Raw genomic sequence first — 43,670 nt, 5'->3', positions numbered from 1 at the left:
ATTGTGTGGGGAAGCCCCGTTGGACCTGGTCCAACGGGGCTTTTCCGCGTTACGCGTGTGGCAGGTTTTCCGGACGCCGAGCGTGAGTCGACGACCGCTGTTCGACCGCCCGAGCGACGCGCGGGGTGAGCTCGCAGCAGCAGGTGCCGGCTCCCCCGGGTCGTTATCGTGGGGAGCATGGTGCAACGGCCCCCTCACGAGCCGCGGCTGCTGGCCGGCGGCAACCCCCAGATCCCGAAGGGCGACGGTCCTGCGGTCGTGCGGGCCTACCTTGACGCGATGCCGGGCTGGAAGCGTGATGTGGGAAGACACCTGGACACCCTCGTCGTGCGCACGGTGCCCGATGTGCGCAGAGCCGTGCGCTGGAACTCGCCGTTCTACGGCGTCGAGGGCAACGGATGGTTCCTGAGCTTCCACTGCTTCGCTCGGTACGTGAAGGTCACCTGGCTGAACGGTTCCTCCCTCGATCCTCTTCCGCCGGGCGTGTCCAAGCACGCACACGTGCGGTATCTCGATGTTCACGAGGACGATGTGCTCGACGATGAACTGCTGGGGAGCTGGATTCGGCAGGCCGTTGACCTTCCCGGGGACCCGCTCTTCTGACGAAGCTCGCTGTCGCGGCGGTCAGGATGTCGCGTCGGCACGAGCCAGGTGGCTCTGCGCGAGATGCGGCCACGAGGTACGGGCCTGGGCGGTGGAGCGTACATACGCCAGGGTGTGGATGCCCAGCTCCTCGCCTTCGGTCAGCAGCGCCGGGAGGTCTGCGAGTGGCGCGACGGCCGCCGGGTTGTCCAGAACAACCGTCATTGGTGGGTCGAGCCGACCGGAGGATGACCGTGCGGCCATGCGCCGGCCGTGCTCGACCACGCTGGAGGTGAGCGCCGTGACGAGCGGTACGACCCCGGCATCGCGACGAGGGGCCTCGACCTCCGCACCCACGATGTAGAGCGTGCCCATTTCCGCGCCGAAGGATTCCAGCGCGACGGAATCGTTGCGCGCACCGGCGCAGGTGTTCCGCACGTGTACCTGACGCAGCGCTGCCAGGGCTCGGTCGATCAGCGCGGAGGCCATGTCACGCCGTTCCGCATGGCCGGTCAGGGTGGCCTCGAGTTCTCCCGCGGCACCCGAAGCCGCGTCCGCGTGCCGACGCAGCACGCGGACAGCGTCCGCGGTCGACGTGCCCGTGGCCCAGCGGTGCACCGACTTGAAGGGCTTGCCCGAGATGTCGGCGGCGTGCAGGCAACAGCGCAGCAGCGTTTCGGCGGCCTCGTGGACGGCCACATCACCCGAGGCCGGGCTCCGTACCGGAGCGAGAAGGGCGGCGGCCCGCCGACGGGCGACGGCCGGGTCGGCGCAGCCCTCTTGGGGCGCCCAGCGCAACCGGACGGGGGCGTCCGTGACCTGGTTCGGGTCGTAGACGAAGGCCGGACCGAGTTTGCCCCGGGCGGCGACCGTGTCGGCCCACAGGAGCGGGTCCGCCGTCACCACGACGACCGGACCCTCGGCTGCGGAGATGGCCTCGGCAGGATCGGCGTTGCCGCGCAGAAGTATCGCGGAGGGTGTCCCCGGGCCTTGTGGCCCCGGAACGGAGGGGACGGTGCCCTCCGTGGACCGGGCGGGCCTTTCGCGCTGGTGGGCGACTCCCGATCGGAGGGGCGACTCCTTTGCCGGCGGGAGACCGGCGGACGTTCCATCGAGCCGACGTGTCCGCGAGGAGTGCTCGGTAGCCCCCGGGTCGTCTCCCGCCGCGTCGCGCGCGAGCTGCCCGACACGACGTCGCGCCCTGCGGCGGGCCAGGGACATGGACGCGGCGAGCGCCAGGACGCACAGGACCATGAGCTCGCCGATCAGCAGACCCCAGAAGAGGCCGGGCCCGGGCAACGTCACCGGGTCGGCCTCGGGCCAGGCGGCGGCCAGGTTCGCCGGGTCGGTGACCAGGGCACGCAGGGCCAGGGGGGTCCGGGGGAAGGAGACGCCCTGCGGCCAGGCCCCGTGTGTCAGCAGTCCGGCCAGCCCGAGCGCAGTCCAGGCCAGGACGGTGACGGACAGCAGCAGCCCGAGCAGGCCGACCAACAGACCATCCGGAACACCACCGCCGGGCTTGCGGCCCGGCCCGGTCGGTTCGACCGGGCCGACGTGTTCGGGCACCTCAGGCCACCGTCCCGTCCACCCGGCTGAGCCGGTCGAAGCGGCTCGCCCGTGATTCCGCCTCCTGCTCCAACGCGTGGTCGAGGTCGCCCATGCCTCCCTGGCCGGAACCGGGCTCCCCGTCCTCCTCGTCCCGGGCGGACGCTTCGGTCATCGCGCGGTCGGTGAAGACGAGGGGGCGTTCGGCTTCGGTGATGAGGTGCTTGACGACCTGGACGTTGCCGTTGACGTCCCACACCGCGATGCCCGGGGACAGGGTGGGGATGATCTCCACAGCCCAGCGTGGCAGACCGAGCACCTGGCCGGTGGCACGGGCCTCGTCGGCCTTCTGCGCGTAGACGGTCCGCGTCGAGGCCATCTTCAGGATCGCCGCCGCCTCTCGGGCCGCGGCACCGTCCACGACGTCCGACAGGTGGTGGACGACGGCCACGAACGACAGGCCGAGCCGACGTCCGAACTTCAGCAGTCGCTGGAACAACTGGGCGACGAAGGGGCTGTTGATGATGTGCCACGCCTCCTCCACCAGGAAGATGCGCTTCTTGCGGTCGGGCCTGATCCACGTGTGCTCGAGCCAGACGCCGACGATGGCCATGAGGATCGGCATGGCGATCGAGTTGCGGTCGATGTGGGACAGGTCGAAGACCGTCAGCGGCGCGTCGAGATCGATGCCGACGGTCGTGGGACCGTCGAACATGCCGCGCAGGTCGCCGTCCACGAGGCGGTCCAGAACGAGGGCGACGTCCAGGCCCCAGGCCCTGACGTCCTCCAGCGCGACGTTCATCGCGTGCGCCGACTCGGGCTCCGGGTGGCGGAGCTGCTCGACGATGTCGTTCAGCACGGGCTGCCGGTCGGCGACGGTGGCGTTGACGTAGGAGTGCGCCACCTTGAGCGCGAAGCCGGCCCGCTCGTCGAGCCCGTGGCCCAGCGCCACTTCGATGATGGTGCGCAGCAGGGCGAGCTGGCCCGTCGTCGTGATGGCCGGATCCAGTGGGTTCAGGCGGATGCCCTGGTCGAGAGCGGCCGTCGGGTCGAGGCGGACGGGCGTGATGCCGAGCTCCTCCGCGATGAGGTTCCACTCGCCGACGCCGTCCTCGCCCTGGGCGTCGAGCACCACGACCTGGCGGTCCCGGAAACGCAGCTGCCGCAGGACGTACGTCTTCTCCAGCGCCGACTTGCCGTTGCCGGACTCGCCCAGCACCAGCCAGTGCGGCGCCGGGAGCTGCTGGCCGTAGAGCTGGAACGGGTCGTAGATGTAGCCCTTCCCGCTGTACACCTCACGGCCGATGATGACGCCCGAGTCGCCCAGACCGGGTGCGGCGGTGGGGAGGTAGACGGCCTGCGCCTGACCCGTCGAGGTGCGGACGGGCAGTCGCGTCGTCTCCGTTCTGCCGAAGAGGAAGCTGGTGAAGGCGTCGGTCACGGTCGAGAGCAGGTCAAACGCGGCCATGGGGGCTGCGCCTCCTCATCACTTCTCTGACGGTCGTCACGGCGCCGGGAGCCGGCAGGGGCCTGCCCGCCGACGTGGGAACGTGGGGCGGTGGCAGGGCGTCGGTGAGCCGTGGGCACAGCCTCCTCATCGGCGGATCCCGGTGGCGAAGGGCAGGGTGTTGACGAAGGCCCGGTGGTGCTCGCGGTCGCACCACTCCAGTTTCAGGTAGCTCTTGCCCGCAGCGGCGCGGATGGTCCGCTTGTCGCGGGCGAGCGACTCCGGTGAACGGGAGGAGACGGTGATGTACCCGACGAGGTTGACCCCGGCGGCCCCGCTGGCCAGGTCCTCCCCGCGCTGGTCGACGCGGCCGTGGGCGGCGATGTCCCGCGGGTCCACTGTGCGGTTCATCTTGGCCTGGCGACTCGCCTCGGCCGAGTCGTTCGTCTTCTCGGTCAGCATGCGTTCGATGGCGAGCTCGGTCGGCTCCAGGTCCATGCAGACGGCGACGGTACGGATGACGTCCGGGGTGTGCACCAGCAGCGGAGCGAGGAAGTTGACGCCGACCGGCGTCATCGGCCACTCCTTCACCCAGGCCGTCGCGTGGCACCACGGCTCGCGCGTCGCCGACTCGCGTGTCTTGGCCTGGAGGTACCCCGGCTCCGTCGCGTCGAGCTCGGCGGGCCAGGCGTTGCGCCGCGTCATGGCCTGGATGTGGTCGATCGGGTGGTCGGGGTCGTAGGAGGCGTGGATGAGCGAGGCGAGGCGGGCCTGCCCGAGGGGCTGTCGGACCCGGATGTCGGCCTCGGCGAGCCGGGCGCAGATGTCGGTCAGCTCACGCGTCATGACGATGGCCAGGCCCTCGTCGCGTGACAGTCTCCGCCCTCCGGAACGGTTGGCCTTGGCGATGGTCACGGCCTCGGCGGCCAGTTCCCGTCCGTGGTGCATGCACGCCACCAGGTAGGCCCGATGCTGTTCGCTGGAGGTCGAGACCATGGACTGCAGGTGGTCGTAGGAGGACCGCAGCCAGTGCGGGGACCGGTCGTCCCCGCGCTGGGCCACGTCCTTGGCGTGGGCGTCCGGGTCGGCGGGCAGGGTGCGGGCCAGCATCTGCAGACGTGTCACGTACCCGTCGCCGTTGGCCACGTGCTTGAGCAGGGTGCCGAAGCGGTCGACGAGGGCCTCCTGGTCCTCGCTGTCCCGCAGCCCGACGCCCGGCCCCTCGATCTCGATGGCCGCGGTGACCGTGCGGCGGTCGGCGTGCAGCAGCACGGCGATCTCGTCGGGGCCGAACGGGGCCGCGAGCCAGGTGATGCGGCCGACGCCGGGCGGCGAGCCGATCTCCGTCTCGGTCCCGTCCATGCGGATGCCGGCTTCCGGCGCGGCGGACCGGTACGTCCCGCCCCGGCGCAGCAGCCGACGGTAGGAGCGGTCGATCTCGACCCAGCGGAAGAACGTCCGGCCCCGGTACGGGACGTAGACGGCGGCCAGGGCGAGCATGGGGAAGCCGGCGAGCAGCACGATGCGCAGGGACAGCAGTGGGACGAGCAAGCCGCTCATCATCCCGAGGAACGCGCCGACGACGATGAGCGCGATCTCGCCCGATTCCCGGTCCTTGCCGATCAGGGCGTTCGGTCGGGCGCGCCCGATGGTGTACGTGCGGCGCGGCGCGACGGTGTGGGGCGTCGTCACCTGCGGTCACCTCCGGTGCGGTCGGTCGAACTGGGGGGAGCGGCGCGCGGGGTGGCGCGTTGCGGCGGAGGAGCGGCCGTGCGTGTGCTGTGCGCGGCGACACCTCCGGAGACGGGGTTGGCCGGTCGGGCCGCCGCGCCGCCACCGCTCTGGGTGGCTCCCCCGGAGGCGCCGCCGCGGGCGCTGTGCGTACTGATGCCCTGCCGCAGCATGGCGGCCGGGGTGGAGACGGCGGCGACGGCCTTCCGGGAGGCGGGGTCGGCGGACGCGTTGCGGTGCCGCACGATGTCGTCGCCGAAACCGGGAACGAAGCGGTAGATCATGGCCGAGGCGAAGATGGCCAACAGGATGATGGCGAGGCCGGAGACGATCGCGCCCATCGCGTTCGGGCCGTCGTCGGAGGCGAGTGCCCCGGCCAGGCCGAGCACGATCACGATGACCGGTTTCACCAGGATGACCGCGATCATGATGCCGGCCCAGCGCCGGACGTGGCCCCACATGTTCTTGTCGACGAGGCCGGTGTACACGACGACGCCGAGTAGGGCGCCCACGTACAGCAGAGCGGCGCGGATCACGAGCTCCAGCCACAGCACGCCGGCCGCGAGGACGGAGACGAGGGAGACGACGATGAGCATGATGGGCCCGCCGCCGATGTCCTCGCCCGAGCGCAGCGCCTCGGCGAACGTGCCGAAGAACGCGTCCGTCTGGGAACCGGTGCCGGACGCTATGACGTCCGTGACGGCGTCCGTCGCCGAGACGAGCGTGTAGAGGATGAGCGGAGTGAAGGCGGAGGCCAGCACGACGAGCCAGAGGAAGCCGACGGCCTCGGAGACGGCGGTCGTCAGCGGCACGCCGCGCACGGCGCGCTTCGTGATGGCGAGCAGCCACAGGATGAGCGTGAGGATGGTGGACGCCGCGAACACGACGGCGTACTGGCGCAGGAAGGCCGCGTTGGTGAAGTCGACGTCGGCCGTGGCCTCGACGGCTTCGGAGAGCTTGCCCACGATCCAGGCGGCGGCTTCGGCACAGCCGTTGGCGAGGGAGGTCAGGGGGTCGAGGCTGTCGAGCGCCTCCGGCGCCCCGCCGCCCCCGCCCCCACCACCGCCGTCACCGCGTTCGCCTTCGCAGTACTCGCGGGCCGTTCCGCGGACGAGGTCACAGGGATCATTGCTCGCGTCCGGGCTGGGGCTGGCCTCCGGTTCTTCGGCAGGAGGCGTCGGGTCCGCCAGCGCCGGGGCTGCCGACCACAGAGCCACCGTTGGGCCGCCCAGCGCGGCGGACAGCAGTGCAGGGATCCGGGAGCGCGTACGCCCTGGTCGGTCAACCGCTTGCCTACCGCGCATAGGTGAACCCTCCGAACCGCTTCTGAGCTTCGGCCATGTCCTCGGCAGAGGAAGCGCGTTGGTCGCGACCAACCGGTGTCGGACCGTCCTGTTGGTCGAAGTCGATCACTTTCCAGTCGTCGTCCGCCCAACGGAGCTGGAAGGTGTTCGTATACCACGCCTCCGTGACCGGGTTGCGGGATTCCTCACCGCTGAGACCGAACAGCGTCACGTACCAGACGGCGACCGTAGCCACCCCCTCGGCCTCGTCGTAGTTCACGACATCAGTCCCGATGGGGTTGGCGCGAGACACGAAGGTGCTTCCTGTGGGCGCAACTCCGTCTTCCTGGAGACCGATGCGTTGCAGGAACTCCGGATCGCTGTAGATGGCATCGAGCGAGGCGCGACGGTCAGCGGCGATGTCGGGTGCGAACACGGTGTCGACGATGTCCGTGCGGGTGTCGGCGACATACATACCGTCACCTGTGAGAGCGACCAGGTAGTTCGCGGCGGCGCTTTGGGCGCCCTGTTCGGTGCGGGGGAAGCCCGAGGGGACGCCGGTGCCCGCGTCGACGGGGTCGACGCCCGAGGGGGCTGTGGCGCGGGCGTCGGGGCTCTTGGCGTCGGGGGCGGCGGTGTCGTCGCCGCCCCGGACGGCGAAGGCGATGGCGGCGATGAGCAGGACCACGACACCGACGACCATCAGCAGGCTGCGCCCGGGGCGTACGACGGGCCCTCTGCCCGCGTCGGAGGTCTCGCCCTCGGGCAGCCGGATGCGGGTGCCCGCTCGCCGGGGCTCCGCATACGTCCGTTCGTCGTCGTAGCCCTCGTCGCCGATGCTCATGGAACGCCTGCCCCTCGACCCGTTGCCCTCAACCGTCAACCGCCTTCCGCTTATTGTCCCCTCACTCGACGGTAGCGGGGGAGTTCTGTCCACGGGCGGAGTGTGACGATGTGACAGCAAAGTGAGACGTGGGAAACAGCGCAGGTCTCGCGGTCAAGCTCTGTCCACAGCCTGTGGATGACGGGGTGGGTCGAGCGACGTGGGCGACGGTGGGGCCGGGCGGACGCCCCCGACCGGCGGCTACCGCTTGCGGACCACCGTCACACCGTCCCGCAGCGGGAGCATCGCGCAGCCCACCCGCTCGTCGGCGGCGATGGTGGCGTTGACGGCGCGCACGGCGCGCACCGACTCGCCCTGTTCGGCCTCGTCCACGACGCGGCCTCCCTGGAGGACGTTGTCGAGGACGATGAGGCCACCGGGGCGCAGTCGCTTCACCAGTTCCTCGTAGTAGGCGGGGTAGCCGGTCTTGTCGGCGTCGACGAACGCGAAGTCGACCGACTCCTCCTGAGGCATGGCGCGCAGTGTCTCGACGGCCGGGCCCAGCCGCAGGTCGATGCGGTCCTCCAGGCCCGCGCGACGCCAGTACCGGCGCGCGATGGACGTCCACTCGTCGCTGATGTCGCAGGCCACGAGGGTTCCGTCCGCGGCGAGGCCTCTGGCGATGCAGAGGGAGGAGTAGCCGGTGAACGTACCGACCTCGACGGCCAGCCGGGCGCCGGTCAGCTGCGTCAGCAGCGTGAGGAAGGCGCCCTCGTCCTGGGTGATCTGCATCGACACGAGGTCGGGGAGGGCCCGGCGGGTCTCCTCGGCGAGGTCGCGCAGGACGTCGTCGGCGGCGGGGCGGCTGTGGGCGATGAGGTAGGAGTCCAGGCTGGGGTGGACGATGTGCACGAACGCTCCGAACAACTGCGAGAGGGGAGGCCGCAGAAGCGTCGAAATCCGCCCGTACGGCTAGACAGCCATACCGTAGACGATCGTGAAGAGCGTTCCCAGCGACCCGATGATGAAGACGCCGGTGAGCCCCGCGACGATCAGGCCCTTGCCCTGTTCCGCGCTGAAGGTGTCGCGCATCGCCGTCGCGCCGATGCGCTGCTTGGCCGCGCCCCAGATGGCGATGCCGAGGCAGATGAGGATCGCGACGGCCATCACGACCTCGATCATGACGCGTGCCTCGGTGCCCAGCGAGCCGAACGGGCCCCAGTCGGGAGCGATTCCGCCGATGATGGTGGTGATGTCGCCTTCTTCTGCCGCCATGAACATGTGAACTCACCGCCACAGGAGGGGTTGTCGGTCATCGGGTGGGTTGGCCCTTCTCGAATTCTGCCATGGAATGGGATGGTTGGGTGGTGCGGAAGGCTTGGGTGGTGGCGGCGTGCGGTACCGGCTTGGGTGTGTGCTTCCTGGCGTTGCTGGTCGTGGGCACGTTCGTGTCGGCGGCCCAGTTCGGCGCGGGCGGCCGGTCGGTGGCCCTCGCGCAGGGATCGGTGCCCGCGCAGTACGAGAAGCTCGTGCGGAAGTGGGGCACCCTCTGTGACGCCATCAGCCCGCCGCTGCTCGCCGCCCAGCTGTACCAGGAGAGCGGCTGGAACCCGCGCGCGCAGTCGCCGGCCGCGGCTCAGGGCATAGCCCAGTTCATCCCCGGTACGTGGGCCGTGCACGGGCTGGACGCCAACGGGGACGGCCGGGCGGACGTGTGGGACCCGGAGGACGCCATCCCGTCGGCCGCCTCCTACGACTGCGCCCTCGCGCGCAACGTGCGCGACGTGCCGGGCGATCCCACGGCGAACATGCTGGCCGCCTACAACGCGGGCCCCTACGCCGTCATCAAGTACGGCGGGGTGCCCCCGTACCGGGAGACGCAGAACTACGTCTCGGTCATCCGGAAGATGGAGCAGAGCTTCGCCGCCACGCAGGAGCGGCTCTCCCCGTCCCGTCAGGCGGCGGGGGCCATCCACTACGCGCAGGAGAAGCTGGGCACGCCCTATCTGTGGGGCGGGGACGGCACCCCGGAGGACGGCGGCCGGTTCGACTGCTCGGGGCTCACCAAGGCCGCGTACGCGTCGGTGGGCATCGAGCTGCCCCGCGTGGCCAACGACCAGTGGACGGCCGGCCCGCACCCGGCCCGTGACGAGCTGCTGCCGGGTGATCTGGTCTTCTTCGCGCATGATCTCGACGATCCCCGGTCGATCCACCACGTCGGGATCTACGTCGGCGGGGGATACATGATCGACGCTCCCTACACCGGTGCCGTGATCCGCTTCGACCCGATCGACACCCCCGACTACTTCGGCGCCACCCGGCCGACGGGCTGAGCGCGCGGCGCGGAGGCGGGACCTTTACGCTCGGTGAGGGAAGACGGCCCTCCGCATCGCCCGATCACCCTTCGATAACGTGGACGTGATCGTTCGGTGGATGGCGGAACGTCGGGTGCCGCCGCCGCGTTTCCTGTCCAGAACCGGGTTGTCCGAGGCGCGGGGGCTGGGTGGCGACGCAGGACGAACGACGTGAGTGACAGCGATGGAAAGGCCGTGGCGCCATGTCTGACTGGGACAGCCCTGACGTAGAGCTCCTCTACCGCGTCAACGGCTGGTCGGAGAGCGTCCCCGACTGGGGGAACTCCGCGCTCGGTTTCGCCAGTGAGTACGGCGTCATCCTGGGGATCATGCTGCTCGGCCTGTGGGCGTGGTGGACGGCGCGACGCCGACCGGACGCCGTCACGGCCGTCGCGGGCCTGATGTGGGCGCCGTTGGGGGCCTGCGTGGCCTACCTCGTGAACTACCCGATCCGCGAACTGGTCGCCCGCCCGAGACCTTTCGTGGATCACGAGGGGTTGAACGTCCTGGTCGCCGGGAAGGACGGGCTGTCGTTCGTCAGCGACCACTCGGCCCTGGTGATGGCACTGGCGGTCGGCATCTTCCTCGTGAACCGACGGCTGGGTGTGCTGGCCATCCTGCTCGCTCTCTTCCAGGGCTTCTGCCGGGTCTACACCGCGGTGCACTACCCGACGGACGTCGTCGGGGGCCTCGCCCTCGGTACGGCGGCCGTCCTGCTGCTCGCGCCGTTGGCGCTCGCCCTGCTCACCCCGTTGACGCGAGCCGTGGCCGCGTCCCCGCGCGTCGGCCGGCTGGTCGCGGCGCCGCCCGAAGGGCGCGCCGAGCGGGGGGATGGGGCGGGCGAGGCGCGTCCGCTGGCCCACAACCGTGATCTGGCGGCCTGAGGACGGTGCCCTGTAGGACCTACAGGGCGCGGGCCGGGGGCTCGTGCGCCGTCGCGTCGGCCTGGGCCCGGGCCCGCGCGCGTCGGGCCGGCCCGCGCCACCCGCAGCGGCAGTGGGCGCTGACGAAGGAACCGCGTTCCCGTATGTCGGTGAGGTGCTGCTCGGGGGAGGCGGCGGATTCTCGCTCGTCGGGCACGGCACCACGCTACCGGGGCGTGACGGCTGCCTCCGCTCTTCGTTAAGCGGTGCGAGTCCGAAGACGGTCCGTTGGGGGTCTGGTTGCCATGGACAGGCGGAAGGCCGCGGTCGGCGCGCTGGCGATCGTACTGACGGCCGTCGTGGGTACCGGCTGCTCGAGCCGCACGGTGGCGGTCTCGGAGCCGGCGGCGAAGAACGGCGCCCGGGCGGCCGTGCGGGGCGCGGCCGACGTGCTGGCCCGGGCCGGCACGTCGAGAGTGCGCACGGAGATGGAACTGCGCAGCGGCGGTACGCGGCTGACGATCAGCGGCGTCGGCGGTTTCGACTTCGCCCGTCATCTGGGCCGGATCGAGGTGACGATGCCGGACGACCACCGGCGTCCCGTCACCGAGGTGCTCGCGCGCGGCTCCCTCTACATGAAGCACCGGGGCGCCGGTGTCCCGGCGGACAAGTGGGTGCGGGTCGATCCGGCACAGCTGCCGGACGGGAACCTGGTCGCGAACGGGGTGACGGACCCGCTCGTCGCGGCGGAGCTGCTCCGGGGCGTCAGCTCGGTGCGGTACGCGGGGACGCGCGAGCTGGACGGGGAGCGGGTACGCCGGTTCCGGGGCACGGCGGACGTGCGGGCGGCCGCCGGGGAGGCGTCCCCGGGGTCGAGGGCGCAGCTGGACGCGGCGGCGAAAGGGTTCTCCCGGCGGGCGGTGCCCTTCGAGGTGCATCTCGACGAAGAGGGGCGGGTGCGCCGGGTGCGGCACACGTTCGTCTTCGGGACGGAGGAGACGGTCGTCTCCACGGTCGAGCTCTACGGGTTCGGTGAGCCGGTCGCCGTGGAGCTGCCGCCCGCGGCCGACGTCTACACCGGGCGGATCGCCACGGCGCTGCCGCGTTCCTGAGCGCGGACGCCCGCGCCACGGCCCGCGCGGCGCCGGACGCGCTGTTCGGACGCCGTTCGGATCCGTCGCTGCGGAAGCGTGTCCGGAGGCTCCCCGTCCGGGTGTCCTAGTCCGGATGTGTCATGCGGGGGCGGTGGCGATCGCCCTACCCTGAGGCGTTGCGGGTGAGCGGCCGGGCCCTCGCGGCATGCGCGGGAGCGGCCGTTCGTGGCCCACGGGCAGGGAGGTGGTCGCGGATGCCGAGGGAATCGGTGGTCCAGGACCGGGAGGCGCTCGCCGAGATCGAGTTGTACGGCGAGCTCATCATCGCGGCGTCCGCCGAGCCGGAGGAGCGGCTCAGCGCGGACCGCATCGACGAGGTACTGGGAACGGGGCGGCGAAGCGGCCCGGAACGTGAGGGCGGCTGAGGCGACACCGCATGTTTTCAGCCAGGTCCCGAGGCGGGGTGAGTCGGGGAGGAACGCCGGGAAGACGCGCTTCGTCCGGTTCAGGTGCGCATCAGGCGGGCGATGGCCGCGGTGGCTTCGGCCACCTTGGCGTCCATCTCCTGGCCCCCGTCCTGGGCTGCCGCGGCCACGCAGTGCCGCAGGTGCTCTTCGAGGAGTTGGAGGGCGAAGGACTGGAGGGCTTTCGTGGAGGCGGAGACCTGCGTGAGGATGTCGATGCAGTAGACGTCCTCGTCGACCATCCGCTGGAGGCCCCGAATCTGGCCCTCGATGCGGCGCAGGCGCTTGAGATGGGCCTCCTTCTGCTGCGAGTAGCCGTGCGGGCCGGTGCCCGGCGCGGCGTCGGCGGGCACCGGCGGTGCGACGGGTGTGGGCTCGACGGTCGTCATGCGTGTCTCCCTCGTACGTCTTCGGGTCATACCCCGACTGGGTATATTGTACCGATTTTCACCCTGGGTCCGCGACGGTGTGCCGCATCCCGCTTCGCCCCCGGTTCTACCGCTGCCGGTCCATGGGCGACACTGGTGAACGCCGGTTCGCCGTGGCCGGATGATGCGCCTAGCATCAACGAGACTGTCGCCCGAGCACACCCGAGGACCCCCAGTGCGCTTTCGTCTGACCCCCAGGGAGACGAGCTTCTACGACATGTTCGCCGCGTCAGCGGACAACATCGTGACCGGTTCGAAGCTCCTCATGGAACTGCTCGGGGCGGAAGCGTCCGCGCGGAGCGACATCGCCGAGCGCATGAGGGCCGCCGAGCACGCCGGCGACGACGCCACGCACGCGATCTTCCACCAGCTCAACTCCTCCTTCATCACGCCGTTCGACCGTGAGGACATCTACCGGCTGGCCTCCTCGCTCGACGACATCATGGACTTCATGGAGGAGGCCGTCGACCTCGTCGTCCTCTACCAGATCGAGGAGCTGCCCAAGGGCGTCGAGCAGCAGATCGAGGTGCTGGCCAGGGCGGCCGAGCTGACGGCCGAGGCCATGCCCCACCTGCGCACCATGGAGAACCTGACGGAGTACTGGATCGAGGTCAACCGTCTGGAGAACCAGGCCGACCAGATCCACCGCAAGCTCCTCGCCCACCTCTTCAACGGCAAGTACGACGCCATCGAGGTGCTGAAGCTCAAGCAGATCGTGGACGTCCTCGAAGAGGCCGCCGACGCGTTCGAACACGTCGCGAACACGGTGGAGACCATCGCGGTCAAGGAGTCCTGACCGGTCGTGGACACGTTCTCGCTGCTCGTCGTCATCGGCGTCGCGCTCTTCTTCACCTACACCAACGGGTTCCACGACTCGGCCAACGCCATCGCGACGTCGATCTCCACCCGTGCGCTGACGCCCCGCGTCGCGCTGCTCATGGCGGCGGTCATGAACCTGGCCGGCGCCTTCATGGGCAGCGGCATCGCCAAGACGGTCAGTGAGGGCCTGATCGAGACGCCGACCGGCGGCAACGGGATGCTCATCCTCTTCGCCGCGCTCGTCGGAGCGATCACCTGGAACATGATCACCTGGTACTTCGGCCTGCCCTCGTCGTCCTCGCACGCGTTGTTCGGCGGGCTGGTGGGGGCCGCGCTGGCCGGTTCCACGGCCGTCTACTGGGACGGCGTGCTGGAGAAGATCGTCATCCCGATGTTCCTCTCCCCCCTGGTGGGGCTCGGGCTCGGGTACCTGGTGATGTCGGCGATCCTGTGGATGTTCCGGCGCTCGAACCCGCAGCGGGCCCAGCGCGGTTTCCGGATCGCCCAGACCGTCTCGGCGGCCGGCATGGCGCTCGGCCACGGTCTCCAGGACGCCCAGAAGACGATGGGCATCGTGGTGATGGCGCTGGTCATCGCCGGGGTGGAGGACGAGGGCGAGCCGATCCCGGTGTGGGTCAAGATCGCTTCGGCCGTGATGCTCTCGCTCGGCACCTACGCCGGCGGCTGGCGGATCATGCGCACGCTCGGCCGCCGCATCATCGACCTCGAACCGCCGCAGGGTTTCGCGGCCGAGACCACGGCCTCGTCCGTGATGTACGCGACGGCCTACATCTTCCAGGCGCCGATCTCCACGACCCACATCATCACCTCCGCGATCATGGGCGTGGGAGCGACGAAGCGGGTCAAGGCCGTCCGGTGGGGGGTCGCGAAGAACATCGTCGCCGGGTGGTTCATCACCATGCCGGCGGCCGCGTCGGTCGCCGCGCTGAGCTACGGCCTCGGCTGGCTCGCCTTCGGCTGACGTCACCCCCGACCCCGGCCCCGACGTCCGGCCCCGACCGGCGGGCCCCGCACCGCGCCCGTCGCGGCCGCCCGCCCGTGGACATGGGTGGGCCCGCCCGCTCCCGGACGGGGATGCGGGCGGGCCCTTCGTCCTGCGGTGGCACCGCCATGCAGCACCGCAGACGTCCGGTCAGCCGAAGCGGCCGGAGATGTAGTCCTCGGTGGCCTGCACCGAGGGGTTGGAGAAGATGCGCTCCGTGTCGTCGATCTCGATGAGCTTGCCGGGCTGGCCGATCGCCGCGAGGTTGAAGAACGCGGTGCGGTCGGAGACGCGGGCGGCCTGCTGCATGTTGTGCGTCACGATGACGATCGTGTACTGCTCCTTGAGCTCCCCGATCAGGTCCTCGATGGCGATGGTCGAGATCGGGTCGAGCGCCGAGCAGGGCTCGTCCATGAGCAGCACCTGCGGTTCGACGGCGATGGCGCGGGCGATGCACAGGCGCTGCTGCTGACCGCCGGAGAGACCGGAGCCGGGCTTGTTCAGCCGGTCCTTGACCTCGTTCCACAGGTTGGCGCCGCGCAGCGACTTCTCGACGACCTCGTCGAGCTGCGCCTTGCGGTACTTGCCGTTGAGCCGCAGGCCGGCCGCGACGTTGTCGTAGATCGACATCGTCGGGAAGGGGTTCGGCCGCTGGAAGACCATGCCGATCGTCCGGCGGACGGCTACCGGGTCGACCCCGGGGCCGTACAGGGACTCGTCGTCCAGCATGACCTTGCCCTCGACGCGCCCGCCGGGCGTCACCTCGTGCATGCGGTTGAGGGTGCGGAGGAACGTGGACTTGCCGCAGCCGGAGGGGCCGATGAAGGCCGTCACGGAGCGGGGTTCGACGGTCATCGAGATGTCCTCGATGGCCTTGTGGGAGCCGTAGAAGGCGGTGAGGCCGCTGACGTCGATGCGCTTGGCCATGGAGATCACTTCTTTTCTGCGTACGTCCGCGTGCGGGTGCGGCGCCGGCGTTCGTCGGGTTCGGGGGCGGCCGGGGGCGTCAGTGGCCGGCCTTCGGGGCCTTCCAGCGGGCGATGCCCCGGGCCAGCAGGTTCAGCAGCATCACGAGGGCGATGAGTACGAGGGCGGCGGCCCAGGCGCGGTCGTACGCGTACTGGTTGCCGGCCTTGAACTGCGTCCAGATGAAGTACGGGAGCGAGTCCTGCGGGCCCTCGAAGGGGTTGTTGTTGATCGACGAGGCGCCGAACACGAGCAGCATGATCGGAGCCGTCTCGCCCGCGATGCGGGCGACCGCGAGCATCACACCGGTGGTGATACCCCCGATCGACGTCGGCAGCACCACCTTGAGGATGGTCCGCCACTTCGGGACGCCGAGGGCGAGGGACGCCTCGCGCAGCTCGTTGGGGACGAGCTTGAGCATCTCCTCGGTGGACCGGACGACGATGGGCATCATCAGGATCGCCAGCGCCATGGCGCCGGCCCAGCCCGAGTAGCCGAAGTCCAGCAGGATGATCCAGAAGGACAGGACGAACAGACCCGCGACGATCGAGGGGATGCCGGTCATGACGTCGACGAAGAACGTCACGGCCTTGGCGAGCTTCCCCTTGCCGTACTCGACCAGGTAGACCGCCGTGAGCAGGCCGAGGGGCGCGGCGATGAGCGTGGCCAGCCCGACCTGCTGCAGCGTGCCGATCAGCGAGTGGTAGACACCGCCACCGGGCTGCAGGTCGCGCAGCCCGCTCATGGAGTGCGTCAGGAAGTACAGGTCGAACATCTCCGCACCGCGCGCGACGGTCTCCCACACCAGGGAGGCCAGCGGGACGACGGCGGCGAGGAAGCAGACCCACACGAGGCTGGTGGCGAGCCGGTCCTTGGCCTGCCGGACGCCTTCGACCGCGGTGGTCAGCGCGAACGTGGTCGCGACGAAGAGCAGGGCGGCGATCAGGCCCCACTGCGCGCGGCTCTGCAGGTCGGCGAGGACGCCGGTCGCGATGGCGAGGGCGGCCGAGCCGAGGGCGATGCCCAGCGGCGCCCAGCGCGGCAACCGGGCCTGTCGGAGGGTGGCGGGGCGCGGGCCCACCGCGTCCTGGGGACGCTGGTCCATGACGGCGTGGCTCATGCGTTGGCCCCCGAGTACTCCTTGCGGCGAGCGATGATCATGCGGGCGCCGCCGTTCACCACCAGGGTGATGACGAACAGCACCAGACCGGAGGCGATGAGCGCGTCACGGCCGATGTCGCCGGCCTCGTTGAAGCCCGCGGCGATGTTCTGGGCGAAGGTGCCGCCGCCCGGGTTCAGCAGGCTCGGGTTGATCAGGAAGCTGGGGGACAGGACGGTGGCCACGGCCATCGTCTCGCCGAGCGCGCGTCCGAGGCCGAGCATCGAGGCGCTGATGACGCCGGAGCGGCCGAAGGGCAGGACGGACATCCTGATGACCTCCCACCGGGTGGCGCCCAGCGCCAGCGCGGCCTCCTCGTGCATGCGCGGCACCTGGAGGAAGACCTCGCGCGAGACGTTGGTGACGATCGGGAGGATCATGATCGCCAGTACGATGCCGACCGTGAAGAGCGAGCGTGCGGCGCCGCCGTCGTAGGCGAAGACGCCCGTCCAGCCGAAGTAGTCGTCCAGCCAGAAGTAGAGGCCGCTGAGGTGCGGCACCAGGAACAGGGCGCCCCACAGGCCGTACACGATCGAGGGCACGGCGGCCAGCAGGTCGATGACGTAGGCCAGCGGCGAGGCCAGCTTGCGCGGCGCGTAGTGGGAGATGAACAGCGCGATCCCGACGGCGACGGGCACGGCGAGCGCCATGGCGATGACGGAGCTGACGACCGTGCCGAAGGCCAGGACGGCGATGCCGAAGACCGGCGGGTCGGCGTTGGCGTTCCAGTCGAACGTGGTGAAGAAGTTGCCCTCGTTGACGGAGAGCGCGTTGATCGAGCGCCAGGTGAGGAAGGCCGCGATGGCGGCCATGATCACCAGCAGGGTGATGCCGGAGCCCTTGGTGAGCCCCGAGAATATGCGGTCACCCCGGTGGGTGGCGCTGCCCTTCGTGCCCGAGGAGCCCTTGGGGGCCTCGGGAGGTAGCTCCGCCTGGGGTGGGGGAGCGACGGTCTTCGTCATGTCCATGGGTTTCTCCGGTCTGGTGCGGGTCCGGCCGTTCGGCGGGGCCGGTCCCTGGCGGCGGTGCACCGGAAGGGGTTCGTGTGCGGGGCGGACGGTCGGTCCGGGTTCCCCGGCGCGGTGGCCGGTGAACGCCGGATGCCGGTGCGGTCCCATGGGCGGGGACCGCACCGGCCGTGGGTCAGGAGAGGGTCGAGACCTTCTCGCGGACCTTGGTGATCACCTCGTCCGGGATCGGGGCGTAGCCGATCTCGGCGAGCTGGTTCTGGCCGTCCTCGCTCGCGGCGTAGGTGAGGAAGGACTTCATGGCCTCCAGCGTCTCGGGGTCGTTGCCCGAGTCGCAGGCGATCTCGTAGGTGACGAGGATGATCGGGTAGGCGCCCGCCTCCTTCGTCGTGTAGTCGAGCTCCATGGCCAGGTCGCCGTCCGTGCCGACGATCTTGCCCGCGGCGATACCGTTCGAAGAGTTCTCGACGGTGGCCTCGACGGGCTCACCGGCACCGGTGTCGAGCTGCACGGTCGGGATCTCGTTACCCGTGGCGTAGGACAGCTCGAAGTAGCCGATGGCGCCGTTCGTCTGCTTGACGTTGGTCGCGACACCCGCGGAGCCGTTCGCCGACTGCCCGCCCTTCGCGGCCCACGCCTTGGCGGGCTCGTACGGCCAGGCGTCGGGGGCGGCGTCCTTGAGGTAGGTCGTGAAGTTGTCCGTGGTGCCGGACTCGTCCGACCGGTGGAAGGCCTGGATCTTGGTGGACGGCAGGTCGGCGTCCGGGTTCAGCTCCTGGATCGCCTCGTCGTCCCACTGGGAGATCTTCGAGTCGAAGATCTTGGCCAGCGTCTCCGCGTCCAGGACGAGGTCCTCGACGCCGGCCAGGTTGTAGCCGAGGGCGACCGGGCCGCCGACCATCGGCAGGTTGATGGCCTTGCCGCCGTCCTTGCAGACCTTCGCGGACGCCTCCACCTCGTCGGGCTTGAGGGCGGAGTCGGAGCCCGCGAAGGCGGTCTTGCCCTGCAGGAACTCCTGGATGCCCGCGCCGGAGCCGGTGGGGTTGTAGTTCACCTTGGTGCTCGTGCACGCCTCCTGGTACGCCTGCACCCAGGCGTCCACGGCGTTCTTCTGCGCGCTGGACCCCGACGCCAGCAGGTTGCCCTCGCCCTTGCACGCGACGTCGCCCGCGTCGGCCTTGGAGGGGCTGTCGCCACCCTGGGAGGTGTTGTCGTCCGAGCCACAGGCGGTCAGGACCAGAGCGCTGGTGACGGCCAGAGCGCCGACGGTCAGGGCGCGAAGCCGGTTCGTGCGCTGAAGCTTCACTTCGGTTCAGTTCCTTCCTGAGCCCGCCGGTGGGGGTGCGGCAAGCGATGGGGTACGGGCTTGTCTCTACGTGCTACGTGCTCAGCTAGTGGAGGCCACCTTCCGCTTCGCCAGGTGGCGCGCTCCGTACGGCTGAAATTAGGCAGGACAGGTGAAGCGCCCGACCGTCGAGAGTGAACGGAGGGTGAACCTCGACCGTCAGGGTGGTGTCCGTGTTCGACCTGTATTCCGCTCGTGGCCGGAGCGTGACGCGCTGACGTCGCGGGGGTCCGGGCGGTATCCGGGGGAACCGGCCGGCGCCCGCGCGCGTCAGTGGGATGCCGGCCCCGCCCGCTTGGGGCCGTCGGGGAGGGGACGATCCGTGGTGAACAGGGGAGTCGTCATCGTGTGCGCGCTGAGCGTGCTCACGGTGACGGGGGGTCTCGCGGCGACGACGGCCCACGCGGCCCTGCCGCCGCCCGCCGTCGCGCATCGGCCGTCGCCGTCGCCCTCGCCCGAGCCGTCGCCGTCCCGTTCGGAGCCGGCGGAGGGCGAGGGTGCGGACGGCGAGTCCGCTGAGGCCGGGGGCGCGGACGGTGAACTGGAGAAGGTCCGCACGCGTATCGAGGAACTGCACGGGGAGGCGGGCTCGGCGACCGACGCCTACAACGCCGCCGTCGAGCGGGCCGAGCGCCAGGAGCGGGAGCTGACCGCCGTCAACCGGCGCGTCAAGCGCAACAAGAGCGCGCTCAAGGAGCTCCGCGGGCGGGCGGGGGCCATGGCCAGGGCCCAGTACCGCAGCGGCGGCCTCCCGGCGAGCACCCGGCTCGCCCTGGCCGAGGACCCGGAGGAGTTCCTGCGCTCGCTCGGGCTGCTGCGCAAGGGCCAGCGCGCCACGTCCGGCGTCATGACGGACCTGGTCCGGCTCGGCGCGGACCTGGAGGACGACCGTGAGGCGGCCGCCGAGCGCCACGCCGCACTGGAGAAGACCCGCAAGGAGCGCGGCACGGCCAAGCGCGAGGTCGAGGCGAAGCTGGAGAAGGCGCGGAAGCTGGAGTCCTCCCTGGCCGCCGAGGAACGCGCCCGGCTGAAGGAGCTGGAGGAGCGGACCGCCCAGGCCCGGCAGCTGCGGTGGCTGAAGACCGGCGTTCTGGAGGAGATCGACGGGAAGGCCGGGAAGCGCGGGAAGAAGGCCATCGCCTTCGCCCTGGCCCAGATCGGCAAGGACTACGAGTGGGGGGCCGAGGGTCCGGAGACGTTCGACTGCTCGGGGCTCACCCTGCGCGCCTGGGAGGCCGCCGGCGTCACGGTGCCGCGCACCTCGCAGGAGCAGTGGCGGCAGCTGACCCGCGTGGACATCACCGACATGCGGCCGGGCGACCTCATCGTCTACCAGGAGGACGCCAGCCACGTCGGCCTCTACCTCGGGGACGGCGAGATGGTCCACGCGCCGCGCACCGGCCGTCAGATCCGCGTCGAGGGCGCCGGGGCCCTGCCGATCCTGGGCGTGGTCCGCCCGGACGCCTGAGGGCGCGGACGGCTCCGCCCCGCCCGGGCGCGGGGTTCTCGTCGGGCCGGCACTTTCGCTGTGATTCCGGGCATACCGTCCGCCCCAGCGGACCGAAACGTTCCGCACCGGGCGGCGGGCCCGTTAGTCTCGCCTGCGGCATCCGTGCCGGATGCCGTGGCCAGCCCTCGGGGGGAGGGAAGAGGACGTCGTGAAGCCCGTATCCGTGGGCGAGGGAGCCGGAGCCGACGCCGGCCGCTCCCCCGGCCGATCACCCGCCGGGACGGCACCGGCCGACGCGTCACAGGTCGCGACGGCTCCGCCCCCCTCGGTGCCCGCCCAGGCCGGGCCGCCCCGGCACGCCGAGACGCTGCTCGTCATCGACGCCGATCCGGCCGGTTCCCCGCCGCTGCCCGAGCTGACCGACGGCCGCGGCGGCCGCGTCCGGGTGCGTACGGCCCGGAACCTCACCGAGGCCGAGCGGCTGTTCAGCCACGACGTCCACTGCATCCTCCTCGACCTGGCCCAGTTCGACCTCGACCTGCTCCGGGAGGTGCTGCGGCTCGCCCCCGGGCACGCGGTCCTCGTGCTGACCGGGGAGGACGACGCCGAGCGTGCCGTCGAGGCCGTCCGCATCGGCGCCCAGGACTACCTCTACCGCGACGAACTCGACGCACGGCTCCTCGGCCGCGCCATCCGCTACGCCGTCGAGCGCAAACAGGCCGACCGGGCCCAGCGGCAGCTCACGGAGTCGCGTCTGCGCGCGCAGGAGAACGCCCGCCTGGAGCGCGGCCTGCTGCCCACCCCGCTGCTGGACGGCAGCTCCCTCCGCTTCGCCGCCCGCTACCGGCCGGGACGCTCCCGCGCGCTGCTCGGCGGCGACTTCTACGACACCGTCCGCACCGCCGACGGCACCGTGCACGCCATGATCGGCGACGTCTGCGGCCACGGGCCCGACGAGGCGGCCCTGGGCGTGGAGCTGCGCATCGCCTGGCGGGCGCTGATCCTGGCCGGGCTCTGCGGGGACCGGCTCCTCGCCACCCTCCAGCAGGTGCTGGAGTACGAGCGGCGCAGTGACGAGATCTTCGCGACGCTGTGCATGGTCGACATCGCGCCCGACGGGCGTCGGGCGGGCGTCTGCCTGGCCGGACACCCGGCGCCGCTGCTGGCCCGGCCCGGCACGGCCCCACGTCTGCTGCCCGAGGAGGCCGCCGGGCCCGCGCTCGGGCTGCTTCCCCGGGCGCGCTGGGCGCGTACCGGCGTCGAGCTGGGCGGTGCCTGGAGTCTGATGCTGTACACCGACGGCCTCATCGAGGGCCGGGTGGCGGCCGACACCCGGGAGCGGCTGGGCCAGGAGGGGATGCTCCGGCTGGTCGACACGGCGCTGGCCTCCGGGGCCGAGGGCGAAGGGCTCCTCGACGACGTCCTCGCCGACGCCCGCCGCCTCAACGGCGAGGAGCTGGCCGACGACGTCGCGGCGCTCTGGCTGAGCCGCGGCTGAGCCGGGCTACCGCCCGCCGTTGTAGGGCCCGTAGGGGCCGTCGCTGCTGCTGCCCCGGTAACGGCCGCCCCCGCTGCCGCCCGTGATCCGGATCAGCGCCGGGCGGACGTCGACCAGGTAGACGATGTTGGCGATGATCGCCACGATCGCCAGGAGGAAGAACCCGCCGGCGAAGAGGTTGATCGCCACCGCGACCCCGAGCAGGATCAGCCAGAATTTCTTGGTGTTCTTGTCGGCCGCGCGGAAGGCGTCCTCCCGGCGCAGCGCGGCGTCCACGAAGCAGAAGATCGACAGGACCAGCAGCCCGAGGAACACGAACCACATGAGGTCGTTGAAGCCGGCCAGAATCACGCTCGTCATCCTCCTGATGGGAACCGGTCCGTACGTCCCACGCTACCCGCACGGCGGCCGGGGCTGTAGGCGGCGAGCGCCCGCCCCGGCCGGCCCGTACGCGAGGCGGCTCAGGAGTCCGAGGCCGGGGGCGTCTTGCGGGCGGCCGTGGCCTTGCGCGGCGTGCTCTTCGCGGTGGTCCTGCGCGGAGCCGCCTTCTTGGCCTGCGCCTCGGCCGACCCCTCGGGCTCCTTGGCTTCCTGGTGCCCCTTGGGCTCCTTGGGCTCGGCCTGCTCGGAGAACTTCGTCGTCCCGTCCCGCGGCTCCGTGACGGTGACCGGCTCGCGCTCGATCGTCGTCTCGTACCCGGCGCCGACGTCGCCCTCGTCGCCCTCCTTCCGGCCGCGCCAGCCCTCCACGGCCACCTTGCCCTGCTCGGCCAGGGCGTCGTAGTTCTCCTTGGCCTTCACCGCGGCCTCGGCCGCGTACCCCACGCCCTGCAGCGCCAGGTGCTGGGCCTGCTCGCGCCACTTCCTCACGTCGGCGTCCAGCGTGGCCAGCGCCTCCTGGAACCGCGCCTGCACGGCCTTGGTGTCGGTCTCCCGCAGCTTCGCGATCCGCTCCGGCGCCTCGGCGCGGACCTTCTCGATCACCCCGGCCGCGAAGTACAGCGGCGTCGGGTCGCTCAGCGTCCTGCGGAAGTCGGTGTTGTTCGGCATGTGCGTGCCTCCGGGCGTCGTGCTGCCGTGGTCATGGACGTGAGCCAGCGCCGTCGGGGCCCTCGCCGCCGTTCTGCGCGCGGAAGGAGGCGTAGATCTGGAGCAGCGCCTGCTTCTGCTGCTCCGTGATCGACGGATCGGCGAGGATCGCCGCGGCCACGTCGATGTCCGTGCCCTCGCGCTCCTCGAGCATCCCCGCGCGCACGTACAGCGTCTCCGCCGAGATCCGCAGCGCCTTGGCGAGCTGCTGGAGGATCTCCGCCGAGGGCTTGCGCAGCCCCCGTTCGATCTGGCTCAGGTACGGGTTCGACACCCCTGCGGCGTCGGCGAGCTGCCGCAGCGACAACTGCGCGTTGCGGCGCTGTTCGCGCAGGAACTCACCGATACCACCCGGATGGAGCGAACCCATGCCTCCACCGTGCCGCACTCTGCTAACAATTGCAAGCAAGCCGCTTGCAACCGTGTCGTGGCTGCGGAGGGAGGAGCGCCCACGCGTCCTCCCGGTCAGCCGTCCGATGGACGGCTGGGGTGGGCACCTGGAAAGCGCAAGGGCCGCCCGATAGCACGGGCGGCCCTTGACCAGTTCCGAACCCTGGGGTGTGGCCTGCCCACTTTCGGGGCTACCAGGGACGATTCCAGGGTCTTCGGTGCTGAGTCTACCTACGGTTGCCCCGTCATGCCCAGCAAGCAGCACACCGACGTCGATCCGCCCCGCGACAAAGCCGTCACGGAGCTGATCAGCCCCGACCGGCCGGCTCCCTACCCGGCTGCGTGTGCCGGCGACACAGCCACCGCGCCGGCCTTGTACCGGTGGAACGGCCATCTCGCCGCCGCGTTCTTCGCATCGTCGGGTCACCTGGAGATCATGCTGCGCAACGCACGTGACGCGCGACTGGTCGACCGCCGGCAGCGCCGGGGGCGCGGCACCGAGTCGGATCGATGGCGTCCCTGCCCGGCGGCCCCGACCCGTCGGGCCGTCGTGGCTGTGGGCAGGGAGGCGGGGGCGTCAGGGGTGGGTGCTCCGGCGGAAGCGGGCCCTGGCCCAGAGGTATCCGGTCAGGCCGATGCCCGTGCACCAGGCCAGGGAGACCCAGCCGTCGTGGCCGATCCCGGTGCCCGTGAGCAGGCCCCGGAGGGTCTCGTTGAGGGGGGTGAACGGCTGGTGTTCGGCGAACCGGCGCAGCCAGGAGGGCATGGACTCGGTGGGGACGACGGCGCTGCCCAGGAAGGGGAGGAAGGTGATGGGCATCGGGAGGTTGCTGGCGGACTCGACCGTCTTGGCCGCCAGGCCCATCCCGGCCGAGAGCCATGCGAGGGCGAGGGCGAGGAAGGACAGCAGGCCGAGGGCGGCGAGCCACTCCACGGGGGTGGCGTTCGGGCGGAAGCCGACCGCGAGGGCGACGGCGGTGACGGCGGCGGTCCCGAGGATCGTCTGGACGAGGTTGCCCAGGACGTGGCCGGTGAGGAAGGACGCGCGGGAGATCGGCAGGGTGCGGAAGCGGTTGACGATGCCCTCCGTCACGTCCATGCAGACGCTGAGCGCGGACCCGACGCAGCCGGTGGCGACGGTCATCAGGATGATGCCCGGCGCCACGTAGTCGATGTAGGTGCCGTCCCCGGGGGACCCGGAGCCGCTCCCCGGCGCCCCGATGCCCGCACCGAGCGCGCCGCCGAAGGCGTAGGTGAACAGGAGCAGGAAGAGCACCGGCATCAGGACGATCGTGATGACGACCGACGGGTAGCGGATCGCGCGCTTGAGGTTGCGGCGGAACAGGGTGACGGAGTCACGGGCCGCGTGGCCGACGCTGCTCATCGGTGGGTCTCCTGTCGCCGGTGGCCGGTGAGGGTGAGGAAGACGTCGTCGAGGTCCGGGCTGTGCTGGGAGAGCGCGGCCGGGGTGACTCCGGCGCCGTCGAGGAGGTCCAGGACGGCGCGGAGGGTGGGGACGGTGCCGTCGGAGGGGATCTGGAGCGTCAGTTCCCCGTCGTCGCGCCGGGGGTCCGGGAAGCACGCGGCGGCCAGGTCGAGGGCGGCGGCGTCGGTGAACCTCAGCGCGATGTGCCCGCCGGGGACGAGGCGCTTGAGCTCCTCGGCCGTCCCTTCGGCGACGATCCGGCCGCCGTCGAGCACCGCGACGCGGTCGGCGAGCCGGTCGGCCTCCTCCAGGTACTGCGTGGTGAGGAGGACCGTCACGCCGTCGTCGGCGACGAGGGAGCGGATGATCTCCCACATGGTGCGGCGGGAGCGCGGGTCGAGGCCGGTCGTGGGCTCGTCGAGGAAGATGACGCGCGGGTCGCCCACGAGGGTCATGGCGAGGTCGAGTTTCCGGCGCATGCCTCCGGAGTACGTGGCGGCGGGCCTGCGGGCGGCCTCCGCGAGGTCGAAGCGGTCCAGTAGCCCGGCGGTACGGCGGCGGCCCTCGTGGCGGGGCAGATGGTGCAGGTCCGCCATGAGCATGAGGTTCTCCTCGGCGCTCAGCAGGTTGTCGACGGCGGCGAACTGGCCGGTGACGCCGATGAGTCCGCGCACGGCGTCGGGTTCGCGGGTCAGGTCGTGGCCCGCCAGCCGGGCGGTGCCGGAGTCGGCGGCGACGAGGCTCGACAGGATCTGGACGGTGGTGGTCTTGCCCGCGCCGTTGGGGCCGAGAAGGGCGAGGACGGAGCCGGCCGGGATGTCGAGGTCGATGCCGCGCAGGACCTGCCGGTCGGCGTAGGACTTGGTGAGGCCCCTGACCGTGACGGTCGCGGGAGGCCGCGTTGATGTCATGGGCATGACAGATAGCTCCTTGGCGGAGGGGAAGGGGGTGGGGTGCGACGGGTGGGGGCCGAGCGGGCCGGTCAGGCGCGGCGGATGTGGATGTCCCCGAGCGAGGTGCGGGCGCTGATCTCCACGGTGTCGGCGGCGTCGCCGGGGCCCTCGGCGGAGCCGAGGGTGTTGCGCAGGACGCCCATCTTGGTGTGGACGTCGAGCCAGGCCGCGGTGGTGTCGGGGATGCCCACCTCCAGGTCGCCCGCGGAGCCGCGCAGGGTCACCGTGCCCCGGGCGACCCGGTCCAGGCGGATGCCGCCGAAGGCCGACTTGGCCTCCACGTCGCCCCGGGCGATGCCCACGTGGAGGGAGCCGTTGGCGGCGCTGGCCTCCAACGTGCCCAGAACCTCGGCCACCTCGGTGTCGCCGTTGCCGTTCTTCACCTTCAGGTCGCCGTCCACGGTGCCGACGGTGATGCGTCCGGCGCCGACGATCTCGGAGTCGGCGGTGGCGTGGTCGAGGCGGATCATGCCCAGCTCGCCACGCAGCCGGGCCGCGGTGGTCTGCTCGACGTTCAGGTCGCCGACCGACGTCCTCAGCCGGGTCTCGCCGAGACGCCCGGTGCAGTGCAGGTCGCCGAGCTGCGCGGTGGCCTCCAGGGAGGAGCCCGAGGGGAGGGACACGGTGACGTCCACGCCCCCCACCCGGCCGAACGGCCCGTTCCTGCGGGGGCCCTTCACCGTGAGGACGCCGCCCCCGCACGTCACCTTGGTCTGGGCGGCGGCCTTGACGTCGGCGTCGGACGCGGGGTCGGCGGGGTGGACGTCGACCACGGTGTCGGCACGGTCGGAGGCGGCGATCCGGGCGGTACCGATCGAGAACTCGATGACGGCGGCGATCGGCTTGGGGGTGTCGTAGGAAGGCATGACGGATCTCCCGTCCTCTCCGGATGGGTGGATGACGTGGGTGGTGGGTGCGGCTGCGGCCTCAGCGGACCCAGCCGGTGAAGCCCCGGTCGCCCAGGACCCGGCTCGCCGCGGAGGGCCGGGGGGCGTCCGCCCGGGGAGCCGCCGCCGGTCCGAGCGCGGCCGAGGTGGCGCGGACCAGCCAGGCGTTGACGGACAGGCCCTCGCGGGTGGCGGCCTCCTCCAGGCGGGTCTTGAGATGGGCGGGCAGGCGGAAGTTGATGCGCGCGGAGGCGCCGTCGTCCCCCTCCGGGAGGGGAGGCGGGGCGGGCGCCTCGGCCGGTGGTGCGGTCTCGGACGCCGGGGCGGCCGGCGGCGTCACGACGAACTCCGGGTCGGCGCCGCGCAGCCGGACGTCGACCGACCCCGGGGCCAGTTCGCGCGTGACCTCGCTCATCGCCGCCGAGAGGGCGGTGAGGAGGGTGAGGCGGGTGGCCGAGTCCAGGGAGGCGGTGAGGCGCTCGGCCAGGGCCCGGGCCTCGTCACCACCGGCTTCGGCGGCGACGGCGAGCTCCTGGCGCAGGCGGTCGACGTAGGGCGTGAGGTCCATGACGCCATGATGGCACATGTGTGGCGCCATGCCAAGCGACGATGGCGTCAGTGGCCGGTGATGGTCGGTGCCGGAGGATTCTCCGCAGCTCAGGCGCCCCTTTCGGGGGAGAGGGTGGGTGGAATTCCTCCGTGATGGGGATGGTGCCGAGGTTGGTGTGGCGCGTGATGGCGCCATGTGGCGCCGCTCTGTGCCATGCGGCGCCATCCGGTGTCACGCGGTGCCGGAGGGAGTGGCCACCTTTTTGTGGGTACTTGTCGGCGCCGTCGAAGCCGGCCGAACCTGGTGGTGGCGCCGGGCGCGAAGGGTGAGGAGGGTGACGCGGCGTCAGGACGCGGGGCGGGAACGGGCGAGTCGTTCCAGCCGCCGGTGGCCCCAGTGCGAGAGCGGGGCGAGGGCCTCGGAGAGGTCGCGTCCGAACGGGGTCAGGGAGTAGACGGTCTTCAGCGGGAGCACGTCGTGCACCTCGCGGTGCACCAGACCGTCGGACTCCATCTCGCGCAGTGCGTGGGTCAGCACCTTCTCACTGAGGCCCGGAAGCCGTCGGCGGAGTTCGCCGGGGCGGTGCGGGCCGGACTCCAGCAGCCAGAGCAGGGACGTCTTCCACTTGCCGTCGATGACGGCGACAGCGGCGGTCACTCCGCAGACGTTCGGGTCTTCGGCGCGGCTGCGGGTCATGTCGTTTCCCTTTTCACGATGTGGAGTTGAGCTATGCCTTCGAACCAGGACCAGTCTGCCGTCACCGTGCTCGGATTGGGGCCGATGGGCCGGGCACTGGCCGGGGCGTTCCTGGACGCCGGGCTGACGACGACGGTGTGGAACCGGACGCCGGGCCGGGACCGGGAGCTGGTGGCCCGGGGCGCCGTCGGGGCCCGCTCGCCCGAGGAGGCGGTCGCGGCGAGCGGGGTGGTGGTCGTGTGCGTGGTGAACTACGACGCGTCGGACGCCGTGCTGCGCCGGGAGGCCGTCGCCTCGGCGCTGAAGGGCCGCACGGTCGTGAACCTGACGGCCGACACCCCGGAGCGGGCGCGGGACACGGCGCGCTGGGCGGCCGAGCACGGCGTGGGCTACCTGGACGGCGCGATCATGACGCCCACGACGACCATGGGGACGCCGGACGGGGTGTTTCTGCACAGCGGCCCCGAGGCGCTGTACAAGAGGTCGCGTCCGGTGCTGGCGGCGCTGGGCGGTACGCACACGCACCTGGGGGAGGACGTCGGCCGCGCGGCGGCCTACGACATCGCGCTGCTGGACATCTTCTGGACCGCGATGTCGGGCTACGCGCACGCGCTGGCCGTGGCGCGGGCCGAGGGCGTCTCCGCGCGGGAGCTCGCCCCGTTCGCCCGGGGCATCGGGGCGATCCTGCCGCCGATCTTCGAGGAGACCGCGGCGGAGGTGGCGGACGGCCGCTTCGGCGGCGACGACAACCCGCTCACCTCGGCGGTGTCGTCCATGGCCCACATCGTCCACACCTCCGAGGCGCACGGCATCGACGCGGGCGTGATGCGGGCGGCCGAGGGGATGGTGCGGCGGGCCGTGGGCCTGGGCCACGGAGCCGACGGGTTCGCGCGCCTCCCCGAGGTGCTGGGTCGTCACCTGGCGGGTGCCTGAGCGGGGGCGCGCCCCGGGCCGGTGGGGTTGGCCCGGGGCGCGCGGGGTGCCGTGGGTGTCAGAACGGGTTGGTCTGCATCTGGCGGCAGGCGGTGACGAAGGAGATGAGCTCGTCCACCTTGTCCGACCTGGCGTCCACCGCCCGGTTGACGACCTTCACCAGGTGGTCGTACGCCTCGGTGTGGTCGTAGCGGGCGGTGTCGGCGATCTTCAGCGCCCACCGCCAGTACCCGCGGATGGTGTCCGCGAGGGGCATCCTGAACTGGGCGATCACCTCGCGGATCGGGTCCACGACGGCGTCGCCGTAGCGCTCCAGGTAGAGCCGGACCATGTCGGCGAAGAACGAGAAGTGCCGGGCCTCGTCCTTGCTGAGCCGGACCAGGATCTCCTTGAGCAGCGGATCCCCCACGGCCTGCCGCAGGTGCTGGTAGTAGATCTGGGTGGCCTTCTCCTGCACCAGGGGGTAGGTGAAGAACTGCACCGCTTCGTCGTAGGGCAGCACGAACTGCTTGCGGCCCTCCTCGGCGAGCGAGTCCCACAGCGCGTCCCGCTCGGCGAGCCCGGCCGCCAGCTGGTACCTGGTCAGGGCGCGGGCGTGGGTGTCCTCCTCCTGGGCCCAGCGGACGGTGAAGTGGTACAGCTCGCGGTTGTGGATGTACGTCGCACGGTCGACGCTGTCGTCCACGGGGAAGTTCTGCTCGTAGAGGGCGAAGTAGCCGGGCAGGTGGTCCTCGATGATGGTGATGAACTGCACGGCGGAGCGCTCGCCCTCGGTGAGCCGGTCGGCGTCTGCCTGCGTCCAGTCGAAGCTGAAGTCGACGTCCCAGCGGAGCGTGGGCGGTGAGGTGCGCAGGAACGCGCTGACCGCCGTGTCCACGTCGGCGGCGGGCAGCAGCAGGCCGCCGACCTGGGCGACGTTCCACCCGGTCGTGACGGAGTCGGTCATCGCGCCCTCCTAACGGGATTTCTGGAGGGTGAGGGCGTAGTGCTTGGTGGTGAAGCCCCACCCCGCGTTGGCCGTCTTGAGGTAGCGGGACAGCTGGTCGGACAGGCCCGGCTCGATCGCGTTCAGCCGGTCCGCGTTGCGTTCGACGTTGGCCAGCCAGTCCTCGATGGTCCGCCAGTAGTCCTGCGTCAGGTCGTCCACGGCCACGACGGTGAACCCGGCGTTCTCCGCGCCGCGCACCAGGTCGGAGAGGGGACGCATGTCGCCCCAGCCGAAGATGGAGTCCCGCACGAAGACGGAGTTCTCGCGCTCGGCGAACTCGGCCCGCTTGGCGGCGTTGCGGTAGCAGCTCTCGGAGACGTACATCCGGCCGCGCGGCTTGAGCGCCGCGTACGCCTTGCGGAAGACGCCGTCCAGGTCGGGCATGTGGACGATGGACCCGAGCATGCTGACGGCGTCGAAGGAGCGCGGCTCGGGCAGGTGCTCCTCGAACTCGCCGACCAGCGTCGACACCTTCTCGGTCAGGCCGGCCGCGGCGGCCCGCTCGGCGATGTAGGCGTGCTGGTTGGGCGCCGGGCTGATGCCGACCGTCCGCGCGTCGTACTCGGCGGCCATGAAGAGGATCAGCGAGCCCCAGCCGCAGCCGATGTCCAGGATCCGCTTGCCCGGCTCCGCGCCGAGCCGGTCCGCCACGAAGTGCAGCTTGTTCTGCTGCGCCTGGTCGAGGGTGTCCTCGTCCGTGCGGTAGATCCCGGCGCTGTACTTGCGGGTGCGGTCCAGGTACAGCTCGAAGACCCGCGGGTCCTGGTCGTAGTGCTGGTTGGTCTTCGCCTCGGCACTCACGGTCAGCTCCGCTCGGCGATCAGCGCGGCGACGGCGTCGGCCACGTGGTTGATCGTCTTGAAGCCGAAGACCTGGTCGTCCTCCAGTTCGATGTCGAAGGTCCGCTCGATGCGGGCGACGGAACGCAGCACCTTCACCGAGTCGGCGCCCTCCACCGAGCTGAGGTCCGTGTCGGGCGTCAGCTCCTCGGCGGGGCGGCCGAACTCGGCCGCGACCAGCTCGGTCACCGTGCGGATGATCTCGTCCTTGCTCATGTTCTCGGCCATGTGCGTGTCTCTCCTCGCGGGTTTCCGTACGGTCGTGCTGTCAGGGGGTGCGGAGCTCGGCCAGTGCCGTCTCGACCAGCCGGGCCTCGTGCTCGGACATGGCCATGCGCTTCCTGGCCTGCTCCTCGGTCACGGGCTGGTAGGCGCCCGTGGCGAACACGACGGCGTTCCCCTCGGCGTCGGTGATCTCCGCCTGGGCCTGGTGCGGACCGGTGTCGCCCGCCGCCGCCTCGGTGGTCGCGGTGCAGCGGTAGGTCGCGCCCACGGTCAGCGGCTCGACGTAGCGGGTGCGCAGGCTGGTGGTGAAGACGGAGACCCCGAGGCGCAGGACGAGGAGGTTGCCCATGATCTCGTCGCAGACCGTGGTGGACATGCCGCCGTGCACGACGCCGGGGTAGGACTCGAAGGTGCGGTCGAAGGTGAAGGCGCACATGATGCCGCCGTCGGCGGTGTGCGCGAACCGCAGCCGCAGCCCCTGGTCGTTGGCGGGGGAGCAGCCGAAGCACCGGTAGTCCGGCAGCACCCGCCAGGGCAGCTCGACCGGTGCGCCGAGGGCGCCGTCGGCCGCGTCGGGGTGGGTCGTCATGCGGCGATCACCTCGGCGAGCGCGTGCCGGACCTTGCGGTTGGTCGAGAGGTCCATCTCGACGATGCTGCCGAAGACGCGGCGGATCTTCGTCTGGAGGTCGTTCAGCTCGTCGCCGTCGGCCACCCGCTCCAGGAACAGCTCGAAGGCGGTGTCGATGGTCTCGTGGTCCTCCAGTTCGGTCAGGTTGCTCTTGAAGAGGCCGACCGGGTGCTTGATGCGGGAGTCGGAGGTGTAGACGTAGAGCGTCTCCAGGACCGATGCCCGCTCCTCGGGGTGGCGGGCCAGCCGCTGACGGCAGTAGTGGATGAACTCCCGCGCGTGCGCGGCCTCGTCCCGGCTGGCCTTGAGCAGCAGGTCGTGGAGGACGGGCTCCTCGACGGCGCCGGCGACCCGGCGGTAGATGTGGTTGACCGTCAGCTCGGAGATGATGTTGGTGGCCAGCGTCGCCGAGGGCGTGGTGCCGGGGTCGTAGGGGGCGCGCATGGCCGCCACCGCGCCGTCGTCCACCTTCTCTCCGATGGCGTCCAGCCACGCCTTGAACATGTAGTGGTGCTGGACCTCCTGGTTGCCCCAGACCACCGCGAACGTCGAGAAGTCGTAGTCGTCGACGAACTCGTTGAGGAAGCCGTGCACGGCGGCGATCACGTTCGACTCGCCCATCACGGCGCTCTTGGCGATCGTCACGTACTCGGGCTGGACGAGGTCCTTGCGGACGGCGGAGAAGTCGACGTCGGTCAGTTTCCAGTGGTTGCGCTCGTACTGGGTGAACACGTCATAGCTGTGCATCAGTTGCCCCCTTTGGCCTGTTCTTCCGCGTACGCGTTCCGGGCGGTGAGTCGTTGGAGCTTGCCGCTGGTTGTGCGGGGGAGGGAGTCCGGCGCGGCGAGGACGACGCGCAGCTCGTCCAGCCCGAGCGCGGTGCGCACGAGCGTGCGCAGCCGGGCCGTCAGCTCCGCGTGTTCGGCCTCGGGGCGGCCGGTCTCGGCGACGAGCACCATGTGCTCGGAGGGTCCGGACGCCCCGCCGGCCCCGTCGTCGGCCTGGTGGACGAAGGCCACGCAGCGCCGTCGGTGCACGGCCTCGTCGGTGCGGACCGCGCTCTCCACGTCGTCCGGGTAGTAGTTGTCGCCCCGGAGGATGAGCATCTCCTTGGCGCGCCCGGTGATGAAGAGCTCGCCGTCGGCCAGGTAGCCCAGGTCGCCGGTGCGCAGCCAGCCGTCCTCGGTGAACGGCTGGTCCAGGGTGCCGGTGTCGTCGACGTACCCCGCCGTGACGGACGGCCCCCGCAACTGCACCTCGCCGACCACCCGCTCTCCGGCCTCGGCTCCTTCCCCGGGCCCGGCGACGCGCAGCCGCATCCCGAGGACCGGGCTGCCGACGCTGACGACGCCGCGCGCGCCCGGTGCCGTGCGGTCGACCGGTACGGCGGTGCCGCGCTCGGCCAGGGCCGTGCGGTCGACCCACTCCCAGCGCGGTGCCCGTTCCAGCGGCGGGAAGGTGACCGCGAGCGTGGCCTCGGCCAGGCCGTAGACCGTCAGCATCGTGCGGGGGTCGAATTGGGCGGGAGCGAAGTGCCGGAAGAACGCCTCCAGCGAGTCGACGGCGATCGGCTCGGCGCCGTTGAACGCGACGCGCCACCGGGACAGGTCGTAGGACGCCGCCTCCTCGGCCGGTACCGCGTCCACCAGGTAGTCGTAGGCGAAGTTGGGCATCGGGCTGATGGTGTAACCGCCCTCGGCGAACCGCCGCAGCCAGCCGGCCGGGTCCTTGACGAAGGCCGAGGGCCGCCAGATCGTGCACGGGACGCCGGTGAGGATGCCGGTCAGCGTGCCGAAGAGGCCCATGTCGTGGAAGAGCGGCAGCCAGCTGGAGTTCCGGTCGGCGGGGGTGAGCCGGATCCCGTCGCGGATCGCGCGCAGGCAGTTCAGTACACCGGCGTGGGTGAGCCGGACGCCCTTGGGGTAGGAGGTGCTGCCCGAGGTGTACTGGAGGACGATCTCGCGTTCGGTGCCCACGTCGGCACCGTCCACCTCGCGGTCGCCGTCGACCAGCGTCTCGGAGGCCGGCAGGACCCGGCGGCCCGGCAGTGCCTCCTCGATGAACGGCCGCATCGGCGTCAGCCGGCCGGAGATCAGGACGTCCTTGATGCCGGCGTCGTCCAGCACGCCGACGAGCTTGGCGGTGTCGGCCTCGCGGGCGTTCATCGGGAGCGGGCAGACGCACGCCCCGAGCCGGCTGAGGGCGAAGAACAGCAGGAGGAAGTCGGGTTCGTTGGTGGACAGGGCGCCGACGCGGTCGCCCGCGCGGATGCCGAGGTCGTGCAGCGTTCCGGCGATGCGGCGCGAGCGTGTGCTCAGGTCGGCGAGGGTGAGCGCGGTCCGCTCGGCGGGGAAGTCGACGGTGACCTCCCCGTACCCGGCGACCATCGTGTCCAGCGCGCTGTGCAGTGTCGGTTGGTCCATGCGTGCCCCCGTCTCGCGTGGTCAGTCGGACGTCGATATCTCCGGGAGTTCCGCCGTCGAGGAGCTCGGGCGGAGGGTCCAGCGGCCGTCACCGTCCCCGGGCGTCCACCGGCTGAGGCGGACGGCCCCGGGAGCGGTGCCGGGCGCGGATGGTGCGGTGAGCGCCAGGTGGCGCCCGCCGAGGTCGAGGGTGCGGGTGCGCAGCCCGGTCGGCGCGCCGCGCCAGGTGGCTTCGGCCCAGGTCAGGCCGGGGTGGTCGGTGAAGTGGATGGTGGCCAGGCCGGCGCGCAGCCCGTGGCCGAGCGCCTTGGCGACGCTCTCCTTGGCCGCCCACAGCAGTCGGGCCCCGCCCGGCCGGGCGAGCAGGCGCGCGTCCGCGTCGCCGCAGTAGCGGTCGGCGACCTCGCGCAGCTCGCCCTCCGGCGCGTCCTCGACGTCGACGCCGCAGGGGCCGGTGCTCTGGAGGAGGGCGAGCAGCCCGGAGTCGTGGCTCACGTTGAGGTGCGGGCGTCCGGTGGCCCGTCGTCGGACGGCGTGGGCCAGGAGCCGCGACGTCTCGGCCTGGGTGCGGCGGCGGCCCGGCGCGTACCGGCGGTGCAGGGCGGCGCGCTCCGGTTCCGGTAACGCGGCCGGCAGGTGTGCTGCCGCGGTGTGCACCGCGGACAGTTCGACCAGGTGAAGATGAAGATCAGCCCCCGTCGTCGTCTCCATGGACGCTCGGTTACGGTCTTCCGGTCGTGGCGGGCAGCGTGGCCAGGCCACGGAACTGCAGGTTGTCCGCGCGCCACCGGTACGGCCGCTCCGGGTCCAGCCTCAGGTCCGGGATGCGGCGCGTCAACTCCCTCAGTGCGTAGGCCCCTTCGACCTTGGCCAGCCCGGCGCCGATGCAGTAGTGCACACCGGTCCCGAGAGCGACGTGGCCCGTCTCCGTGCGGGTGACGTCGAGCCGGTCGGGGTCGCTGAACTGCGCCGGGTCGCGGTTGGCCGAGCCCCGCACGAGGTAGGCGAGCTGGCCCTGCCGGATCGTCGTGCCGTGCAGCTCGACGTCCCGCGTGACCAGCCGGTGGGTGAGCTGCACGGGGCCGTCCCAGCGCAGGATCTCGTCGACGGCGGCCGGGATGCGGTCCGGCTCGGCCCTGAGCAGCTCCCACTGGTCGCGCTCGGCGAGCAGGCCGCGCAGGCCGTTGCCCAGCATGTCGACGCTGGTCTCGTAGGTGGCCACGAGCAGCAGGAGGAGGTTGGAGCACAGCTCCTCGTCGTCGAGCCGCTCGCCGTTCTCCTCGGCCTGGGCCAGTCGGGAGATGAGGTCGTCCCCGGGGTCGCGGCGGCGCTCGGCGATCACCGCGCCGAGGTACTCCATCATCTGCCGCAGCGACTGGGCGGCCGGGCCGTGCGTACCGAGCAGGTCGGGTGCGCCGCCGAGGAACAGCTTCATGGTGTCCGCCCACTCGGTGAGCAGCGGCCCGTCCTCGTCCGGCAGCCCGTAGAGGGCCAGGAGCACCCCGATCGGCACGGCGCGGCTGAGGTCGGGGATGAGGTCGAAGCTGCCGCGCTCGATCAGCGAGTCGACGAGCCGGGCGACGATGCCCTCCACGCGGGGCTCCACCTGGCGCACGTCCCGGGGGCTGAAGCCCTGGGACATCAGTTTGCGCACCCGGGTGTGCTCGGGTGGGTCCAGCATCCACATCCACTGGGAGGCGAGTTCGACGAAGCGCGTCATCGCCGGGGACGGGTCGGCGCCGCCCCGGGCCGCGAGGAGGCCGATGCGCCGGGAGGAGAACGTCTCGTGGTCGCGCAGCGCCGCGTGCACGTCGTCGTACCGGGTGAGCAGGTAGCCGTGCAGCTGGTCGTCCCAGTGCACGGGGGCGTGCTCGCGCAGCAGCGCGTAGGTCGGGTAGGGGTCGACGAAGACGTCGTGGCTGAGCAGCTTGAGCTCACTCGTCGGGCTCGGTCTGGTCATGGCTCAACTCCCTTCTCTCGTCAGCTCGGCGAACAGCTCCCGGGGCAGTTCGGCGACCCCGGTGCCGGCCAGGACGGGTGCGCCGTCGTCGCCCGCGACCCGCACCTCGCAGTCGAGCACGACGTGCCCGTCCGGTACGTCGGGTGCCTGCTCCGCCTCCTGCACGGAGACGGTCGCCGTGACCGTGTCCCCGGCGAAGACCGGGGCGAGGAAGGTGAAGGAGAGCTTCCGCATGTGCACGCCCGGTTCGGCCAGCAGCGGCACCGCGGTGAGGGTGAGCGCGCCCTGGGCCATGCGGCGGTCGCCGTGGCCGCCCATGTGGTGGGCGCCCAGGTCCCCGGTCAGGCGGGCGCAGACGTCGATCTGCTCGGAGCTGAACGTGTGCGTGGCGGTTCGGGTGATGCCCATGGCTGCCAGTCCCTTCAGGCGCTGACGATGAATCCCTTGCTGCGGCCGGTGATGACGACGTCGTCCCCGCACCGGACCCGGGCGTCGAACGCGATCTTCGTCATCCCCTCCGTCGGCTCCAGCCGGGTGACCTCCAGCTCGGCCGTGATCTCCTCGTTGCGGCGGACCGGTCGGGACACGGTCCAGTCCATCTTCTGGGAGAGGTAGTCGAGGTCCCCGCCCAGCTTGGTCAGCGGTGCCAGGACCAGCAGGTACGGCAGCTCCTCGGGCAGCGGGTCGACGGCCGTGCCGCGCAGTGCGTGGAAGTCGCGGAGGTCCTGCTCGGTGTACCGCTTGGTCCAGACCAGGACCGTGCCGACGGAGATGTCCCCGTGCACGGCGTTCTTGATGGTGTTCGACGACAACGGCCCCTCCAGGACGGGAGTCACGACGTGGCGATGGCGGCGGCGGACTCGGTCGACGTGCTGGCTACTAACGGGTATCCGCTGGGAATCATCCCGCACGGGGCCGGGGAACGAACCTGCCAGGGGCAAGTGTGAGCCACTTCACAACACCCGCCTCCGTGGTCACTGTTGTTCATTCAACTATCAAGGAGAACTGCGGAGTTGGCGGGGGATCGGTCAGATGAGGCTGTGGTGGAGGGCGCGCGCCACGGCGTGCGAGCGGTTGCGGGCGTGCAGGCGCGACATCAGCTCGTAGATGACGTTCTTCACGGTGTGCTCCGAGCAGGACAGCGCGCGGGCGATGGCCGTGTTGGCGTGGCCCTCCGCCATGAGGGTGAGGACGGCGGTCTGACGGGCGGTCAGCCGGGGTGCCTCGGGCCGCCGGGCGGCGCCGGGCGGGGACGTGGCACGGCCGAGCAGGCGGACGAGTTCGGGGTAGGGCATCTCGACGGGGTCGTCCGACGGCGGGCGGGACCCTCCGGGGGCGGCGGTCGCGGTGGGGGTCACAGCATGCCCGCCCGCAGCGCGTAGGCCACGGCGTGCGCGCGGTTGCGCAGCCGGAACCGCTGGGTGATGTCGTGGACGATCGTGGTGACGGTCCGCGGCGAGTAGCAGAGGTGCTCGGCGATCTCGCTGGTCTCGTGCCCGTCGGCCACCATCCGCAGCACCGAGCGCTCCCGGTCGTCGAGGCCCGCCTCCGCCCAGGGCGCCGTGGCGCGGGAGACGGAGTGCTCCAGGAGGAGGTCGAGGAGGTCCGGCGGGAGTGTGCAGTCGCCCCGTGCGGCGGCCAGGACGGCGCGGGCGAGACGGGTGGGGTCGGCCTCGCGGCGGCGCAGCAGCCCCCGGGCGCCGGCGGCCAGGGCGTGCAGGGTGTCGGCCGGTGCCAACTCGGCGGCGACGAGGACCACGTCGGGAGGTGCGGGGACGTCCCGCACGGTGCGCAGGACGTCCAGCTCGGGGCGGCCGACGGCGTCCGCGGTGATGACGACGACGCGCGGGCCGTCGTCCGGGTCGGCCAGCCGCACCTGCGGGCAGGAGAGCAGTGCGGCCTTGGTGCCGGCTTCGAGCACCGGGTCGAGTGCGACGACGTCGACGGGTACGGGGTCGCCCATGTGGTCCTCCGTGGGGTCGTCCGCCGGCCGGTGTGATGGCGGCGGAAGGGGAACGGGTACCAGGCTGCGGCGAGCGGACCGGGGGCGGCATCGGGCCGCACCCCCCACTTTTGGCCACCCCCGCCCGCACGGCCCGCGCGGACGGCGCGGGCGGCGCGGACGGGGGTGGGGAACGGCGTACGGGTTCGAGCGCGGCGCTAGCGGAGCGCGAGCCGCAGCGGGTGGACTGCGGTGGCGCTGCCGGGTGCCGCCCGTGTCCGCACCGCAGGTCGGACGGGGTGCGTACGGGTCGCGGGGGGCCGCGTGCGGAATATGGGGGCCCAGCCCCCATGTGCGCGGCGGCGGGGTCTGCGAACTTTCTTGGTGTGACTGACACCGCCACTCCCGATGAGCCCCAGGTGGGCGGCCTCCCCCCGTTCTGGTGGGCGCCGGGCCTGAACCTGCGGGAGCGACTCGCCGCACCGGGGGCGCCCCGCCCCCGGCGGGGTGACGCCGCCCGCCTCCGGCCCGCCGCGTGGTCGCTGGGCGACGTGGACGGCTTCGCGGCCCGGCTCGCGGGCCTCGGGATCGGCGAGGACGTGGCCAGGGCGCTGGCGGCGGAGACCCCCGAGCGGCTGGCGGAACGCGCCGTGAAGCCCGAGTGGGCGCGGTACGCGGAGCGGGTGGTCGCGTCGGCGCCGGAGTGGCCGGCGGAGGAGACGCCGGAGACCGAGGAGACGCCGGAGACCGACGGGACGCCGGGCACCGGGGGCGCCGAGGTGTTCCTGCCCGTGCTGCGCCCGCTGATCCGGGCGGCCTGGGCCCAGGCCGCCCCGCTGCTGGAGCCGGAGCTGCCGCACGACGAACTCGACGCCGTCCGCGCGGGGTTCGAGCGGAGCCTGGGGGCGCGGCTGGCGCACCTGGCGGCCCGGTCCCTGGTCACGCAGCTGTACCGGGCGCGGACGGCCGGAGTGCTGGCGGGCGGGACGTCGCGGGAGCGGTTCGCCGCGTTCGTCGCCGGGGCCGGTACCCGCCAGGGCCTCACGACGCTGTTCACCCGCTACCCGGTCCTGGCCCGGATGCTGGCCGTGACCTGCGACAACGCCGCGCGCAACACGGTGGAGCTGCTGCGCCGCCTGACGGCCGACCGGAGCCGGATCGCCGAGGACCTGTTCCGCGGCGTCGACCCCGGCCCCGTCCGCCGGATCGACTTCGGCCGGGGCGACGCCCACCAGGGCCACCGGTCGGTGGCCGTCGTGCACTTCGCCCGGGGCGGCGCCGTCGTCCACAAGCCCCGGCCGCTGGGCCAGCACACGCTGCTGGACGAGGTGGTGGCCTGGGCGAACGGCCGGGTGCCGGGGCTGGGGCTGCGCACGCCGCGCTCGGTGCACGGCGCCGGGTACGGCTGGCTGGAGTTCGTCGAGCACACGCCGTGCGAGTCGGCCACCGAACTGGACGTCTTCTACCGGCGGCAGGGCGCGCTGCTCGCGCTCCTGTACGCGCTCGACGGCGTCGACATGCACTACGAGAACGTGATCGCCTGCCGGGACCAGCCCGTCGTCGTCGACGCCGAGACGCTGCTGCACGCCGGGCTCTCCCCGGCCGTGACGGCGGGCGCCGACCCGGCGGCCGACGCGCTGGCCGCCTCGGTGCACCGCACCTGCCTGCTGCCGAGCCTCCTCATCGGGGAGGACGGCGCGCTGGACATCTCCGCCCTCGGGGGCGGAGCGGGGGGCGGCTACCCGAGTGCGGCGATGCGCTGGGAGGGCGTCGGCACGGACGAGATGCGGGTGCTGCGCGGCCGGGTCGAGAGCCCGCAGGGCCAGAACCGGCCCCGGTTGCGCGGCCGTTCCGCGGGCCGCGGGCACGCGGACCACCGGGCGGCGCTGCTGGAGGGCTTCCGTGCCGGGTACGACGCGGTCGTCGGACACCGGGAGGAGCTGCTCGGGGAGGACGGGCCGCTGGGGCGCCGCTGCGAGGCGCCCGGTCGGCTGATCGTCCGCTCGACGCGTCTCTACACGACGCTGCTGGACGAGTCGGCGCACCCGGAGGTGCTGCGGGACGCGTTGACGCGTGACGTGGTGTTCTCCCTGCTGTGCACCGAGTCCGCGCAGGACCCGGCCCGGCAACGGCTCGTCGAGGACGAGATCGCCGACCTGTGGGGCGGTGACGTCCCCCTGTTCCTCCACCACCCGGCGCGCACGGCGGTGCTCACCTCGCGGGGCGAGGTCCTGGAGGGCGTGCTTCCGGTGCCGGGGCTGCGCACGGCGCTGGACAAGATCGCCGCCATGGGCGAGGTGGACCGCCACGACCAGGAGTGGGTGATCTCGGCGACGCTCGCCGTCACCGGGGCGAACCTCAGCTCGCTCGGGGCCCGTTCGGTCCTGGCCGGACCGGTCGCTCCGGCGGTGGCGCCCGAGCCGTCGCGGCTGCTCAGCGCGGCGTGCGGCGTCGCGGACGAGATCGCGGCCCGTGCCGTGCACGGCGGCGGTCGGGTCAACTGGCTGGGCCTGGAACAGGTTTCGGGTGAGCACTGGGCCGTCCTGCCCATGGGCGGCGGACTCGCGCAGGGGTACTGCGGCGTGGCGCTGTTCCTGGCGCAGCTCGGAGTGCTGGCGGACGCCGACCGGTACACCGGGCTGGCCGCCGAGGCCGTCCGGCCGCTGCCGCTGCTGCTGGCCGCGCTGGCCAAGGACCCGGAGCTCGCCGCCGCCGTGGGGCCGGGCGCCCTGCACGGCCTGAGCGGCATCGTCTACACGGTGGCGCGGCTGGCGCCCATCGTGGGCGAGGACCTGGCCGGCTGCCTCCCGGACGCGCTGTCCGCCCTGGAACTCGCGGCCGACGTCACCGGCGGAGAGGCGGCCGGCGACGGCGGCCTCCCGGCCGGTGACGGGCTCGCGGAGGGCCTGGCGGGCGCCGTGGCCGCCGCCGTCGCGGTGCACCGGGCCGACGCGGCCCCCGGCGCCGGGGAGACGGCCAGGCGGCTGGCCGACCGGCTGCTGGCCCGCGTCGGACGGCGCGCGGACGCCGGCCCGCAGCCGTCGAGCCACCCCCGCGCCGGGACGCACGGTTTCGCCGAGGGGGACGCCGGGATCGGCTGGGCCCTGCTGCGGTACGCCGCCGTCCGGCGGGCGGCGGGTGCCTCGGGCGCCACCGGGGGGAGCGCGGCGGACGGGCTCCCCGCCTCGGCGCACGCCGCCGTCGGCGGCGAACTGCTGGGCCGCGCGGTCGACGTGGCCCTGGAGCGGCCGGCGGAGCCGGGCTGGTACGCCGGCCTGGCGGGTGTCGCCCTGGCCGCCGCCGACACGGCGGGCACCGTGGAGGCCGAGGCGGCAGCCGCCCGGCTCGACGCCTGCGCCGCCCGGCTGGACGTGCGCGCCCACGCCCCCGACCTGAGCCTGCGCGACGGCGTCCTCGGTTCGCTGGAGGCGCTGGGCGCCCTGGCCGCCCGGGACCACGCGCGCACCGGCGACGCCCGCTCCGCCCTGACCTACCGCACGGGGGAGGTGCTGGGCCGACTGGAACAGCACGGCCACCGCTGCGGTACCCCCGACCACGTCCCCTCACCCGGTTTCCTCACCGGTCTGTCCGGCATCGGGTACGCGCTGCTGCGGCTGGCGTTCCCGGACCGGGTCCCCTCCGTCCTGCTCCTGGACACCCTCCCGGCCTCGTCCGGGGGGTCGCGCACCACCTGAACGGAACCGCTCGTAGGTCACCACCTCTCTCGTGGAAAGGTCGTCATCATGCAGCAGCACCCCGCCACCGCCGTCACCGCCGTCACCGCCGTCACCGCCGCCGGGGCCCACTCCGACGAGGCGACCGAGGCCGTCCCCGCACAGCCCGGCGGTGTCGAGGACCCGGCCGGCCAGGTCACGCTGAGCGGCCGCAACCGGGCGTGCGCGCGGGCCCGGGTGCTGGCCGGGCTCGTCCTCACCAGCGGGGTCGTCGTGACGCTCAGCCAGATGGACACCAGCGTCTCGGCTCCGTCCTGACCGTCCGTCCGTCGCGGCCCGGACCCCGGTCCGGGCGGTTCGGAATCCACGACTCCGATTGTCGGAGCCGGATGTAGGGCGCACACGAACGCTTCACGTCGAGATGCCGTCTGACTACCATGAGCGCCCATGCGTTCCCGTACGCGGTTCATCGTCGGTCGTGACCCGGAGCTGTCGGAGATCGGCCGGGCGCTGACCGACGCCCGGGAGGGCCGCGGCGGGGTCGTCTTCCTCGTGGGGGAGGCGGGCATCGGCAAGTCCCGGCTGGCGGCCGAGGCCGCCGGGACGGCGTTCGGCTCGGGGATGCGGGTGCTGCGGGGCCGCAGCAGCACCACGGGCCCCACGGTGCCCTTCCGGCCGCTGACCGAAGCCCTGATGACGCTCTTCCGGAGCGGCGAGCCGCTGGACGACCTGCCGCTCGGCCCCTACCGGCCGACGCTCGGCCGGATCATCCCGGACTGGAGCAGCGACACCCAGGAAGACAGCTCCATGGTCATCCTCGGGGAGGCGGTGCTGCGGCTGCTCATCGCCACCGGCAAGGAGCACGGCCAGCTCCTGCTGCTGGAGGACCTGCACGACGCCGACCCCGAGACGCTCGCGGTCGTCGAGTACCTGGTGGACAACCTGGAGTACACGAACGTCGTGCTCCTGGCCACCATCCGCACCGAGCCGTGCGACGCCCTCGACATGGCGGAGGCCGCCGGCCGGCGCGGCGCGGGCGCCGTGCTGGAACTCGCCCCGCTGACCCGCGCCGAGGTGGGGGGCGTCGTCGCCGACCAGCTCGGCACCGAGCCCGAACAGGTGCCGCCGGAGGTCCTGGAGCGGCTGTGGGACGACAGCGCCGGCAGCCCCTTCCTCGTCGAGGAGCTGCTCCAGGGCCTGATCAGCAGCGGCGCGCTGGTGCGCGGCGACGAGGGCTGGCGGGTCGTGGGCAGCCTGCGCAGCGACGTCTCCACGGCCCTGGCCCGGGGCATCCTGCGGCGCATCGACCGGCTGGGGCCGCAGGGGCTCACCCTCCTGTCGGCCGCCGCCGTGATCGGCCGGCGCTTCCCGCTGACCGTGCTCCAGCGGATGACCGGCATCGACGACCGCGGCCTGCTGAGCCACCTGCACGCGGGCGTGGCGGCCCAGCTCGTCGTGTCGGACGAACCCGCGCCGGACTGGTACGCGTTCCGGCACGCGCTGACCGCCGAGGCGCTGATGACCCAGCTCACGCCGGGCAACCGGGCCGAGATGGCCGGCCGCGCGGCGGACGCCGTCCAGGAGCTGCACCCCGCGCTGGAGGGCGAGTGGTGCCCGCTGGCGGCCGAACTGCGCGAGCAGGCGGGCGCGGACGGGGAGGCCGGCCGGCTGTTCGCGGACGCCGGGCTGCGCGCGCTGGCCGCCGGGGCGATCGGCTCGGCGGTGACCCTCCTGGGCCGCGCCGAACGGCTCCTGGCCGGGAACCAGGACACCGCCCGCCGCACGGAGGTCCTGGAGGCGCTGCTCCCGGCGCTCGCCGAGGCCGGGGACTTCGCGCAGGCCTTCAGCTTCGCGGAGCACCTCCACACGCCCGGCGGCAGCGGGCTGAGCGCCCAGCGGCTGGCCGTGCTCCACACGCGGCTCGCCAAGGTCGCCCACACCTCCGGCCGCTGGGAGGACGGCAACCGGCAGATCGCCCGCGCCCGGGCCCTGCTGGGCGAGAGCCCCGACGAGCGGTCCACCGCGCCCATCGACGTGACGGCCGCCTATCTCGCACTGGACACGCCCGGACCGGACCGTACCCAACTGGCCGAGAAGCTGGCCTACTCGGCGCTCCAGGCGGCCGAGCGGCACGGGATGGCCACCGTCGTCTGCCAGGCCTGGGAGCTGCTGGCGACGCTCGCCCGGGAGCGGGACTTCGACGAGGCGTCGGCCCTGCTCCAGTCGGCGCTCGGCACCGCGGAA

At 72.2% G+C, this 43,670-nt stretch carries 46 protein-coding genes (1 of these 46 only partly in view); 13 read left to right on the top strand and 33 right to left on the bottom strand.

The window, feature by feature from the left end:
- The first annotated feature begins 177 nt into the window (after window positions 1-177).
- The gene (locus IF129_RS24725) at window positions 178-603 is read left to right on the top strand and encodes a DUF1801 domain-containing protein (protein WP_191212046.1); all 426 of its coding nucleotides are present in this window, start codon (window positions 178-180) and stop codon (window positions 601-603) included.
- Between the two features lie 21 nt (window positions 604-624).
- Here IF129_RS24725 and IF129_RS24720 read toward each other — a convergent pair whose 3' ends face one another.
- From IF129_RS24720 to IF129_RS24690, 7 genes are all read right to left on the bottom strand, one after another.
- Window positions 625-2,148: a type IV secretory system conjugative DNA transfer family protein gene (locus IF129_RS24720; protein ID WP_191212045.1), complete on the bottom strand. Its 1,524-nt coding sequence runs from the start codon at window positions 2,146-2,148 to the stop codon at window positions 625-627.
- 1 nt (window position 2,149) lies between these two features.
- Window positions 2,150-3,595, bottom strand: coding sequence for an ATP-binding protein (locus IF129_RS24715; protein WP_191212044.1), 1,446 nt, complete (start codon window positions 3,593-3,595; stop codon window positions 2,150-2,152).
- Between the two features lie 126 nt (window positions 3,596-3,721).
- Window positions 3,722-5,266, bottom strand: a complete 1,545-nt coding sequence (locus tag IF129_RS24710) for an SCO6880 family protein (protein WP_191212043.1) — start codon at window positions 5,264-5,266, stop codon at window positions 3,722-3,724.
- Window positions 5,263-6,609, bottom strand: a complete 1,347-nt coding sequence (locus IF129_RS24705; RefSeq protein ID WP_381481438.1) for a hypothetical protein — start codon at window positions 6,607-6,609, stop codon at window positions 5,263-5,265. Before IF129_RS24705 ends, IF129_RS24710 begins: the two co-directional genes overlap by 4 nt.
- Window positions 6,599-7,432 carry a hypothetical protein gene (locus tag IF129_RS24700; RefSeq protein WP_191212055.1) on the bottom strand — a complete coding sequence of 278 codons (834 nt, stop codon included), beginning with the start codon at window positions 7,430-7,432 and terminating at the stop codon, window positions 6,599-6,601. Before IF129_RS24700 ends, IF129_RS24705 begins: the two co-directional genes overlap by 11 nt.
- Window positions 7,433-7,672: 240 nt before the next feature.
- Window positions 7,673-8,338 carry an O-methyltransferase gene (locus IF129_RS24695; protein WP_224755533.1) on the bottom strand — a complete coding sequence of 222 codons (666 nt, stop codon included), beginning with the start codon at window positions 8,336-8,338 and terminating at the stop codon, window positions 7,673-7,675.
- A 45-nt stretch (window positions 8,339-8,383) separates the two neighbouring features.
- Window positions 8,384-8,692 (bottom strand): hypothetical protein, encoded by a 309-nt coding sequence (locus tag IF129_RS24690; RefSeq protein WP_191212042.1) that lies wholly within the window; start codon window positions 8,690-8,692, stop codon window positions 8,384-8,386.
- Between the two features lie 86 nt (window positions 8,693-8,778).
- On the opposite strand from IF129_RS24690, the gene IF129_RS24685 reads away from it, so the two are divergent.
- Together IF129_RS24685 and IF129_RS24680 are read left to right on the top strand one after the other, a co-directional pair.
- Complete coding sequence (locus tag IF129_RS24685; RefSeq protein WP_318153929.1) at window positions 8,779-9,744, top strand: C40 family peptidase; 966 nt, start codon at window positions 8,779-8,781, stop codon at window positions 9,742-9,744.
- A 224-nt stretch (window positions 9,745-9,968) separates the two neighbouring features.
- The gene (locus IF129_RS24680) at window positions 9,969-10,649 is read left to right on the top strand and encodes a phosphatase PAP2 family protein (protein ID WP_191212040.1); all 681 of its coding nucleotides are present in this window, start codon (window positions 9,969-9,971) and stop codon (window positions 10,647-10,649) included.
- A 19-nt stretch (window positions 10,650-10,668) separates the two neighbouring features.
- Here IF129_RS24680 and IF129_RS24675 read toward each other — a convergent pair whose 3' ends face one another.
- Window positions 10,669-10,845 carry a hypothetical protein gene (locus IF129_RS24675; RefSeq protein WP_191212039.1) on the bottom strand — a complete coding sequence of 59 codons (177 nt, stop codon included), beginning with the start codon at window positions 10,843-10,845 and terminating at the stop codon, window positions 10,669-10,671.
- A gap of 88 nt (window positions 10,846-10,933) precedes the next feature.
- Between IF129_RS24675 and IF129_RS24670 the strand changes: the two genes are divergently transcribed.
- Both IF129_RS24670 and IF129_RS24665 read left to right on the top strand, forming a co-directional pair.
- On the top strand, window positions 10,934-11,740 hold the full coding sequence (locus IF129_RS24670) for a hypothetical protein (RefSeq protein ID WP_191212038.1): 807 nt from the start codon (window positions 10,934-10,936) through the stop codon (window positions 11,738-11,740).
- 236 nt (window positions 11,741-11,976) lie between these two features.
- Entirely contained in the window at window positions 11,977-12,147 is a 171-nt protein-coding gene (locus IF129_RS24665) for a hypothetical protein (RefSeq protein WP_191212037.1), read from the top strand.
- A gap of 80 nt (window positions 12,148-12,227) precedes the next feature.
- Here the strand turns inward: IF129_RS24665 and IF129_RS24660 are convergent, their stop codons facing one another.
- The gene (locus tag IF129_RS24660) at window positions 12,228-12,575 is read right to left on the bottom strand and encodes a metal-sensitive transcriptional regulator (RefSeq protein ID WP_224755532.1); all 348 of its coding nucleotides are present in this window, start codon (window positions 12,573-12,575) and stop codon (window positions 12,228-12,230) included.
- A 214-nt stretch (window positions 12,576-12,789) separates the two neighbouring features.
- Between IF129_RS24660 and IF129_RS24655 the strand changes: the two genes are divergently transcribed.
- The gene (locus IF129_RS24655) at window positions 12,790-13,410 is read left to right on the top strand and encodes a DUF47 domain-containing protein (protein WP_191212036.1); all 621 of its coding nucleotides are present in this window, start codon (window positions 12,790-12,792) and stop codon (window positions 13,408-13,410) included.
- Window positions 13,411-13,416: 6 nt separating this feature from the next.
- Window positions 13,417-14,415 (top strand): inorganic phosphate transporter, encoded by a 999-nt coding sequence (locus tag IF129_RS24650; RefSeq protein WP_191212035.1) that lies wholly within the window; start codon window positions 13,417-13,419, stop codon window positions 14,413-14,415.
- A 171-nt stretch (window positions 14,416-14,586) separates the two neighbouring features.
- Here IF129_RS24650 and pstB read toward each other — a convergent pair whose 3' ends face one another.
- The 4 genes from pstB to pstS all read right to left on the bottom strand — a co-directional run bounded on the left by pstB (window position 14,587) and on the right by pstS (window position 18,835).
- Window positions 14,587-15,363 (bottom strand): phosphate ABC transporter ATP-binding protein PstB, encoded by a 777-nt coding sequence (pstB, locus tag IF129_RS24645; RefSeq protein ID WP_191212034.1) that lies wholly within the window; start codon window positions 15,361-15,363, stop codon window positions 14,587-14,589.
- A gap of 79 nt (window positions 15,364-15,442) precedes the next feature.
- Window positions 15,443-16,522, bottom strand: coding sequence for a phosphate ABC transporter permease PstA (gene pstA, locus IF129_RS24640; RefSeq protein WP_191212033.1), 1,080 nt, complete (start codon window positions 16,520-16,522; stop codon window positions 15,443-15,445).
- The gene (gene pstC / locus IF129_RS24635; RefSeq protein WP_381481429.1) at window positions 16,519-17,529 is read right to left on the bottom strand and encodes a phosphate ABC transporter permease subunit PstC; all 1,011 of its coding nucleotides are present in this window, start codon (window positions 17,527-17,529) and stop codon (window positions 16,519-16,521) included. The genes pstA and pstC overlap by 4 nt, the downstream gene beginning before the upstream one ends.
- 175 nt (window positions 17,530-17,704) lie before the next feature.
- On the bottom strand, window positions 17,705-18,835 hold the full coding sequence (gene pstS, locus IF129_RS24630) for a phosphate ABC transporter substrate-binding protein PstS (RefSeq protein ID WP_191212032.1): 1,131 nt from the start codon (window positions 18,833-18,835) through the stop codon (window positions 17,705-17,707).
- Between the two features lie 361 nt (window positions 18,836-19,196).
- Between pstS and IF129_RS24625 the strand changes: the two genes are divergently transcribed.
- Together IF129_RS24625 and IF129_RS24620 are read left to right on the top strand one after the other, a co-directional pair.
- Window positions 19,197-20,342: a C40 family peptidase gene (locus IF129_RS24625; RefSeq protein WP_318153925.1), complete on the top strand. Its 1,146-nt coding sequence runs from the start codon at window positions 19,197-19,199 to the stop codon at window positions 20,340-20,342.
- Window positions 20,343-20,493: 151 nt separating this feature from the next.
- The gene (locus IF129_RS24620; RefSeq protein ID WP_191212030.1) at window positions 20,494-21,822 is read left to right on the top strand and encodes a PP2C family protein-serine/threonine phosphatase; all 1,329 of its coding nucleotides are present in this window, start codon (window positions 20,494-20,496) and stop codon (window positions 21,820-21,822) included.
- 6 nt (window positions 21,823-21,828) lie between these two features.
- Here IF129_RS24620 and IF129_RS24615 read toward each other — a convergent pair whose 3' ends face one another.
- From IF129_RS24615 to IF129_RS24580, 8 genes are all read right to left on the bottom strand, one after another.
- Complete coding sequence (locus IF129_RS24615) at window positions 21,829-22,173, bottom strand: DUF2516 family protein (protein ID WP_191212049.1); 345 nt, start codon at window positions 22,171-22,173, stop codon at window positions 21,829-21,831.
- 110 nt (window positions 22,174-22,283) lie between these two features.
- Window positions 22,284-22,871: a hypothetical protein gene (locus tag IF129_RS24610; protein ID WP_191212029.1), complete on the bottom strand. Its 588-nt coding sequence runs from the start codon at window positions 22,869-22,871 to the stop codon at window positions 22,284-22,286.
- Window positions 22,872-22,902: 31 nt separating this feature from the next.
- Window positions 22,903-23,280 (bottom strand): helix-turn-helix domain-containing protein, encoded by a 378-nt coding sequence (locus IF129_RS24605; RefSeq protein ID WP_191212028.1) that lies wholly within the window; start codon window positions 23,278-23,280, stop codon window positions 22,903-22,905.
- Between the two features lie 597 nt (window positions 23,281-23,877).
- Window positions 23,878-24,684 carry an ABC transporter permease gene (locus IF129_RS24600; protein WP_191212027.1) on the bottom strand — a complete coding sequence of 269 codons (807 nt, stop codon included), beginning with the start codon at window positions 24,682-24,684 and terminating at the stop codon, window positions 23,878-23,880.
- Entirely contained in the window at window positions 24,681-25,643 is a 963-nt protein-coding gene (locus IF129_RS24595) for an ATP-binding cassette domain-containing protein (protein WP_224755530.1), read from the bottom strand. The genes IF129_RS24600 and IF129_RS24595 overlap by 4 nt, the downstream gene beginning before the upstream one ends.
- A 65-nt stretch (window positions 25,644-25,708) precedes the next feature.
- Entirely contained in the window at window positions 25,709-26,545 is an 837-nt protein-coding gene (locus IF129_RS24590; protein ID WP_191212026.1) for a DUF4097 family beta strand repeat-containing protein, read from the bottom strand.
- A 61-nt stretch (window positions 26,546-26,606) separates the two neighbouring features.
- Entirely contained in the window at window positions 26,607-27,134 is a 528-nt protein-coding gene (locus tag IF129_RS24585; protein WP_191212025.1) for a toxin-antitoxin system HicB family antitoxin, read from the bottom strand.
- A gap of 327 nt (window positions 27,135-27,461) precedes the next feature.
- Complete coding sequence (locus IF129_RS24580) at window positions 27,462-27,812, bottom strand: winged helix-turn-helix transcriptional regulator (protein WP_191212024.1); 351 nt, start codon at window positions 27,810-27,812, stop codon at window positions 27,462-27,464.
- Between the two features lie 33 nt (window positions 27,813-27,845).
- Between IF129_RS24580 and IF129_RS24575 the strand changes: the two genes are divergently transcribed.
- Window positions 27,846-28,745 carry an NAD(P)-dependent oxidoreductase gene (locus tag IF129_RS24575; protein ID WP_191212023.1) on the top strand — a complete coding sequence of 300 codons (900 nt, stop codon included), beginning with the start codon at window positions 27,846-27,848 and terminating at the stop codon, window positions 28,743-28,745.
- Between the two features lie 58 nt (window positions 28,746-28,803).
- Here the strand turns inward: IF129_RS24575 and IF129_RS24570 are convergent, their stop codons facing one another.
- From IF129_RS24570 to IF129_RS24515, 12 genes are all read right to left on the bottom strand, one after another.
- Window positions 28,804-29,691: an acyl-ACP desaturase gene (locus IF129_RS24570; RefSeq protein ID WP_191212022.1), complete on the bottom strand. Its 888-nt coding sequence runs from the start codon at window positions 29,689-29,691 to the stop codon at window positions 28,804-28,806.
- 9 nt (window positions 29,692-29,700) lie between these two features.
- The gene (locus tag IF129_RS24565) at window positions 29,701-30,534 is read right to left on the bottom strand and encodes an SAM-dependent methyltransferase (RefSeq protein WP_191212021.1); all 834 of its coding nucleotides are present in this window, start codon (window positions 30,532-30,534) and stop codon (window positions 29,701-29,703) included.
- Between the two features lie 2 nt (window positions 30,535-30,536).
- A complete protein-coding gene (locus IF129_RS24560) occupies window positions 30,537-30,800 on the bottom strand; it encodes an acyl carrier protein (RefSeq protein ID WP_191212020.1) in 264 nt (87 codons plus the stop codon).
- 40 nt (window positions 30,801-30,840) lie between these two features.
- The gene (locus tag IF129_RS24555) at window positions 30,841-31,386 is read right to left on the bottom strand and encodes a PaaI family thioesterase (protein WP_191212019.1); all 546 of its coding nucleotides are present in this window, start codon (window positions 31,384-31,386) and stop codon (window positions 30,841-30,843) included.
- Window positions 31,383-32,174, bottom strand: a complete 792-nt coding sequence (locus IF129_RS24550; RefSeq protein ID WP_191212018.1) for a ferritin-like domain-containing protein — start codon at window positions 32,172-32,174, stop codon at window positions 31,383-31,385. Before IF129_RS24550 ends, IF129_RS24555 begins: the two co-directional genes overlap by 4 nt.
- On the bottom strand, window positions 32,174-33,850 hold the full coding sequence (locus tag IF129_RS24545) for an AMP-binding protein (RefSeq protein ID WP_191212017.1): 1,677 nt from the start codon (window positions 33,848-33,850) through the stop codon (window positions 32,174-32,176). Before IF129_RS24545 ends, IF129_RS24550 begins: the two co-directional genes overlap by 1 nt.
- Window positions 33,851-33,871: 21 nt before the next feature.
- The gene (locus IF129_RS24540) at window positions 33,872-34,561 is read right to left on the bottom strand and encodes a 4'-phosphopantetheinyl transferase family protein (protein ID WP_191212016.1); all 690 of its coding nucleotides are present in this window, start codon (window positions 34,559-34,561) and stop codon (window positions 33,872-33,874) included.
- 10 nt (window positions 34,562-34,571) lie between these two features.
- A complete protein-coding gene (locus IF129_RS24535) occupies window positions 34,572-35,810 on the bottom strand; it encodes a cytochrome P450 (RefSeq protein ID WP_191212015.1) in 1,239 nt (412 codons plus the stop codon).
- Between the two features lie 3 nt (window positions 35,811-35,813).
- Window positions 35,814-36,218 (bottom strand): hotdog family protein, encoded by a 405-nt coding sequence (locus IF129_RS24530; RefSeq protein WP_191212014.1) that lies wholly within the window; start codon window positions 36,216-36,218, stop codon window positions 35,814-35,816.
- Window positions 36,219-36,232: 14 nt separating this feature from the next.
- Window positions 36,233-36,622, bottom strand: a complete 390-nt coding sequence (locus tag IF129_RS24525) for a hotdog family protein (RefSeq protein ID WP_191212013.1) — start codon at window positions 36,620-36,622, stop codon at window positions 36,233-36,235.
- A 216-nt stretch (window positions 36,623-36,838) separates the two neighbouring features.
- Window positions 36,839-37,168, bottom strand: coding sequence for a response regulator transcription factor (locus IF129_RS24520; protein WP_318153924.1), 330 nt, complete (start codon window positions 37,166-37,168; stop codon window positions 36,839-36,841).
- A complete protein-coding gene (locus tag IF129_RS24515) occupies window positions 37,165-37,773 on the bottom strand; it encodes a helix-turn-helix transcriptional regulator (protein WP_191212012.1) in 609 nt (202 codons plus the stop codon). The genes IF129_RS24520 and IF129_RS24515 overlap by 4 nt, the downstream gene beginning before the upstream one ends.
- Before the next feature lie 398 nt (window positions 37,774-38,171).
- On the opposite strand from IF129_RS24515, the gene IF129_RS24510 reads away from it, so the two are divergent.
- The 3 genes from IF129_RS24510 to IF129_RS24500 all read left to right on the top strand — a co-directional run.
- Window positions 38,172-41,447 carry a type 2 lanthipeptide synthetase LanM family protein gene (locus IF129_RS24510; RefSeq protein ID WP_191212011.1) on the top strand — a complete coding sequence of 1,092 codons (3,276 nt, stop codon included), beginning with the start codon at window positions 38,172-38,174 and terminating at the stop codon, window positions 41,445-41,447.
- A gap of 48 nt (window positions 41,448-41,495) precedes the next feature.
- Window positions 41,496-41,744, top strand: coding sequence for a hypothetical protein (locus tag IF129_RS24505; protein ID WP_191212054.1), 249 nt, complete (start codon window positions 41,496-41,498; stop codon window positions 41,742-41,744).
- 129 nt (window positions 41,745-41,873) lie between these two features.
- Window positions 41,874-43,670: the 5' portion of an AAA family ATPase gene (locus IF129_RS24500; RefSeq protein ID WP_191212010.1), read on the top strand. 1,113 nt of this gene lie beyond the right edge of the window; the window shows 1,797 of its 2,910 coding nt (coding positions 1-1,797); it begins with the start codon at window positions 41,874-41,876; its stop codon lies off the right edge, out of view.

The sequence above is a fragment of the Streptomyces chumphonensis genome (genome assembly GCF_014779715.1).
Taxonomy (GTDB): Bacteria; Actinomycetota; Actinomycetes; order Streptomycetales; family Streptomycetaceae; genus Streptomyces; species Streptomyces chumphonensis.
This window is presented reverse-complemented; position numbering and strand designations above follow the sequence as displayed.

Excerpts from the sequence above, each read along its gene's own strand:
- IF129_RS24725 (WP_191212046.1), top strand. The coding sequence starts at position 178 with ATGGTGCAACGGCCCCCTCACGAGCCGCGGCTGCTGGCCGGCGGCAAC.
- IF129_RS24715 (WP_191212044.1), bottom strand. The coding sequence starts at position 3,595 with ATGGCCGCGTTTGACCTGCTCTCGACCGTGACCGACGCCTTCACCAGC.
- IF129_RS24705 (WP_381481438.1), bottom strand. The coding sequence starts at position 6,609 with ATGCGCGGTAGGCAAGCGGTTGACCGACCAGGGCGTACGCGCTCCCGG.
- IF129_RS24700 (WP_191212055.1), bottom strand. The coding sequence starts at position 7,432 with ATGAGCATCGGCGACGAGGGCTACGACGACGAACGGACGTATGCGGAG.
- IF129_RS24690 (WP_191212042.1), bottom strand. The coding sequence starts at position 8,692 with ATGTTCATGGCGGCAGAAGAAGGCGACATCACCACCATCATCGGCGGA.
- IF129_RS24680 (WP_191212040.1), top strand. The coding sequence starts at position 9,969 with ATGTCTGACTGGGACAGCCCTGACGTAGAGCTCCTCTACCGCGTCAAC.
- IF129_RS24670 (WP_191212038.1), top strand. The coding sequence starts at position 10,934 with ATGGACAGGCGGAAGGCCGCGGTCGGCGCGCTGGCGATCGTACTGACG.
- IF129_RS24665 (WP_191212037.1), top strand. The coding sequence starts at position 11,977 with ATGCCGAGGGAATCGGTGGTCCAGGACCGGGAGGCGCTCGCCGAGATC.
- IF129_RS24660 (WP_224755532.1), bottom strand. The coding sequence starts at position 12,575 with ATGACGACCGTCGAGCCCACACCCGTCGCACCGCCGGTGCCCGCCGAC.
- pstB (WP_191212034.1), bottom strand. The coding sequence starts at position 15,363 with ATGGCCAAGCGCATCGACGTCAGCGGCCTCACCGCCTTCTACGGCTCC.
- pstA (WP_191212033.1), bottom strand. The coding sequence starts at position 16,522 with ATGAGCCACGCCGTCATGGACCAGCGTCCCCAGGACGCGGTGGGCCCG.
- pstC (WP_381481429.1), bottom strand. The coding sequence starts at position 17,529 with ATGGACATGACGAAGACCGTCGCTCCCCCACCCCAGGCGGAGCTACCT.
- IF129_RS24620 (WP_191212030.1), top strand. The coding sequence starts at position 20,494 with ATGCCGTGGCCAGCCCTCGGGGGGAGGGAAGAGGACGTCGTGAAGCCC.
- IF129_RS24610 (WP_191212029.1), bottom strand. The coding sequence starts at position 22,871 with ATGCCGAACAACACCGACTTCCGCAGGACGCTGAGCGACCCGACGCCG.
- IF129_RS24605 (WP_191212028.1), bottom strand. The coding sequence starts at position 23,280 with ATGGGTTCGCTCCATCCGGGTGGTATCGGTGAGTTCCTGCGCGAACAG.
- IF129_RS24600 (WP_191212027.1), bottom strand. The coding sequence starts at position 24,684 with ATGAGCAGCGTCGGCCACGCGGCCCGTGACTCCGTCACCCTGTTCCGC.
- IF129_RS24595 (WP_224755530.1), bottom strand. The coding sequence starts at position 25,643 with ATGCCCATGACATCAACGCGGCCTCCCGCGACCGTCACGGTCAGGGGC.
- IF129_RS24590 (WP_191212026.1), bottom strand. The coding sequence starts at position 26,545 with ATGCCTTCCTACGACACCCCCAAGCCGATCGCCGCCGTCATCGAGTTC.
- IF129_RS24585 (WP_191212025.1), bottom strand. The coding sequence starts at position 27,134 with ATGGACCTCACGCCCTACGTCGACCGCCTGCGCCAGGAGCTCGCCGTC.
- IF129_RS24580 (WP_191212024.1), bottom strand. The coding sequence starts at position 27,812 with ATGACCCGCAGCCGCGCCGAAGACCCGAACGTCTGCGGAGTGACCGCC.
- IF129_RS24575 (WP_191212023.1), top strand. The coding sequence starts at position 27,846 with ATGCCTTCGAACCAGGACCAGTCTGCCGTCACCGTGCTCGGATTGGGG.
- IF129_RS24570 (WP_191212022.1), bottom strand. The coding sequence starts at position 29,691 with ATGACCGACTCCGTCACGACCGGGTGGAACGTCGCCCAGGTCGGCGGC.
- IF129_RS24560 (WP_191212020.1), bottom strand. The coding sequence starts at position 30,800 with ATGGCCGAGAACATGAGCAAGGACGAGATCATCCGCACGGTGACCGAG.
- IF129_RS24555 (WP_191212019.1), bottom strand. The coding sequence starts at position 31,386 with ATGACGACCCACCCCGACGCGGCCGACGGCGCCCTCGGCGCACCGGTC.
- IF129_RS24550 (WP_191212018.1), bottom strand. The coding sequence starts at position 32,174 with ATGCACAGCTATGACGTGTTCACCCAGTACGAGCGCAACCACTGGAAA.
- IF129_RS24545 (WP_191212017.1), bottom strand. The coding sequence starts at position 33,850 with ATGGACCAACCGACACTGCACAGCGCGCTGGACACGATGGTCGCCGGG.
- IF129_RS24540 (WP_191212016.1), bottom strand. The coding sequence starts at position 34,561 with ATGGAGACGACGACGGGGGCTGATCTTCATCTTCACCTGGTCGAACTG.
- IF129_RS24535 (WP_191212015.1), bottom strand. The coding sequence starts at position 35,810 with ATGACCAGACCGAGCCCGACGAGTGAGCTCAAGCTGCTCAGCCACGAC.
- IF129_RS24530 (WP_191212014.1), bottom strand. The coding sequence starts at position 36,218 with ATGGGCATCACCCGAACCGCCACGCACACGTTCAGCTCCGAGCAGATC.
- IF129_RS24515 (WP_191212012.1), bottom strand. The coding sequence starts at position 37,773 with ATGGGCGACCCCGTACCCGTCGACGTCGTCGCACTCGACCCGGTGCTC.
- IF129_RS24505 (WP_191212054.1), top strand. The coding sequence starts at position 41,496 with ATGCAGCAGCACCCCGCCACCGCCGTCACCGCCGTCACCGCCGTCACC.